This is a genomic window from Streptomyces sp. NPDC090741 (genome assembly GCF_044769045.1).
Taxonomy (GTDB): domain Bacteria; phylum Actinomycetota; class Actinomycetes; order Streptomycetales; family Streptomycetaceae; genus Streptomyces.
Genome location: NZ_JBIVXF010000002.1, coordinates 225689 through 281049 on the forward strand (window position 1 = coordinate 225689; position 55361 = coordinate 281049).

Consider the following 55361-nt stretch of genomic DNA (forward strand, 5'->3'; position numbering starts at 1 on the left):
GCGCGACCACCTGCGAGATCGAGGTGCGGAGCACGGCGGAGCGGGTCCGCCTGGTGATCACCGACAACGGGAACGGCGTAGGCTCGACCCCGCCGGGCAGCGGACTGACCGGCCTGACGGAACGGCTCGCCGCGGCGGGCGGCACCCTGGTCGGCGGCCCTGTCCCGGGCCCGGGGCGGGGGTTCCGGGTCACGGCCGAACTCCCGGTGGAGCCGGCGGAGAACGAGGAGAGTCGATGATCAAGGTCCTGCTCGCGGAGGACCAGGGCATGATGCGCGGCGCACTGGCCCTGCTGCTCGGGCTGGAGGAGGACATCGAGGTCGTGGCGCAGGTCGCCGCCGGGACCGAGATCGTGCCCGCCGCGGTCGAGGCGCAGCCGGACGTGGCCCTTCTCGACATCGAACTCCCGGGCCGCAGTGGCCTGGACGCGGCAGCCGAGCTGCGCACGCGCCTCCCCGGCTGCCGGGTGCTGATCCTGACCACGTTCGGGCGCCCCGGCTACCTGCGCCGGGCGATGGAGGCGGGGGCCGCCGGGTTCCTGGTCAAGGACGGTCCGGTGGAGGAACTGGCCGCCGCGATACGCCGGGTGCTCGCCGGGGAGACCGTGATCGACCCCGCGCTCGCCGCGGCCGCGCTCAGCGCCGGCCCGAACCCGCTGACCGCGCGCGAGGCCGACGTGCTGGGCGCGGCGGTCGACGGGGCGACCGTGGCCGACATCGCGGCCAGGGTGCACTTGTCGGAGTCGACGGTACGGAACTACCTGTCCTCGGCCATCGGCAAGACGGGCACCCGCAACCGTATGGAGGCCGTCCGCGCGGCCCGCCGCCAGGGCTGGCTCTAGGCCGCCTGGCTCCGGATCCGGCTCCAGGACGGCCCTCCGGGGGGGGCTAGTAGGCGCCGTTGACGTTGTCGATCGAGCCGTAGCGGGCCGCCGCGTAGTTGCAGGCGGCCGTGATGTTGGCGACCGGGTCGTACGAGTCCAGGGAGGTTCCGGGCACGTGGTAGGCCCGGAAGGTCGGGTCGATGACCTGGAGCAGGCCTTTGGAGGGAATGCCGGCCGCCGCGTTGGAGTCCCAGTTGTTGATGGCCATCGGGTTGCCCGAGGACTCCCGCATGACGTTGCGGTGAATTCCGTTGTAGCTTCCGGGGATTCCGTGCTGGGCCATGATGTCCAGCGACTGCCGGATCCAGCCGTCGAGGTTGTTCGCGTACGTGGTGGCGGGCTCGGTCACCGCGGCCGCCTTCACCGCTGTCGCCTTCGCGACGGCGGCCTTGGCCGCCGCGCCGATGCTCAGCTTGAGCCCGGGGCGAATGATCGAGGGGTTGGACCCGATGGCGCTCCGGTTGGCCTCGTAGAGGGCCTGCCAGCCGCCGTTCACCGTGTGCTCGACGGCGATCTTCGAAAGGGTGTCGCCGACGGTCACGGAATAGGTGAGGGGGGCCGCCGCCTTTTCCACCGCCGGCTTGACGGCGGGCAGCGTGACGGTCTTCGCGGCGGGCGCCGCGGCCGGCTGAGTGACGGCCGCGCCGGCCGTGGTCGCGCTGATCAGCGGCAGGGCGAGGGCGGCGCCGCCGGTACCGGCGAAGGCCAGCTTGCGGGCGATCGGGCGCTGCTTCGGCCGACGGTGCTTACCGAGTCCGGGCATGGCGGAATTCCTCACGTGGGGGTGCGGGGGATCCCTGGCGGCCGCCGGTTTCGGCAGCTGCCCGCTGGGAATGACGTGAAGGTAAGCGAGTCCGCCGGGCGGGAACAAGGCTCGAATTCCCCCGGGTGATCGACTTGCCGGTTTCAGGGTCGGAAACGACCTTGGGGGCGCCTTCCGGGAATGCCGAAATTCCTTTCCGGGAAAAGGGAATCGCCTACTCCGGATTAATGATGTTGCTCCTATTCGAGTGACCCACATCACGGGCCCCGGAAGCCGTTCGGGGAAACGGACAAGTCGCCTGAACACCCGCCTGATTCGGGCATCTCGCCCGTTCTTTGTGAATCCCCCACAGGGGACGCTTCCCGGCACGCCCATCGCACTGCCGGACGGTCTTCAGACCTCCGCGAGCCGTTCCAGCGCCGCCGACACCGCCGCCCCGCCCGCCGGCAGCAGCGGGAGCCGTACGTCCGGAGTCGGGATCCGGCCCTGGGCGTGGAGCACGCCCTTCACGACCACCGGATTCGGCTCTGCGAAGAGCGCCGCCGAGAGCCGGGCCAGAGCGTGGCCCAGGGCCCGGGCCCGAGGCACGTCACCGGCCCGCCAGGCCGCAGCCAGCTCCGCGTACCGCGCCGTCGCCAGGTGCGCCGAGGCGAGGACCCCGCCCGCCGCGCCCAGCGCCAGCAGGGGAGACACGTACACGTCGTCGCCCGCCAGTACCGCGAACCCGTCCGGCGGCCCGCCGAGCAGCGCCACCGCCTCCTCGCCGACGCCGCCGCCCGCGTACTTCACCCCGGCGACCCCGGGCAGCTCCCCGAGCGCCCGCAGCGCGGCCGCGTCCAGCGGCTGCCCGGTCCGGTACGGGATGTGGTAGACGACCAGCGGTACGGGGCTCATCCCGGCCAGCCGCGCGAAGTGCGCCACCACCCCCGCCGCCCCGGGCCGTACGAACGGGGGCACGGTCACCAGTGCCGCCCGCACCTCGGGCCACTGCGCCAGCCGGCCGAGCGCCGCCTCGGCGGCCCGGGTGCCGCCCGCCCCGGCGCCCACGGTCAGCACCGCGTCCCGCTCGCGGCAGACCCGGGCGCAGACGCCCGTGACGAGGTCGCGCTCCGCCTCGTCGAGGGCGGCGGCCTCGCCGGTGGTGCCGAGGGCGACGATCCCGGTCGCGCCCTCGTCGAGCACCTGGTGGGCGAGCGCCTCCAGGGCCTCGGCGGCGATGTCCCCGGCGCGCGTGAACGGGGTGACGAGCGGTACGTGAATCCCGTGCAGGGAGAGGTCCTGTGCCATGCCCACGAGCTTCATCTGCCCCGAGCATCAAATCCAGTTCGCGTTTCTTACCCAACCCGTAAGCTGAGCCGATGCTCGACGTACGACGCCTGCGCCTGCTGCGCGAACTCGCCCGCCGCGGGACCATCGCCGCCGTGGCCGAGGCCCTCGCCTTCAGCCCTTCGGCGGTGTCACAGCAACTCGCCGTCCTCGAACGCGAGGCGGGGCTGCCGCTCCTCGAACGCACCGGCCGCCGGGTCCGGCTCACCCCCACCGGGCAGAACCTGGTCCGGCACGCGGAGGCCGTGCTGGAGCGGCTGGAACAGGCCGACGCCGATCTCGCCGAGGCGCGCGGCGGCCTGGCCGGAGCCCTGCGCATCGGGGCCTTCCCCACCGCCACCCGGGCCATCGTCCCGGCCGCCCTGGTGGCCCTGGCCCGGCGCCACCCGGGGCTGGAGCCGATGGTCTCGGAGACCGACCCGGCGGCGGTCGCGCACGCGCTGCGCGCCGGGGACCTGGACGTGGCCCTGATCCACGCGTACGACTTCGTCCCCGCCCCGCCGGAGCCCGGGCTCACCACGCAGCCGCTCTACCGGGAGTCGATGTACCTGGCCGCCCCGGCGGGGACCGCGGCCGGCGCGGCCGCCGCCGCGGCCACCGCCCCCGGACCCGGACCCGACCAGGGCGCCGTCCTGCGGGCCCACGCCGACGCCCCCTGGATCACGGCCACCCACGGCACCCTCTGCCACGCCATGGCCCTGCGGGCCTGCCAGGCCGCCGGGTTCACCCCGCGGATCCGCCACCGGGTCGACGAGTTCCCCACCGTGCTCGCCCTGGTCGCGGCCGGCCAGGGCGTCGCCGTCGTCCCGCAGCTCGGGGTCACGGGGCCCGCCGATCCGGCCGTCTCCCTCACCCGCCTCCTCATGGAGCGCCGTACCCAGGTCGCCTTCCGCAGCGGCGCCGCGGCCCACCCCGCCGTGGCCGCCTTCGGAGCGGCACTTCGCGCCGCCGTACCGCCGGAACTCGCCACTCCCACTTCCTCGGCGTGACACGGCTCCCTTCCACCGCCCCGCCCGTGTACGTTCGTTGATCCAGACAGATCAGACCAGAGCGGGGTACGACGTGACGCATCGCGTACGAGGGGTCATCGCCCGGAGCAAGGGCGCACCGGTGGAGACGACGACGATCCTCGTGCCCGACCCGGGACCCGGCGAGGCCCTGGTCAAGGTCCAGGCCTGCGGGGTCTGCCACACCGACCTCCACTACCGCGAGGGCGGCATCAACGACGAGTTCCCCTTCCTCCTCGGCCACGAGGCCGCCGGAATCGTCGAATCCGTCGGCCCGGACGTCACCTCCGTCGCGCCCGGCGACTTCGTCGTCCTCAACTGGCGCGCCGTGTGCGGCACCTGCCGGGCCTGCAAGCGCGGCCGCCCCTGGTACTGCTTCAACACGCACAACGCCAAGCAGCCCATGACCCTGGAGGACGGCACTCCGCTCTCCCCGGCGCTCGGCATCGGCGCGTTCGCCGAGAAGACCCTGGTCGCGGCCGGCCAGTGCACCAAGGTCGACCCGGCGGCCTCCCCGGCCGCCGCCGGACTCCTCGGCTGCGGGGTGATGGCCGGCCTCGGCGCCGCCCTGAACACCGGCAACGTCGGGCGGGGCGACTCCGTCGCCGTCATCGGCTGCGGCGGAGTGGGCAACGCGGCGGTCGCCGGCGCCCGCCTCGCCGGCGCGGGCCGGATTATCGCCGTCGACCTCGACGACCGGAAACTGGAGTGGGCCCGGGGCCTCGGAGCCACCCACACCGTCAACGGCCGTACGGAGGACGTGGTCAAGGCCGTCCAGGCCCTCACCGGAGGCAACGGCGCCGACGTGGTCATCGACGCCGTGGGCCGACCCGAGACCTACCAGCAGGCCTTCTACGCCCGCGACCTCGCCGGCACCGTGGTCCTGGTCGGCGTGCCGACGCCGGAGATGAAGCTCGAAATCCCGCTGCTCGACGTCTTCGGCCGCGGCGGCTCCCTCAAGTCCTCCTGGTACGGGGACTGCCTGCCCGAGCGGGACTTCCCCCTCCTCATCGACCTCTACCTCCAGGGCCGCCTCGACCTCGACGCCTTCGTCTCCGAGACCATCCCCCTGGACGCGGTCGAAGCCGCCTTCACCCGCATGCACCGCGGCGAGGTCCTCCGCTCGGTGGTCGAGTTCTAGACCCGCCCGGCACCGACCCCGACCCACGCGAACCACCCGAACCACCCGAACCACCCGACCCGGCCCCGGCGCTCACGTGCCGGGGCCGGTGCTGTTCCCCCGCTCCCCTTCTCCCGCCGATCCGGTACGGCCGGGCACTCGGCTCGCATTCGTAGCCCCACTCGCAGGACAGACCTGCGGCCGCGGACGGGCGCACTGCTCCGTCCGGGCGCGGCGCGACGGCCGAGAGGGGGTCGGATCCGCAGAGCTGCTGGCGCCGCACACCCGCCAACAGGTGCTGCTCAGCCGCATCGACACCTTCATCGAGGACAGCCTCGCCGATCCGGAGCTCTCCCCGCGGAGCGTCGCCGCCCGCCACCACATCTCCGTACGGCTCCTGCACCGGCTGTTCGCCGCGCGGGAGGAATCGGTGTCCGCGCGGATCCGCAGGCTCCGGCCGGAGCGCTGCTCGGCCGGCCTCGTCGCCCCCCCCGCTCGTCGGCACGCCCGTGCACGCCGTGGGGGCGCGATGGGGTTTCGCCGGCGCCGCGGCGTTCAGCCGCACCTTCCGCGCCGCCTACGGGATTTCGCCGCGGGACCACCGGCACGGTGCGCCCCACGTCCGCGTCGGCCGGCCGCGCCCGGCAGGGGAGGCCCTCGGCCGACGCCGCCGCAGGTGAGGTGCAGGGCGGCCGGCGGGCCCGTACTACACTCGGCCGGGCCGCCGGACACGTGCCCCGGTCGCCATCCGGCCGGGGCTGCCGCACACCTGGGTCGTGTCCTTCGGTTCATGCCGGGCCCGCGGCGTCTGGTGCCGCGAGCTGATCCGACCTGATCCACCAGACACGACCCAGGGGCCGTTCGTGACCATCGACCGCAGCTACCGTCAGCCCGGTGTCGTCCTCACGGACCACCGCTTCAGCGTCCCGCTCGACCACACGCGCCCGGACGGGGAGCACATCGAGCTGTACGCCCGCGAGGCCGTCGCCACCGGCAAGGACCCCGCGACCCTGCCCTGGCTGCTCTACCTGGAGGGCGGGCCCGGCTTCGGCGCCCGCCGCTTCACCGGCCGGCAGGCCTGGCTGGAGCGGGCCCTCACCGAGTACCGCGTCCTCCTGCTCGACCAGCGCGGCACCGGCCGCTCCACCCCGGCGAACCGGCAGACCCTGCCCCTGCGCGGCACCCCCGAGCAGCAGGCCGAGTACCTCGCCCACTTCCGCGCCGACTCCATCGTGCGCGACGCCGAGGCCATCCGCCCCGGCCTGACCGGCGGTGCGCCCTGGACCGTGCTCGGGCAGAGCTTCGGCGGCTTCTGCACCACCCACTACCTCTCCACCGCCCCCGAGGGCCTGACCGCCGCCCTCATCACCGGCGGCCTCCCCTCCCTGACGGCCACCGCCGACGAGGTGTACGCGGCGGCGTACCCCCGCATGGAGCGCAAGAACCTGGCCCATTACGCCCGCTACCCGATGGACGTCGAGCGCGCCCGCCGCATCGCCGCCCACCTCGTGGAGCGCCCGGCCGAACTCCCCGGCGGCCACCGCCTCACCGCCGAGGCCTTCCAGTCCCTCGGCATCCTGCTCGGCACCGGCGACGGCAGCCACCAGCTGCACTACCTGCTGGAGGACGCCTTCGTCCCGACCCCGTCGGGCCCGGCCCTCGCCGATGCGTTCCTGGAACACGTACAGGGGCTGCTCTCCTTCGCCGCGCACCCCCTGTACGCCCTGCTCCACGAACCCATCTACGCCCAGGACCCGGCCGCGCCCACCGCCTGGGCCGCCGAACGGGTCCGCGCGGGCCACCCCGGATTCGACGCCGGGAAGACCCTCGCGGGCGACGGGCCCCTGCTCTTCACCGGCGAGACCGTCCACCCCTGGCACTTCACCGCCGACCCCGCGCTGGCCCCGCTGCGCGAGACCGCCGAACTGCTGGCCGCCCGTACCGGCTGGGGACCCCTGTACGACCCGGACCGGCTCGCCGCCAACGAGGTCCCGGTGGCCGCCGCGATCTACCACGACGACCTGTACGTGGACACCGCGCACTCCCTGCAGACCGCCGCGTCGATCCGCGGCCTGCGCACCTGGGTGACGGACGAGTTCGAACACGACGGCGTCCGCGCCGGCGGCCCCCGCGTCCTGGACCGCCTGCTGGCCCTCGTGCGCGACGACGTCTAGAACTCTGCTTCCGGCGCGTGGGGGTGCGCGCGGCTGCGTCTATTGTGCGGGACATGACCGAACAACTGGATCAGCCCGCGCCCTTGGAGCCGATGCCCGCCGACTGGCAGCGCGCCCTCGCGGTGGTCGCCCACCCCGACGATCTGGAGTACGGCGGGGCCGGGGCGATCGCCCAGTGGACGGACGGCGGCCGTGAGGTCGTCTACCTCCTGGCCACCCGCGGCGAGGCCGGCATCGACACGATCCCGCCCGAGGAGTGCGCCCCGCTGCGCGAGGCCGAGCAGCGTGCGAGCGCCGCGGTCGTCGGGGTGTCCACGGTGGAGTTCCTCGACTACCGCGACGGCGTCGTCGAGTACGGCCTGGACCTGCGCCGGGACATCGCGGCGGCCATCCGCCGGCACCGCCCCGAACTGCTCATCACCCTCAACCACCGCGACACCTGGGGCGGTCAGGGCGGCGGGGGAAACTGGAACACCCCCGACCACAAGGCCGTCGGCCGGGCCACCCTGGACGCGGCCGCCGATGCCGGCAACCGGTGGATCTTCCCCGAGCTCATCTCCGAGCAGGGCCTGGAGCCCTGGGACGGGGTGCGCTGGGTCGCGGTCGCCGGGTCCTCGACGCCGACGCACGCCGTGGACGCCGGTCCCGGCCTGGAGCGTTCGATCAAGTCGCTGATGGAGCACAAGGCGTACATCGAGGTCCTCACCGACCAGGACCCGGAGGAGTACTGCCGCACCTTCCTCACCGGCTACGCCCAGCAGGCGTCCGCGCGCTTCGGCGGCCGTCCGGCGGTGACGTTCGAGGTCTTCACGCGCTGAGCGCGGGGCCCCTATGCTGACGCATCGATTCTGACGGATCGTCAGAGGGGGGTTCCGTGATCGATACGATCGGCAACGAGGTCGCGGAGGGCGAGGAGCGCGTCCGGCTGGAGACCGCGGACGGGATCGCGGTCCTCACCCTCTGCCGCCCGGACCGGCTCAACGGCTGGAGCTGGGAGTCCACCCGCCAGCTGGGCCTGCTCGCGGACCGGATCCGCTTCGATCCGGACGTACGGGTGGTCCTGCTGCGGGCCGAGGGCCGCGCCTTCTGCGCGGGCATCGACGTGACGGCGCCCGGCGGCGCCATCACGGGCGCGACGGCCGCCGAGCGGACCCGCAACTACTACGAGGGCATCCGCTGGGTGCACGAGCGCTTCGCCGTGCTCTCGCGGCTCCCGCAGCCGGTGGTGGCCGCCGTACAGGGCTACTGCCTCGGCTTCGGTTTCGAACTGGCCCTGATGGCCGACTTCCGGGTCGCCGCCGAGGACGCCGTCTTCGCCCTGCCCGAGGCGCAGCTCGGCGTGGCGGTGGACGCGGGCGGCGATCTGCGGATCGCCCGCGAGGCGGGTGCGGGCTGGGCCAAGTTCCTGGCGCTGACCGGCCGCCGGATCGACGCCGCGACGGCGCACCGCCTGAACCTGATCCAACTGCTCGTCCCCACGCAGGAGTTGGAGGGCGCGGCCCGCGCGGTGGCGGCCGAGATCGCGGCCAACGCCCCGCTCGCCGTGCAGGGGATCAAGGGTGCGATCGACGCCTACGCGGACGCCGCCCTCGCCCCGGCCCTCGACCGCGTCGCGATGACGGCGGCCCTCACCCTCACCTCCGAGGACTGCCGCGAGGGCTACACCGCCAAAGCGGCCCGCCGCCCGCCGCACTTCACCGGAGGCTGAACACCGGCCGCGTCGAGAACTCCTCGTACATGCCCTCGCCGTCCGGTCCGTACACGAACTCGGCCATGGACGGGTTGCGGTTGGCGGTGGCCAGCGGCAGCCACGCGAGCAGGTCGCCGTATCCGCCGCAGACGGCCTCGCCGCCGTCGCCGCCGTGCACGGCGGTCGGGTCACCGCTCAGCTCGGCGCCGTAGCTGTCGTACGCGATGTGCAGCCCGAAGGCGTTCGGCCCGTGCCGCAGGCCGCCGTCGCCCCCGTACGAGGGCTCGTCCAGGGGGCATTCGTTCCCCCACCGGAACAGGGTGCCCGCCCCGGCCCCGCAGGCGTGCTCCCACTCGTCGGCGCTCGGCAGACGCAGCCCGCGCGCCGCTAGGGCGTCCGCCGTCGCGTCCGGGCGCTCGGCCAGGGTCTCGTCCTCCACCGCCATGAGCACGGTGGCCAGCGCCGCCGTACGGACGGGGCCGAGCACCTCGGCGAGGTAGTCCTTCAGGCCGAGTTCGTACCCGTACCCCTCGGCCCGGCTCTCCTCGTGGTCGGCGAGCTGCGCGGCCGTCGGCACCCAGGCGTCGAGGTCGAACCCGAGTCGCACCGGCCCGCCGGGTACCAGTGCGAACTCCTGCCCCTCGCGCTCGATGCGGACGCGGTGCAGCGGTCCGCCGAGGTGGTCGACGGTGTCGAGCAGCACCACGCGGCCGCCCGCCTGCGCGGCGGCCTCGTGCGCGACGCGCCCGGCGGCGGCCCGGTCGAGCGAACGCCAGTGGGCGAGGGTCAGATCGGCGAGAGACATGAAGGGATCCTCGCACCGGCCACTGACAGCCGACGCTCAGGGGGTGAACGGGCCGCGGCCCAACTGCGTGCGGACCGGCACCACCTCCGGGCTGACCAGCGAGCGGCGCTGCCAGTTCGCGCCGTCGACCACCAGCGTGTGCCCGGTGATGAACCGGGCGTACGGGGAGGCCAGGAACGTGGCCGCCCAGCCGAGTTCACGCGGGGCGCCGACGCGCAGGGCGGGCTGGCGGGAGTCCCGGTCACCGGGCGCGGCCCGCTCCAGGCCGCCGCGGATGTCCTCGGTCATGTCGGCGTGCGGGAACAGGCCGGGGACGAGGCCGTTGATCCGGATGCCGTACGGGCCCCACTCGACGGCGAGCGTCTCCACCAGGTTCTTCACCCCGGCCTTGGCGGCCGCGCTGTGGGCGAAGCCCGGCCCGCCGGTCCAGGCGTACGAGGCGCCGATGTTGACGATGGACCCGGGCGAGGCGGCGCCGAGGTGGCGGCGGCCGAACTCGCGGGTCGTGAACCAGGTGCCGGTCAGGGTGATGTCGACGACCGCCCGCCAGGCGTTGGGGGACAGGTCCTCCGCCGGGCACGGGAAGTTGGCGGCCGCGTTGTTGACCAGGACGTCCGGCAGGCCGAGCGCCGCCTCCGCCGCGTCGAAGACCTCGGAGATCCGTTCCGGGTCCCGGATGTCGCAGACGGCGGCCGTCACCCGGCCCGCGCCGGGGACGGCCGCCAATTCCCCCTGCGCCGCTTCCAGCCGCTCCGCGCGCCGGCCCGCGATCACCAGGTCCGCGCCGAGCCGGGCGAACTCGGCGGCGATGGCCTTGCCCAGCCCGGTGCCGCCGCCGGTCACGAGGACGACCTGCCCCGCGTACGTACCGGCGGGCAGCGCGGCGGCGCCCGGCGGTGGCGGCCCGGGCAGCCCGGGCAGCCCGGGCAGCCCGGGCAGCTCGGTCGGCGAGGGCGGCCCGGGCGAAGGTTCCTGCGCGGCATCCTGCGAAGGCGTCTGCATGCGCCCATCGATAGCGCGCCGGAGCTCGGATCACCATGCCCGCGGGCGCCCGGGTTCCTGCCCGGGGGCTACTGAGGTGCGTACGCCTGCTTGCTCGCGCAGCTCCACACCACGGCACCGCCCTTCATGGTCCCCCAGTCGTAGAACGTACCGCCCACCCGGTCGTCGTCCGAGGCGGCGAAGGCCGAGCTGCGCGAGTCCGGGCTGGTACCCGCGGGGTGCGGGAGCGCGAGCGGGGCTCCCGTTCCCGGCCAGTACGCGGCGTGGAGGAAGTTGGCGTACCCCTCGACGAAGGTCATGGCCGAGCCGACGGCCACGTTCGTGGCCGGGCTGAGGCCGTCGAAGGTCACGTGGTCGTAGCCCTTGACCCGGCCGGGATCGTTCGGCAGGGCGTCGTAGGGCTTCTTCCAGACGGCCGGCTTGCGCTCCTGCCGGTCGCGGCGGCTGAGGTCCTCGTGGCCGACGACCCGGCCGCGGTCGTCGATTCCGGCCGCGTTCGTCTGGACCGTCCAGTCGTCGTCGGTCCACACCCGCAGGCTGTACGGCGGGTACCCGCCGCCCGCGGGCCAGACCACGGGGAAGGTCTTGCCCCGGAGCATGTCGTCGTCCTCGTACGAGGTCCGGGCCGTGCCGACGATGTCACCGCGTGCGTTGATCCCGTCCACCGAGACGATCCGGGTGCTCGGGTGCGCGTCCGCGGGTACGGGCAGCTCGCGCACCACGGCGCCGTTCAGCCATTCCTTGGCGACGCCGCCCTCCATGCCGACGAAGCGGCCCGAGTCGTTGACGTCCGTCACCGCGCTCGCCGCGGCCCCGGCGCCGATCAGCCGCACCTCCGACGCATCCCGCTGGTACGTGAACCCGTAGGAGTTCTGGTAGTCGCCGGCGCGCCGCAGGGTGCCCACCATCAGGCCCTTGGCGTTCACCGCGAGGACCTGGCCCGATACGAAGCCCTCGGGCAGCGGGACGGCGTGCACCCCGTGGTCGGCGGTCCAGTACGCGGGCAGCCCGACGCTGTCGCCGGCCACCAGGCCACCGGTCCCGAAGGCCCGCACGGCCCCGCCGGCCGGCGCGGGGCCGTCCGTGAGGGACGGCAGCCGGAGGATGTCCGGCGTGCACGCCGGAGCGGCCGCGGCAGCCGGTCCGGCCGCCGTGATCAGACCGGCCAGAACGACGGCGGTCGCGGCTGCGGACATGCTTCTTCTCATGTGGTGGTCCCCCCCTGGACTCAAGTCATGACGCGTGCACGCCACATGCTGCCTGATCGGGGCGGGAGTGGCCGGATTGACGCGTGGGGTTTCGGTCCGACCCGGAATCCACCCCGCCGACAGTTCCCAGAGGGGCAAGCGACTGCTTAGTATGCCCGCGGAGCGTGGTTCCTCGACGGCGGCTGGAGGCCCCGGATGCAGGCATGGCGAGTACATACCCCCGGCGAACCCCGAGAGGCCATGCGCCTCGAAGAGGTTCCCGAACCAGTGCCCGGCGAGGGCGAGGTGAGGCTCAAGGTGCTCGCGGCGAACGTCAACTTCCCCGACGCGCTGCTCGTCCGGGGCCAGTACCAGATCCGCCCGCCGCTGCCCTTCACCCCCGGAGTCGAGATCTGCGGCGAGACCGAGGACGGCCGCCGCGTCATCGCCAACCCGAGCCTGCCGCACGGCGGCTTCGCCGAGTACGTCACCGCTTCCGCCCGGGCCCTGCTGCCTGCCCCCGAGACCCTCGACGACGCCGAGGCCGCCGCGCTGCACATCGGCTACCAGACCGGCTGGTTCGGCCTGCACCGCCGGGCCCGCCTCCAGGCCGGCGAGACCCTCCTCGTGCACGCCGCCGCCGGCGGGGTCGGCAGCGCCGCGGTCCAGCTCGGCAAGGCCGCCGGCGCCACCGTCATCGGGGTCGTCGGAGGCAAGGCCAAGGCGCGCACCGCCGAGGACCTCGGCTGCGACCTGGTGATCGACCGGACCAGCGAGGACCTGGTCACCCGGGTCAAGGAGTTCACCGCAGGACGCGGGGCCGACGTGGTGTACGACCCCGTCGGCGGCGACGCGTACACCGCCTCCGCCAAGTGCGTGGCCTTCGAGGGCCGGATCGTCGTCGTCGGCTTCGCGAGCGGCACCATCCCCGCCCCCGCCCTCAACCACGCCCTCGTGAAGAACTACGCCATCCTCGGCCTGCACTGGGGCCTGTACGCCGCCAAGGACCCCGCCGCCATCGCCGCCTGCCACGCCGAGCTCACCCGGCTCGCCGCCGAGGGCGCCATCAAGCCGCTGGTCAGCGAACGCGTCCCGCTCGCCGCGGCCGCCGACGCCGTGCAGCGCCTCGCCGACGGGACCACCACCGGCCGGGTGGTCGTCGTACCGTCCCTGAACGGAGAGGAGCTGCGGTGATCACCTCCGAAGCACTGGTCGCGCGCGTACGGGACCTGCTCCTCGCCCACCCGCCCGCCGACACCGACCGCGCCGACTTCCTGCGGGCCCGCTTCGACGCCGGCCTCGCCTGGGTCCACTACCCCGAGGGCCTCGGCGGACTCGACGCGCCCCGCACCCTCCAGGCCGTCGTCGACGCCGGACTCGAGGCCGCCGGCGCCCCCGACAACGACCCGCGCCGGATCGGCATCGGCCTCGGCATGGCCGCGCCCACCATCCTCGCGTACGGCACCGACGAGCAGAAGCGGCGCTTCCTGCGCCCCCTGTGGGTCGGCGAGGAGGTCTGGTGCCAGCTCTTCAGCGAGCCCGGCGCCGGCTCCGACCTCGCCGCGCTCGGCACCCGCGCGGTCCGCGAGAGCGGCTCCGGCGACTGGATCGTCGACGGGCAGAAGGTGTGGACCTCCAGCGCCCACACCGCCCGCTGGGCCATCCTCATCGCCCGCACCGACCCGGCGCTGCCCAAGCACCAGGGCATCACGTACTTCCTCTGCGATATGCACGCCCCCGGCGTCGAGGTCCGGCCGCTGCGCCAGATCACCGGCGAGGCCGAGTTCAACGAGGTCTTCCTGACCGGCGTCCGCATCCCCGACAGCCACCGGCTCGGCGCCGTCGGCCGGGGCTGGGAGGTCGCCCGCACCACCCTGATGAACGAACGCGTCTCCATCGGCGGCATGCGGATCCCGCGCGAGGGCGGCATGATCGCAAGCGTCGCCGCCGCCTGGCGCGAACGGCCCGAGCTCCGTACCCACGCCCTGCACCAGCGGCTGCTCCAGCTGTGGGTCCAGGCCGAAGTGGCCCGGCTGACCGGCGAGCGGCTGCGCCAGCAGCTCGCCGCCGGGCAGCCCGGCCCCGAAGGGTCCGGGATGAAGCTCGCCTTCGCCCGCCTCAACCAGGAGATCAGCGGCCTGGAGGTGGAACTCCTCGGCGAGGAGGGCCTGCTGTACGAGGACTGGACGATGCGCCGGCCCGAGCTCGTCGACTTCACCGGCCGCGACGCCGGCTACCGCTACCTGCGCGCCAAGGGCAACAGCATCGAGGGCGGCACCAGCGAAATCCTCCTCAACATCGTCGCCGAACGCGTCCTCGGCCTGCCCGCCGAGCCGCGCGACGACAAGGACCTCGCCTGGAAGGACCTGGCCCGATGAGCACTGCGTTCGACCTGCTGTACTCCGAGACGGAGGAGGAGCTCCGGTCGGCCGTACGGGCGCTGCTCGCGGACCGGTGCGCACCGGCCGACGTCCTGGCCCGGGCGGAGACCGGCCGGCCGCACGACCCGGAGCTGTGGCACACGCTCGCGGCGGAGATCGGCACGGCCGGGCTGCTCGTACCGGAGAAGCTCGGCGGCCAGGGCGCGGGCCACCGGGAGGCGGCCGTGGTCCTGGAGGAGCTGGGGCGGGCCGTGGCGCCGGTGCCGTACCTGACGAGCGCGGTCCTCGCGACGGAGATCCTGCTGGGCTGTGACCCCGAGACTCCCGAAGTCGCCGGGCTCCTGCGGGAATTGGCCGCGGGCCGGCAGGTGTGCGTACCCGCGCTGCCGCTGACGCAGGCCCCGGGCGCGCCACTGCCGAGCGCCGTACGGGACACCGGGGGCGGGGTCCTGACGGGCACCGTCACCTCGGTGGCGGACGCGGTGGCCGCCGACGTCCTGCTGGTCCTCGCCGACACGGGGCTGTACGCGGTCCCGGCGGCGGACGTCTCGCTGACCGGGCGGGTCCCGCTGGACCTGACCCGCCCGCTCGCCACGGTGACGCTGGACGGCGCCGCGGGGACCCTGCTCGCGGACCCGGTGACGGCCCGCGCGGCGGTCGCCGGGGCGCTGCTCTCGGGGGCCGGACTGCTGGCCTCCGAGCAGCTCGGGCTCGCGGAGTGGTGCCTGACGGAGACGGTGCGGCACGTGCGGGGCCGCCACCAGTTCAACCGGCCGGTCGGCTCCTTCCAGGCGCTGAAGCACCGGCTGGCGCAGCTGTGGCTGGACGTGGCCTCGGCCCGCGCAGCGGCCCGCGCGGCGGCGGACGCCCTGGCCACCGGGGCCCCCGACGCCCCGCTGACGGTGGCCGTCGCCCAGGCCTACTGCTCCGGGGTGGCGGTGCGGGCGGCGGAGGAGTGCGTGCAGCTGCACGGCGGCATCGGGATGACCTGGGAGCACCCGGCGCACCTGTACCTGAAGCGAGCCAAGGCCGACGCCCTGACCCTGGGCACCCCGGGCCACCACCACACCCTGGTGGCGGACTTCGCGGAACTCGCGTCCCCGTAGACCGGACCCGCTCCTCGAACGCCGGACGGGCCGAAACAGCCCCGCCGGCGTTCGAGGCATGGGGGCGCAGCGCCAGCGGGCGGCACTCGGCAGGGCATGGCCGAACGGCCGATGCGGGGGAGCGGGGCGGTGCGGCAGGGTCGACGGGTCGACCCGGATCGTCCCTGCCGTCCCTGAAGGAGGCGCCATGCTGCACGCCCTCTACCTCCTCGGCATCGCCGCCTTCGCCGCCTCCGGCGTACTCGCCGCCCACCGGGCCAACATGGACCCCTTCGGCGGGCTCGTCCTGGCCTTCGCCGCCGCCATCTCCGGCGGCACCCTCCGCGACCTCATCCTCGACCGCCACCCGCTCTACTGGACCCGCGACTGGATCCTGCTCGTCGTCATCGCCTCCGTGGCCGTCGCCACCATGCTCCACCTGCGCCGCCGCGAGCTCCCGCAGCGCGCCCTCGTCGTCGTCGACGCCGTCGGCCTCGCCGTCGTCACCGTCATCGGCGCCCGCGCCGCCATCGACGCCCACGTCACGCCCGTCGCCGTGCTCATCCTCGCCGTGCTGACCGGGGTCACCGGCGAGGTCGTCCGCGACGTGCTCTGCGGGGAGTTCCCGCCGCTGCTCCTGCGCGAGGAGGTGTACGCGACCGCCGCGCTCGCCGGGGCGGCCTGCTACCTCGGCCTGTACTGGGCCGGTACCGCGGACACCCTCAACATCGCCGTCTCCGCCGGGCTCGTCTTCACGCTCCGCATGGCCGCCGTCTTCCGCGATCTGCACCTGCCCCGCCTCCAGCGGGCCGCCGGCTGATCCCTATCCTCGCCGCATGACCCCCGTGATCGCCCGGCTCGACGCCGCCCGGCTGGCGGCCCACCGCGACGAACTCGCCGACCTCCTGCTCGCCGTGGTCCGCGGCGGGTCCTCCCTCGGCTTCCTCGCCGACCTCGACCACGCCCGGGCGGCCGCCTGGTGGGATTCCCTCGCTCCCGCCGTCGAGGACGGCTCCCTCGCCCTGTGGGTCTCCCGCACCGGCGAGGGCCGCCTCGACGGCACCGTCAGCTGGTACCGCGAGTCCAAGCCCAACGGCCGCCACCGCGCCGAGCTGCGCAAACTCATGGTGCATCCCGAGGCGCGCGGCCGCGGCACCGCCCGCGTCCTCCTCGCCGAGGCCGAACAGGCGGCCGCCCGGGCCGGCGTGCTGCTGCTGGTCCTCGACACCGAGACCGGCAGCGGGGCCGAGCGCGTCTACCGCTCCGCCGGCTGGACCGAGGCCGGCACCATCCCCGACTACGCCGCCGACCCGGCCGGCCGGCTGCACCCCACCACCCTCTTCTACAAGCACCCTGAGCTGCCGAGGTGACCTCGCCCGCCGCGCCGCGTTAGACCCCGTAGCGCGGACCACCGAGCGAGGGAGACCGTATGTACGCCACACCCGCCTCCGCAGGAATCACCCGCCGCACAGCCCTTCGTACGGCCTTCACGGCGGCGGTGCTCGCCGGCACCGCCGCCGCGCTGGCCCCCGTACTGCGCGCCCGCCGCCCCCGGCAGACCCTGACCCCGGCCCCCCTCACCGAGGAGACGTACCGCGGCCGGCACATCGCCGTCGACCTCGCCGGGGTCCGCATCGACGGCCGGCCCCTGCACGTCATGCGCCGCGCCGACGGCAGCTACCTGAGCGGGATCAACCACTTCCAGTCCTTCGGGACCCCGCTCGAACTCGCCCGCGCCGCCGTCGACGAACTCGGCACCACCCAGCTGGCGTTCGCGGCCCCGCACCACGGCTGAGGAGCCCCGCATGTACACCCGGCAGAACCAGAAGAACCTGACCAGCGCCCAGAAGAGGCGGTTCACGGCGGCCGTGCTGGAGCTCAAGCGCAGCGGCTCGTACGACGACCTGGTGCGCACCCACGACAAGTACTTCGTGCCCGACCGGGACAGCAAGCTCCGCGTCGGGCACATGTCCCCGTCCTTCTTCCCCTGGCACCGGCGCTACCTGCTCCAGTTCGAGCGGTTGCTGCAGGACATCGACCCGGGAGTCTCGGTCCCGTACTGGGACTGGACCGCGGACAACAGCCCGGTCTCCTCCCTCTGGGCCGAGGACTTCCTCGGCGGCACCGGCCGTGAGAGCGACCGCCGGGTGATGACCGGCCCCTTCGCGTACGAGAAGGGCAACTGGGAGATCACGGTGGGCATCACGGAGGCCCGCTTCCTCACCCGCAACCTCGGCCGGCCGCAGAACCCGATCGCCCTGCCCACCGCGGCCGAGCTCCAGTGGGCGCTCGACGACCCGAAGTACGACACCTCACCCTGGGACTCCACGGCGCAGGGCGGCGGGTTCCGCAACAAGCTGGAGGGCTGGGCCGCGCCGAAGAGCGAGCGCTGGCGCAACCACAACAAGGTCCACCAGTGGATCGGCGGCCACATGACGGGCGGCACGGCGCCCAACGACCCGGCGTTCTGGCTGCACCACGCCTTCGTGGACATGCTCTGGGACCGCTGGCAGCTGAGGCACCCCGGCTCCGGCTACCTGCCCGCCGCCCCGCTCGAACCGGGCGACCTCCAGCGCGGCCGGGTGATCGCCCTCGACGAGCCGATGCCGCCGTGGGACCTCACCCCGCGCGACATGCTCAGCCACCAGGGCCTCTACCGCTACGAATGACCGGTACGAATGACTCGTACGAGTGCACCGTTGCCCGGACGCGAGAAGGGCCCCCGCCGTGCGGCGGGGGCCCTCGGTCCTCGATCCGGCCGTCAGCCGCCGTAGCCCTCGGTGTGGTGCTCGCCGCCACCCGACGCGTTGACGCAGGTGTTGCCGAACGCGGGGTTCAGCAGGGCGATCACGTTGACGGTGTTGCCGCAGACGTTGACCGGGACGTGCACCGGAACCTGGACCAGGTTGCCCGAGAGGACACCGGGGGAGCCGACCGCCGCACCGTGCGCTCCGGCGTCGGCGACGGCCAGACCGGCACCGGCGGCCAGGGCGCTACCGGCAACAGCGGTGACGGCGACTGCCTTCGCGATACGCGACATCAAGATCTCCTCGTGAGATGTGTGGTGCCACAGAGGTCTGTGGCATTTGACATGGCGTACAACGCAGCGGGAGCCCTGCGGTCACGGCCGCTGGGCCTTAGTGATGAAGGAAAATCGCACGGAGGCGAAGTACGGCGCGATCCGGCCCGCGGCGCCCGGCTCCAGCACCGCCGCCGGGCTGCCCGCGCAGCCCGGCTCCCGGTAGAAGGTCGCCGTCCCGCGGGTCGAGTTGGTGACGGCCCGGGATCCGCCGCCCTTCGCCGCCACGCAGCCCTGCGGGGCGGTCAGTCCGTGGATCTTGTCGTCCAGGCCGAGGTACTGGAAGTCGGGCCCGGCCGCGGCCCGCGCCGGGCCCGCGGCCACGGCCGCGAGCAGGAGCACGGGCAGGAGCGCGGGCGCGAGCGGGGGGACCGGCCCGGCCGCCCGGACGAAGCCGCGGACGCCGGGGTGGATACGCATGGATCGCATGCCCGGCCCAACCCGGCCCGCCCCGTGCCGGGTCACGCCTTGTCACCCCTCGCAGGCCTGTGCGACCGTGCCCGGAGGCGGAACGCCGGAATCAGTGGTGCAGTGGGGCAGCGGTGCGGCGGTTCGACGGGGTTCACGGAGGAGAACGATGAGCACAGCGGGCGGCAGCGGCCGGCCCCGGGTCAGGACCGGGTACGGCGTCGTCGAGGGCCGGACCGGCCCGGGCGGGACCGCCTCCTTCCGGGGCATCCCGTACGCCGCCCCGCCCGTCGGCGCCCTCCGCTTCGCCGCGCCCGCGCCGCCGGCCGCCTGGGACGGCGTACGCGACGCAGGAGCCTTCGGGCCCACCGCGCCCAAGGTGCCCTACCCGCCGAAGTTCGCCGCCCTGCTGCCCGACCCGGAGGTCCCCGGGGAGGGCTGCCTGAACCTCAACGTGTGGACCCCGGAGCCGGCCTCCGGGGTCCGGCTGCCCGTCATGGTGTGGCTGCACGGCGGGGCGCTGACCCGCGGCTCCTCGGCCGTCCCCGTCTACGACGGCTCCGCCTTCGCCCGCGACGGGGTGGTGCTCGTCTCGGTCAACTACCGACTGGGCGTCCTCGGCTACGGGCTCTTCCCCGACGCCCCCGCCAACCGCGGGCTGCTCGACCAGATCGCCGCCCTGACCTGGGTCCGGGAGAACATCGAGGCCTTCGGCGGGGACCCCGACCGCGTCACCGTCTTCGGGGAATCCGCCGGAGCCATCAGCGTCGGGGCCCTGCTCGGCGCCCCGCGCGCCGCCGGGCTCTTCGCGCAGGCCGCCCTGCAGAGCGGCGCCCCCGAGGTGCTGCCCCGCGAGAAGGTGCGCGCCATGGTCCGGCGGATGGCCTCCCTGCTCAAGGTGCCCGCGACCGCCGGGGCCTTCGCCGCCACCGCCCTGCCCGACCTGCTCGCCGCCCAGGGCGCCGTGCTGCGCCGCTCCAGCCCGCTCACCGCAGGCCCCGCCTTCGGCCTGGTCGCCGACCCGGACACGCTCCCCGCGGACCCGCTGGAGGCCGCGACGGCGGCGGACGTACCGCTGCTGCTGGGCTGGACCACCGAGGAGTACCGGCTCTGGCTCGCTCCCACCGGCGCCCTGCCGCTCATGGACCGGCTCGGTCCGCTCACCCTGGCCCTGGCCCGCGCCCGCAGCGGGAAGGACCGGGCCGCGGTACGGGCGCTGCGCGCCGCACTGCCCGGGGCGGGCCCGGCCGAGCTCGCGGGGCAGCTGCTCACCGACCGGCTGCTGCGCGATCCGCTGCGCCGCCTCGCCGGGGCGCGGCGGTCCGCCTCCAGCTTCCTGTACGAGTTCGGCTGGCCCTCCGGCGTACCGGGCCTCGGCGCCTGCCACGCCCTGGAGCTGGGCTTCGTGTTCGACACCCTCGACGTGCCGGAGGCCTCGTGGCTGGCCGGGCCGGACGCCCCGCAGGAGCTGGCCGACCGGATGCACGCGGCCTGGGTGCGCTTCGCCGTGACCGGGGACCCGGGCTGGGCGGCCTGGGACGGCGACGGCCCGCCGATGATGTTCGGCGGGCCGTGCACGGAATCCTTCGTACCGGCGGTTACTCCACCGGTCCTTCCATGACCTTGCTGATGAACTGGATCGGGCCCTCGCCCATGTTCGGGACGTAGGTCTTGGCGTTGTGCTGGCCGCCGGGGATGATCCTCAGGCTGGTGTGGATCGGCCCCTTGCCGTACGTCGCGACGAACTTCTGCACGTCGGGCAGCGTCTTCTTGTTGTTCTCGTTGTCGCCGACCTGGAAGGCGAGGTAGACGTCCGGCGCGCCCTTCTTGTCGAGCATGGCCTTCGCCAGGAGCTCCGGGTTGTTCTCGGCCTTCTCCTTTTCGTGGCCCTTCCACAGCGAGGAGTCGGGCACGATGTCCGGGCCGGAGCAGATCGCGGCCTTGAACTTCTCCGGGTACTTGAGCACGGCCTTCAGACTCGCGAAGCCGCCGGTGGAGGAGCCCATGTAGGCCCAGCCGTCACGGGACTTGATGGTGCGGAAGTTCTCCTTCATCAGGTCCGGGACGTCCTCGGTCAGCCAGGTGCCCATCTTCGGCTGGTCCGGGATGTCGGAGCCATCCCAGTAGATGCCCTTGTCGTCCGGGCCCGGGTTCAGCACCGGCATGGCGAGGATGAACGGCTTGCTCTTGCCCTCGGCGTACCACTTGCTGATGCTGGTCTGGAGCCCCAGGTCGGTGCCCATCCAGTAGTTGTTCGGGTAGCCGGCGCCGCCGGGCAGGGCGATCATGACCGGGAAGCCGCTCTTGGCGAACTTCGGGTCGTTGTACTCCTTGGGAGCCCAGACCCACACCTTGCCCTTGAAGCCGGACTTCTTGCCGTCCAGCGTGGTCACGGCCACGTGAGTGCCGTCGCCCAGGGTCATCGAGTTCTTGAACTCGGCCTTCGGGCCGGTGGGCATCAGGGCCTTCGAGTTGGCCGCCTGCTTGGCCGCGCCGCCCGTGCCGCCCGCCTGGCCGCCGCCCGCGGCGGGCTGGCCGAAGGAGACGTCCTTGCCCTTGTCGGTGAACGGGGGTATCTCGAAGTGGTACATCACTCCGGCCGCGATGCCCGCGAGGGCGAGTACGGAGACACCCGCGATCAGCCAGCGCCTGCCCCGGCGCGGCCGGCGCTGCTCGTACTGGGGCTCCTGCGGCTCGTTGTACGGAGGCTGCGGCGGCCCGTACGGGGGCTCGGGCTGGTACTGGGGTTCGTACTGCTGCGTGTACGAAGCGCCGTAGGGCTGCTGCTGGTACTGCCCTTCCGACCGGTACGGCTGGTGCTGTCCGTCGGGTGAGTACGACATGTGCGGTTGCTCTCCGGCTGGTGCTGCCCCGTCGGGGGATGGTCTCTTCCCCGTCTGGGGGTGGTCTCTTCTGTTCGAAAGGATGAGCCTACGTGCTGCCCGGTTCCCCTTTTTCCCAGCTCTTGGGTTGCCGTAGGCCAGGGCGTTGCCGAACACCGGCTGGGCCACGGGAGTTCCCGGTCCGTTAGCCGACTGTCCCTGGCCCATGCACATGCCCGTGGGTATGGTGCGTGCGCGCCGCCACCCGACCCCCCTGCCCGGAGGTATCTTCCGTGTTTGGCATGACCTCGTCACGGTCCGCCCGCAAGACCGCCCTCGCCACCGCCTTCGGCCTCACCGCCGCCGGCACGGCCCTTTGGGCCGGCCTCGGCGCCGCCCAGCCCGCGCACGCGGCCGGCCTGCCGGCCCCCGACCACGTCGTCGTCGTGGTCTTCGAGAACCACGCCTACAACCAGGTCATCGGCAGCTCCAGCGCCCCCTACATCAACTCCCTCAAGAGCGGGGGCGCCAACCTCACGCAGTCGTTCGGCATCACCCACCCCAGCCAGCCCAACTACCTCCAGCTGTTCTCGGGCTCCAACCAGGGCGTCACCGGCGACAGCTGCTACACGCCCGGCTTCAGCTCCGCGCCCAACCTGGCCTCCGAGCTCATCGCCGCGGGCAAGAGCTGGGCCAGCTACAACGAGACCCTTCCCAGCCAGGGCTCCACCACGTGCAGCAGCGGCAACTACGCCCGAAAGCACAACCCCTGGTTCGCCTTCTCCAACGTGCCCACCAGCACCGCGAAGACCATGACCCAGTTCCCGACGGACTACACCACCCTGCCCAAGGTGTCCTTCGTCGTCCCGAACCTGTGCAGCGACATGCACGACTGCTCCGTCGGCACCGGCGACACCTGGCTCAAGAACAACCTCAAGGCCTACGCGGACTGGGCCAAGACCCACAACAGCCTGCTCGTCGTCACCTTCGACGAGGACAACCGGCTCGCGGGCAACAAGATCCCCACCGTGCTCTACGGCCAGCCCGTCACCCCCGGCAGCACGTCGTCCACCACCTACAACCACTACGACGTGCTGCGCACCCTGGAAGGCCTGGCCGGCCTGACCACCCACGCCGGGAACGCGGCCGGCGCCAAGGACATCACGGGGATCTGGGCTTCCTGACCATGTACGTTGCGGACAGCCGCGGTACCCCCGCGCCCGCCGTGACCCCCGAGCCGCAGGCCGTCGCCCCGGGCATCCGCCCGGGGCGGCGCGCCGCGCTCGCCCCCACGGTCCTCGCCCTCGGCACGGTCAGCCTGATCACCGACGTCTCCTCCGAGATGGTCACGGCCGTGCTCCCGCTCTACCTCGTCGCAGGCCTCGGCCTGTCCCCGCTCGGCTTCGGGCTGCTCGACGGGATCTACAACGGCATCAGCGCCCTGGTCCGGCTCACCGGGGGTCACCTCGGCGACCGCCTCGGCCGCCACAAGGCCCTCGCCGGCCTCGGCTACGGCCTCTCGGCCCTGTGCAAGCCGCTGCTCCTGCTCGCACACACCCTCCCCGCCATCGGTGCGGTGCTCGCCCTCGACCGCACCGGCAAGGGCCTGCGCACCGCCCCGCGCGACGCGCTGATCTCCCTGGCCGCCGCCCCCGAGGACCGCGGCCGGGCCTTCGGGGTCCACCGGGCCATGGACACCGCCGGCGCCCTGATCGGGCCGATCCTCGCCTTCCTGATCCTGCGCGGCGCCGCCGACGGCTACGACGCCGTCTTCACCGTCAGTGCCTGCGTCGCCGCCCTCGGTGTGCTGGTGCTCGTCCTGTTCGTCCCCGGCCGGCGCACCGAGCCGTCGCCCGGCGCCGAGCCCGTCTCGCTGCGCGCCGCCTTCGGGCTGCTGGGCCGCCGCGACCTGCGCCGGATCAGCCTGTGCGCCCTGCTGCTCGGGCTGTGCACCGTCAGCGACGCCTTCGTCTTCCTGCTGCTCCAGCGCGCCACCGGGATCGCCGACCGCTGGTTCGCGCTGCTGCCGCTGGGCACCGCCGCCGCGTTCTTCCTCCTCGCGCTGCCGCTCGGCCGGCTCGCCGACCGGATCGGCCGCTGGCGCGTCTTCCTCGGCGGCCACCTCGCGCTGCTCCTCGCGTACGGACTGCTGCTGGCGGGCGGGCAGCAGCCCGCCCTGCCGTACGCCGTGCTCCTGCTGCACGGCGGCTTCTACGCGGCCACCGACGGCGTCCTGATGGCCGCGGCCGCCGGAGCCGTGCCCGAGGAGCACCGCGGCGGCGGCCTCGCCCTCGTCCAGACCGGCCAGGCCCTCGCCCGCTTCGCCGCCTCGCTGGGCTTCGGCGCCGCCTGGACCGTCTGGGGCCCCCGCCCGGCCCTCGCGGTCGCGGCCGTACTGCTGGCCGCCGCGGCCGCCGCGTGCGCCTGGCTCCGGCCGGCGGACGCGATGGCAGCGGAGTCGCGGGCCGGCTGAGCCCGCTCGGCCGCCTCCGACGTTCCCCCCACATCCCCGAAAGGCCGCCATGACCCTCCAACGCCGGATCCTGATCCTCGTCTCCGCCGTCGTGCTGCTCGCCGCGGTGGGAGTGCTCGCCGTCGTACGTGCCTCGTCGCAGGCCGACGAGAAGAACCAGACCCAGGCCGGCGGGCCGCAGATCACCCGGGGCGAGGTGTCCCTGGCCCCGGACGGGGGCACACGGCGGATCGTGTTCCGGAACATGGCGTGGGGCCCGCACCGCGACGAGCTCACCACCGTCCCCGCCGACGCGCCCCAGGGCCCCCGTACCGCCTCGGGAGTGAGCTGCCTGCGCTTCTACGCGGCGGCCGGCACCGGGATCTGCCTCCAGGCCGACAAGGGCGGGGTCCAGGAGAGCTACCGGGCCGTCGTCCTCGACGCGCACCTCGAGGAGGTCTCCGCGCACCCGCTGGCCGGCATCCCCACCCGCGCCCGGGTCTCGCCCGGCGGCCACCTCGCCGCCTGGACGGTCTTCGTCGGCGGGGACTCGTACGCCGGGACGAACTTCTCCACCCGGACCTCGCTGCTCGACCTGCGCACCGGCAAGTTCGACGCCTCGCTGGAGGACTTCGAGATCCGCAAGGACGGCAAGGCGTACCGCAACGCCGACGTCAACTTCTGGGGCGTGACCTTCGCCGCCGACGAGCGGACCTTCTACGCGACGCTCGCCACCGGCGGCCAGACCCACCTGGTCCGCGGCGACCTCGCCGAACGCACCGTGACCACGCTGCGCGAGAACCTGGAATGCCCGTCGCTGTCACCCGACGGGACCCGGCTGGTGTTCAAGAAGCGGGTGCCCGGCCTGTCACCGGACGCCCCGTGGCGGCTGTACGTCCTGGACCTGGCCTCGATGCGGGAGACCCCGCTCGCCGAGGAGCGCAGCGTGGACGACCAGGTGGTGTGGACGGACGACAAGACGGTCGTCTACTCCCTGCCCGGCGACTTCGGCGCCGACCTGTACGCCCTGCCGGCCGACGGCAGCGGCGCTCCGGCCCCGCTGATGGCATCGGCCCTCGCCCCGGCCTTCCTCGGCTGACGCCGGGAGGAAGGGCCGGGAGGAGGGACCGGGCCAAGGACCGGCGGGACCGCTGGGCCGAATGCAGGACCGTTACGCCGGTACCAGCGTCTTGCGGCGCCGCTTGCGCTGGGCCCCCGCCGACAGCTTCAGCTCGATGATCGACCGTACGGCCGGCCACTCCTCGTCGAGGATCGAGTAGAAGGCGGTACTGCGCACGGCGCCGTCGAGACCCCGCGAATGGGCCCGGCGGACCCCCTCGCAGGTGAACCCGAGCCGCTCCATCGCGGCCCGCGAGCGCACGTTGCGGGCGTCGGCGCGCAGCGAGATGCGGCGCACGCCCCAGGTCTCGAAGGCATGGCGGAGCATGAGCAGCTTCGCCTCCGTGTTGATGCCCGTCCCCTGGGCGCCCGGGGACAGCCAGGTATTGCCGATCTCGGCGGCATCGGGGACCGCCGTCGCCGGATCACCGAACGGGACGCCCGGCACGGCGGGCCACACCAGTGGTCCCTGCCAGTAGTCGAGTTCCAGGAACCGGGTCGAACCGACGACCCGGCCGTCGGTGGCTCTGACCACCGCGAAGGGGAGCGATCGACCCGCCGCCTGATCTGCGAGGGCGCGGTCGATGTACTCGTGGGACGCCTGCACCCCATGGGGTACGGGGGTGAAGGCGTAAGTCGTACGATCCTCGGCCCCGGCCATGGCCAAGGCCTCGGTGTGGTGGGGGGCGAGGGGCTCGAGCCGCACGGTGCGGCCGGCGAGGAGTACGGGTACGGGCACGGAGCCTTCGGTCCTTCTGGGCGGTGGGGTGGTTGCACAGTGTGCGCTCCTGACGTCGCCCCCCGCGCAAAACACGGGTGAAAGGCAACGGGCTGTCAGGTGAACGCGAGTGGCTCAATGTAGCTCCTAAATGTGCTCTCATGAACCCCCAAATTGGCAACGCCGCGGCCATGTTTTTCGATGACTTTGGTCCCCGCCCCGGAGCCCCCGTAATCCTGATCCGCGGACATCCGTTCCGGCGCGCCGCACGGGCCCCTCGGACGGCCGCCCCGACGGCGTCCGATCGGCGTACAAACACCCTCTGACCTGCGCGGATATCGTGAGTCATGGGCGGCCCGACGGCGGCCCGGACCGTGGGCGGGGCGGATGATCCCAGGGCCCCGCCGGGGCCGCAACACCATCGAACATGCGGCCGTCGGTGAGGTGTCCGGCGCCGCACTCCGGGCCGAGGCCGGGGGCCGGCCCGGCGACGGCGAGGGAGCCGGTTGAGGAGCCGGTCGAGGGGCCGGTCGAGGGAGGGTGCGGGCGCCGCCGGCCCGGCCGTGCCGACGGCGCCCGCGGGGCGTGGCGACCAGCTCCTGATGGAACAGGTGACCGAGCGCGTGGCGCAGGGTCACGCGGGAGACGTCCCCGGGGCGGCGGCGCCGTCAACCACGGCACCGCCACCAAACCCCGGCTGCTCGTCCCGACTCCGCCTCCTGCCCCCTACCGTCCCTCCAACGCGCCGTTCCCGCGCGGACCTTCGGGAACCCTCGCAGACCGCCACAGACCTTCCAGGAAAGACGAGAGACCCCACACCATGTCCGGATCCCGCATCACCTTCATCGAGGGCCAGGCCGGCCAGGGCGCCGCCCTCGCCCGGATCGCCGCCCGCGTCCGCACCCGGCTCGGCTCCCCGGAGTACGCGGCCCTGCGCACCGCCCGGCGCCCCCTGTTCACCGGCATCGGCGCCTCGTACGCCGCCCTCGCCGTCCCCGTACAGCAGCTGCGCGCGGCCGGGGTCGTCAGCCAGCGCGTGCTGTCCTGCGAGATCGGGACCGGCACCGCCGGCTTCGACACCGACTGCCTGATCGCCGTCTCCCAGGGCGGCCGCAGCTCCGAGACCATCGCCGCCTTACGGTGCGCCGCCCCCGGCATCACCAAGACCGCGCTGCTCAACGTCGTACCGTCGCCGCTCGGCGCACTCGCCGACCTGACCGTGGACCTCGGCAACGAGCCCGACTCGTACGCCTCGACCATCGGCTACACGGGGACGGTCGTCGCCCTCGACCTGGTCGCGGGGGCCATCGCGGGCCGCGAGCAGGACCCGTGGGGCGACATCGCCGAGCAGACCACCGTGGTCCACCGGCAGGCCGCCGAGGTGGTCGCGGGCCTGCGCGGGCGCGGCGCCCGCTGCATCGCCTCCGACGCGGTGGCGGCCGGCGCCTCGCGGGCCTCGGCCGAGGAGGGCGCGCTGCTGCTGCGCGAGGTGGTCCGGATGACCGCGGCCGCCACCGCGACCCGCAACTATCTGCACGGGGGGATGGAGTCGGCCGGCAACACCCTGCACCTCGTCCTCGGCGACGGCCGCGAGATCGAGCTGGCCCGCTCACTGGCCGCCGCCGGGCACCTCACGCTGCTGCTGACGACGGCCAAGGCCGAACCCTCGGACAGCCTGTCGGTGATCCGCCTCCCCGCAGTCCCGGACGCCGTCCGCGTGGTGCTGGAGGCGGTGGTGCTCCAGGAGCTGGTCGCCCAGCTCAGCGCCGCACGCGGTGTACCGATCGAGTCGTTCGTCTTCGCCAACGACGACACCAAGCAGGGCGGCCTCGACCGGTCCGAGTTCCAGGTGGCCGCCTACGCCCCGGCGGGCGACGCCGCAAGGCCCCCGGCCCCCTGATTTCGCCATGGTCGGACCTTAGGGGTGCTGCGGGGAATGCCCGGTCTGCGACGCTGGTTGCCCCGTGACAAGATCGAAAACCAGGGGAGCCCGGCATGACCGAGACCGTCACCCGCATCGAGTACACCCTGCCCGTGAACGACCCCGTGGCCGAGGACCAGGTCCAGCTGAGCCGTGACGAGCTGTGGACGGGCCTGGTGGCCAAGGCCGCCGACCCGCGCCCCTACGTACCGGCGATCACCGAGTGCACGGTCCTGTCGGAGAACCCGCAGGGCCTGGTCCGAGAGATAGCCCGGGCCGGGGACCGCTTCCGCGAGGTCGTGGTCTTCGACATCGGCCACCGCGTGAGCTTCCGCCGCTCGGACGAGAAGGAGGTCTGGACCATCGACAACGTCATCGACGAGGACCCGTCCGGCGCCCTCACCCTGACGTTCAGCGGCGAGTTCGAGCGCGAGTTCGCCGCCTCCCGGCTCGCCGCGATGCGCACGTCCATGGCCGAGACGGCCGCCCGTACCCTCGCCGTGATCCGCGAGTCCGCCGCCGCCTGAGGCCACCCGAGACCACCCGAGACCACCTGAGATCATCCGCGCATGGACTTGGTACTGAGCCGACTCGCCGCCGTCGGGCCCTTCTTCACCGTCCCGTACGGGAAGGAACCGCCCGGAGACGGCTTCCGGCCGTTGAGCGAGCTGTACGGGCCCCGGCTGGAGCCGTACGTCGCCGAGGTCGGGCGGCGGATCGGCAGCGGGCCGGGGCGCGTCGCGGCCTCGACGGCCCAGTTCGGGATCGCCTCGCGGCTGTGGTCGATCGGGCTCGGCTGCGCCGCGCTGGGCGGGCGGGTCCCGGACCTGGGGGCCGACCGGGTGTGGTGGCGGCTGCCCGGGGCGGGCTCGCTGGAACTGTGGCTGCCGGAGCCCGGCCGGGGGGACCTGCCGGTCGACTCGCTCGGGGAGATCGTACTCGGCAACCTCGCGGCCCTGGACGCGCGGCTGCGCGGGCGGTACGGGGTCTCGCCCAAGGTGCTGCGCGGCAACGCCGCGTCGGGGCTGGTCGGAGCGCTCCGGGTACTGATCGACCGGGTCCCGGGCGGCCCGGCGGTGTCCCTCGCCGCGGAGCTGCTCGCCGAGGGCGGCGCGCTCGGCGGAACCGGCACCTTCATCCACGAGGAAGGGCTCGGGGTGGCGTTCGTACGCCGCAGCTGCTGCCTCTACTACCAGGTCCCCGGCGGCGGCCTCTGCGGGGACTGCGTACTGCGCACCAGGTAACCCGGCAGGGCCGTCCGGAGCAGCCGGGGGTGTGGCGGGCGCCGGTGCGCCGGAGACGCCTCCTACGGTCCCTTGCATGACGCACGCTCGCACACCGCATCCGGAGCCCCTGCCGCCGTCGTGGACGCCGTCGTGGACCCCGTCGGGGCTGTCCCGGCGCGCCGCCCTGACCGGGCTCGCCGCAGGCGCCGGGCTCCTCACGGTCGGCGCCGCCGCCGGCTGCGCGGCCGCCACGCCCCGGGCGGCCGCGGCGGCGCCCGATCCTTCGCCGGGGGCCATGAAGCTGTTCGACGACCCCGGATACAACTTCGCCGGGCTCCTCGCGCTCGGTGCGGCCGGCATGCGCGCCTCCGAGGTCGGCGAGGTGCTCACCGCCGTCAATGCCATCAACACCGCCGGCCTGTCCGCGCAGACCTTCACCGACACCTTCCGGTCCTGGGGCGACCGGCTCGCCGCGCCCCCGGCCGCCGACCGCGACGGCGGCGAAGCCCCCTCGCAGACCCGCCGGTTCCGCTCGCTGCGGGCCGCCCAGTACTACGCCCAGGCCCTGTTCTACGTCCTCGGCACCCGCAGCCCCGGCGACGAGAAGGCCCTTTACCTGGCCGGCCGCAAGGCCTGGGACACCTTCGGCCGGCTCTGCTCCCCGGCCGCCGTCCGTGCGCAGGTCCCGTACGGCAAGACCCGGCTGCCGGTCTGGTTCTTCCGGCCCGAGGGCCCGGACGAGCCCCGCCCGACGGTCATCCTCACCAACGGCAGCGACGGGCAGAACGTCGACATGTGGACGTACGGCGTCGCGGCCGCCCTCGGCCGGGGCTGGAACGCGCTGGTCTACGACGGCCCGGGCCAGGGCCGGCTGCTGTTCGTCGAGGAGATCCCCTTCACCACCCGCTGGGAGCAGGTGGTGGCCCCGCTCGTCGACTGGCTCGACGCCCGCAAGGACGTGGACAGCGGCCGGATCGCGATCACGGGCCTCAGCATGGCCGGCAACCTGGTCGCCCGCGCCGCGGCCTTCGAGCACCGGCTCGCGGCCGTGGCGTGCATGCCCGGCGTGCTCAGCCCGTGGCTCGGCTTCGACAAGGAGCTCCGTGACATCGTCACCGCCGACAAGGCGGAGACCAACCGCGTCTGGAACGAGGAGGTCGTCCCCGAACTCACCCCGCAAGTCGCCGCCACCGTCAAGAAGCGCTTCGAGATCTTCTCGCCGGAGGCGCTGCGCGAGGCGCGGGCCGGCCGGATGTTCAAGGACCTCTGGACCCCGGCCCAGGTCGCGATCGGCCTCGACGTCACCAAGGTCGTACCGCGGATCAAGGCGCCGTCGCTGGTCCTCGACTACGACTTCGAGCAGTTCTACCCCGGCCAGCCCCGGCAGATGTACGACCTGCTGCGATCGAAGCGCGCGTACGTGAAAATGACGGAGGCCACCGGGGCGCAGTTGCACTGCTCCCCGATGGCCCCGCAACAGCACTGCGACGTCGTCTTCGACTGGCTCGCCGACGTCCTGCGGCGTTAGTCCGGCAGCATTAGAACGTGAGGTTCCAGGCGTCGATCTTGCCGGTGTCCGCGTTGGCGTTGTCGTTCACGCGGAGCTTCCAGAGGCCGTTGGCGACCTCGGAGGAGGCGTTCACGGTGAAGCTCTGGACGATGTTGTCCGTACCGCCGCCGGCCCGGTTGCTCAGGGTGTAGACGGTGCCGTCCGGAGCCACCAGGTCGACCTTCAGGTCACCGATGTAGGTGTGCTTGATGTCCACGCCCACCTTGAGGGTGGCCGGCGCGTTGCCGGTCACCCCGCTGACGGTGATCGGGCTCTCCACGGTCGCGTTGTCGTTGATCGCGAAGTCGCCGAGGTTCTCGAAGTACTTCCCGGGGGGCGGGGTGGAGCCGACCGCCTTCAGCGCGTCGACCTGGCCCTCGCCGAAGAACGAGTTGTTGGCCGCGGAACCGGTGCAGCGGCTGTCCGAGGGGCAGGCGACGTCGTTGGCCTGGGTGGCCAGCTTGTCGCGCAGCTGCGCCGGGGTGATGCCCGGGTTGGTGCTGGCGAGCAGCGCCGCGACGCCCACCACGTGCGGGGTGGCCATCGACGTACCGCTCTTGGTGCCGTACTTGCCGCCCGGCACGGTGGAGTAGACGTCGCTGCCCGGGGCCGCGACGTCGATGACGCCGGAGCCGAAGTTGGAGAACGAGGCCTTCGAGGTGCCGGTGCCGTTCGCCGCGACGGTGACCACGCCCGGGAGCTCGGTCGGGATGTCGAGGCAGGCGTTGGTGATGGTGCGGGTGACCGGTGTCGAGTCGTTCGGGCTCGCGGTGTCGGTCGTCTTGTGGGCGAGGTCGTAGTTCTCGTTGCCCGCCGCGGCGATCTGCAGCGAGCCCTTGCCCTCCGCGTACTCCTGGGCGCGCTTGACGCCCTCGATGATGGCGGCCTGGTCGATGTTGTCCGGGCAGTTGAACTGCCACGGGTCCGTGTAGTAACTGTTGTTGGTGACCTTGAAGCCGTGGTCACCGGCCCACACGAAGCCGCAGATGGTGTTCTCGGCGAAGAAGAACGAGTTGCCCGGCTCGGCGACGCGGACCGCGGAGATCTTCACGCCCGGGGCCACGCCGACGACGCCCTTGCCGTTCTTGGCGGCCGCGATGGTGCCCGCGACGTGCGTGCCGTGGCTGTCCACGTCCCGCCAGGCGCCCGTACGGGTGTCCGGCTTGCCGTACGCGCAGGAGACGGAGTCGGCCGCGTTGAAGTTCGGCGCCAGGTCCTGGTGCTGGTCGTCCACACCGGTGTCCAGGATGCCGACCTTGACGGAGGAGGAGCCGGTGGTGACGGCCCAGGCCTGGTCCGCCTTGATCTGGCTCATGTCGGCGCGGACGGGCTCGCCGGCCGGGGTCGTCGACTGGGCCGGGTTGGCGGGCAGCGCCGGGTCGTAGGCGTCGGCCGGGACGTCCGAGGTGCGGGTGGCGCCGACCTGCTGGACCCCGCTGACCCCGCGCATCGTCGCGGCGAAGCCGGCGGAGGCGGAGTGGGCGACGATCACGCCGATGGAGTCGAAGTTGGAGAAGACGGTGCCGCCGTTGGCGGCGATGGCGGAACGCACCGCCGAGCTGTCACCGGGGGCGGTGATCACGAGGTAGGCGCGGGTGCCGGCAACCCAGGTCGCACTCTGGGAGGTCGGCGCCGCGGCGGCCTTGCCCGCTGCCTTGGCGGGGGCGGAGGGGGCGGTCCGGCCGGAAGGGGAGACCGGGGCGGTGCCGGCGAGCGCGGCGGGGGCCCCGAAGGCGAGTGCGGCGCCGAGGGTGGCGGCCAGCACGAGTGTGCGTCGAGGTCGGCTGGATATGTGGGGTATCAATGCGTCCTCCGAAGACGACCTGGAGGTGCTCATGACACCTACCGGGCCGTACGAAACGAGTGGTGGACGCAAGATGTCAGACGCGTGCCCCGGTATGGAAGTACCTTTTACCGCACGACACTTAACCGCCCCGTGGCCGAATATCGACCATGGGGCGGCGTGAGGGCGGTGTGAAGGGGCTGTGCGGGCCGACCGGCCCGGGCACCGTGGGGGCGAGCCCGGCCCGGCCGGCCCGTGACGGGCGTTCCGGTCAGACCGGTACGCCGTCCTTGGCGCCGGCCGACGACGGGGCGGGCACGGTGGGGAGCTCCGCGCCGTGGCCGTCGTCGATCAGCGTGGTCTCGTCGAACTCCAGGCGTCCCGCGAGGACTTCGGTGGCCCGCTCGCGGTCGAACTCCTTGGTCCAGGTGCCGATGAGCACCGTCGCCACCGCGTTGCCCGCGAAGTTCGTCAGCGCCCGGGCCTCGCTCATGAACCGGTCGATGCCCACGATCAGCCCGACGCCGTCGACGAGCTCCGGCCGGTGCGACTGCAGCCCGCCGGCCAGCGTCGCGAGCCCCGCGCCCGTCACACCCGCCGCGCCCTTCGAGGCGACGATCATGAACAGCAGCAGCGAGATCTGCTCACCGATGGCCAGCGGCTTGCCCATGGCCTCCGCGATGAACAGCGAGGACATCGTCAGGTAGATCGCGGTCCCGTCCAGGTTGAACGAGTAGCCCGTCGGCACCGTGATGCCGACCACCGGCTTCGAGACGCCCAGGTGCTCCATCTTCGCGATCAGCCGGGGCAGCGCCGACTCCGAGGAGGAGGTGGAGAGGATCAGCAGGAACTCGCGGCCCAGGTAGCGCAGCAGCGAGAAGACGTTGAGACCGGTGCACACCCGCAGCAGGGTGCCGAGCACCACGAACACGAACAGCAGGCAGGTCGTGTAGAAGCCGATCATGATGACGGCCAGTGACTTCAGCGCGTCCATCCCGGTCGCGCCGACCACCGCCGCGATCGCGCCGAACGCGCCCACCGGCGCCGCCCACATGATCATCGCCAGTACCCGGAAGACCAGCTTCTGCACGTGCCCGATCCCGCGCAGCAGCGGCTCGCCCGCCGTGCCCATGGCCTGGAGCGCGAACCCGCACAGCAGCGCCACGAGCAGTGTCTGGAGCACCTGCCCGCCGGTGAAGGCGGAGACCAGGGTGGTCGGGATGATCCCGAGCAGGAACTCGGGCGTGCTCTGCGCCCCGCCCGCCTTGGCCTGCGCCTCACCGGCGTGCTTGACGGCCTCGGTCAGGTGCAGTCCGCTGCCCGGCTCCAGCAGGTTCCCGACGAGCAGCCCGATCGCCAGCGCCACCGTGGACATGACCATGAAGTAGCCGAGGGCGAGGCCGCCCACGGCGCCGACCTTCGCGGCCTTGCGCACCGACCCGATGCCCAGCACGATCGTGCAGAAGATCACGGGCGAGATCATCATCTTGATGAGGTTGACGAAGCCGGTGCCCAGCGGCTTGAGCTCCACGGCCGTGCCGGGTGCGGCGAAGCCGACGGCGATGCCGAGGAGCACCGCGGCGATCACCGCGATGTACAGGTAGTGGGTCTTGTCGCGTCTGCCGGCCACGGCTCGCCTCCTGGTGGTGAATACGTCCCGGGAGGACCATCGCCCGAGGCCGTGACCCCGGTCACCCTTGCGTTCATTGAGTTCACGGCCCGGTGCACACTGAGCGCCATGTTCCGTTTCCCTCGACCGCCGCGCAGCCTCGCCGGCCAGCTCTTCGCCATGCAGGTGCTGCTGGTCGCCGTGGTCGTGGCCGGCTGCGCGGTCTTCGCGTACGCCACCGCCCGCGGGCAGGCCGAGGAGGCCGCCCGGCGCCAGGCGGGGGCCGTGGCCCGCGCGGTCGCCGACTCCCCGTCCGTACGCGAGGCCGTACGCGGGGCCGCGGCCGGCGGTGACCCCTCGGCCGCGCTCCAGCCCTACGCCGAGCGGGTCCGCGTGGACTCCGGGGTGGACTTCGTGACGATCATGGCGCCGGACGGGCGGCGCTGGACCCACCCCGATCCCCACCGCATCGGCGAGCCCTTCATGGGGAACACCGCCCCCGCCCTGCGCGGCGAGACCTTCAGCGAGACCTACACCGGCACCCTCGGGCCCTCCATCCGCGTGGTCACCCCGCTCATGGACGACGGCCGGGTGACCGGCATGGTCAGCGCCGGCATCACCGTCCGCGCGATCAGCGCCCGGCTCGCCGAGCAGCTCACCGCCCTCGCCTGGGTCGCGGCCGGTGCCCTCGCCCTCGGCGGAGCCGGCACGTACGTCGTCAACGCCCGGCTGCGCCGGCACACCCACGGGATGAACGCGGCCGAGCTCAGCCGGATGTACGACTACCACCAGGCGGCCCTCCACGGGGTCCGCGAGGGCCTGCTCATGCTCGACGGCCAGCGCCGGATCACCCTCATCAACGACGCCGGACGCGAACTGCTCGGCCTGCGGGGGGACGTCCGGGGCACCGGCGCCGCCGATCTCGGACTGCCCGCCCCGCTCACCGGCGCCCTGCTCGCCGACCGGCCCCGCGTGGACGAGGTGCACCTGACCGCGGACCGGGTGCTCGTCCTCAACAGCTCTCCCGTCGCGGGCGGCGGCCGCCGCGGCACCGTGGTCACCCTCCGCGACCACACCGAACTCCAGTCGCTCACCGGCGAGCTGGATCAGGAACGCGGATTCACCGAGGCGCTGCGCTCCCAGGCCCACGAGGCCGCCAACCGGCTGCACACCGTGGTCTCCCTCATCGAGCTCGGCCGCGCGGACGAGGCGGTGGAATTCGCCACCGCCGAACTGGAGCTGGCCCAGGCCCTCACCGACGAGGTCGTCACCGGCGTCGGAGAGCCCGTCCTGGTGGCCCTGTTGCTCGGCAAGGCCGCCCAGGCGCACGAGCGCGGAGTCGAACTGGTCGTCACCCCCGACAGCCGAGCCGTCGTCGGCCGCACCGGAACCCTGTCGGCCCGGGACCTCGTCACCGTGCTGGGCAACCTCCTCGACAACGCCGTCGACGCCCTCACCGGCGTCCCCGGGGCCCGGATCGCGGTCACCGTCCGGCCCGACGGGGACGGACTGCTGCTCCGCGTCGCCGACAACGGCCCCGGGCTGCCCGCGGGCGCCGCCTCCGATGTGTTCCTGCGCGGCTGGTCGGGCAAGGGGGAGGGGCGCGGCCTCGGCCTCGCCCTGGTCCGGCAGGTGGCCCACCGGCACGGCGGCAGCGCGGTCGTCGCCGAAGGGCCGGGCGGGGGAGCCGAGTTCACCGTACGACTGCCCATGCGAAGGGAGCCGACAGCATGAGCGACGAAGCCCGCGAGGCTCGCGAGACCCCCGGGGCGCCCGACGTGCGGGTGCTGGTGGTCGAGGACGACCCCGTCGCCGCCGACGCGCACGCCCTGTACGTCGGCCGAGTGCCCGGCTTCACCGCAGTCGGCGCCGTCCACTCGCTCGCCGGGGCCACCCGCGTCCTGGAGCGGACCCGGGTCGACCTGCTGCTGCTCGACCTCACCCTGCCCGACGGGCACGGGCTGCGCTTCGCCCGCCGGCTGCGGGCCTCCGGGCATCCCGTGGACGTGATCGTCGTGACCTCGGCGCGGGACCTGGCCGTGGTACGCGAGAGCGTCTCGCTCGGCGTGGTCCAGTACGTACTGAAGCCGTTCGCCTTCCCGACGCTGCGCGAACGGCTGCTGCGCTACGCCGAGTTCCGCGCCACCGCGGGGGAGGCCGCCGGCCAGGACGACGTGGACCGGGCGCTCGCCGCCCTGCGCGCCCCGGGCCCCGCCGAGCTCCCGAAAGGGCTGAGCGCGCCGACCCTGGACCGGGTCGGCGCGCTGCTGCGGGCGGCGCCCGAGGGGCTGACCGCAGCGGGGGCGGCCGAGGCGGCCGGGATCTCGCGGATCACGGCCCGCCGCTACCTGGAGCACCTGGTGGACACCGGGCGGGCGGACCGCACCCCCCGCTACGGGCAGGTCGGCCGCCCCGAACTGCACTACCGCTGGCTGGCGGCGGCCGGGACCGGTTCCGTGTCGAAGGTGTAGAACTTCCGGTGGTCCAGCAGGTCGGCCGGGGCCACGTCGTTCCACGGTCGCATGGTGTCGTGCAGGTCGACGACGTTCGCGGTGCCGGCGGCCGGCAGGTACGTGGACTGCGGGTGGCGGGCCTGCCACTCGGCCCACAGCTTGTCGATGTAGGCGTGGTGCATCCAGAACACCGGGTCGTTGGGTGAGGCCCCGGTGGCCATCTGGCCGCCGACCCAGACGTGCACCCGGTTGTGCAGGTTGGCGCCGCGCCAGCCCTCCAGGTGGTTGCGGAAGCCGTTCGAGGAGCTGTTCCAGGGGGCCATGTCGTACACCGGCATGGCGAGGACGGCTTCCACCTCGGCCTTGGTCGGCAGTTCGGCCACGCCCTCGCCCAGCGCGCGGCGCAGGTAGGCGCGCCCGTCCACCCGTACGTTCACATTGAACTTCCCGGTGGCGTACGCGAACGGCCCGTCCATGACCTGCCCGTCGCGGGCCCGGCCGGTGCCGCCGAGGAAGTCGGCGGCCCAGAGGGAGGAGCGGGAGGTGCGGTCCGCGGTCCAGTCCCAGTACGGGAGCGAAACCTTCGGATCCACTTTCTGCAGCGCGGCCTCGAACTCCAGCAGGAAGCGGCGGTGCCAGGGCAGGAAGGAGGGGGAGCGGTGGCCCACCCGGTCGCCCGAGTCGGTGTCGTTCATGATGAACCCGTTGTGGGTGGTCACGAAGCGGTCGTACGAGCCGGTGCGCTTGAGTTCGAGCAGCGCGTTGGTGAAGGCGCGCTTCTCCTCGGGGGTGAGGGCGGCCTGGTTCTTGCGGACGGTCATGCCGTGCCTCCCATGGGCGCGAAGGGGGCGAGGACGGCGCCCTGGAGCTCGCGCACGGCGGCGCGGGCGAGCGAGGTCGGATCGGCGAAGGTCTCGTAGTGGTTGACCACGCTGATCCAGGTGCCGTCGGCGTTGCGCATGACGTGCAGTTCGCGTCCGTCTATCCGGACGGTGGGCAGGCCGTCGTGGCCGCCTCCGTGATGGCCGCCGTGGTGGCCGCCCCCGGCCGCGCCCGGGGTGATCTGGATGCGGCGGCCCTGGTACACCTCGTCGACCGTGCCGGTGGGTATGGAGGCGCGGGAGTCGGCGGCGGCTGCGTGCGCGGTGGCGCCGGCTATGCCGAGGGCGGAGAGTGCGCCGGCTGCGGTGCCCAAGGCCTGCCGGCGGGTGATCTTGTTCATGGGCCGAAGAACTATCAGGACGGCAGGGGCCGTTGACCGGTATCCGGACATCAGCGGATAAGTTGCCGATAGAACCACTTGGTCGATCTTCCCGTCCGAACCGACTCCAGCGACCCGGACGGGAAGATCTTCGTACAAAAGCGTACTGGACAGTAAGTAATCCGGTCGCACACCGCCCCCATGGAGGGGGTCACGCCGCGGAGTCGGCCGGAAACTCTCGGTGGCGCATCTGAATTCTCCACTCAGGCGGCTAAAGCGATATTTGTGAGGATCAGTCACTTATAGTCCGGATATGGCTCTCCACGAGACGAAAGACGCGAACGCCGTCGACGCCGACACGGACGTTTTCGCGTCCGCGCTGAGCGGCCAGGTCCTCCCGAAGTACCGGATGCCCGAGGACCACTCGCCCACCGAGGTGGTCTACGAGCTGCTCAGCAACGAGCTCCTCCTCGACGGCAACGCGGCACAGAACCTGGCCACCTTCTGCACCACCTGGTCGGACGACGGCGTGCACCGCCTGATGAACCTGTGCCTCGACAAGAACATGATCGACAAGGACGAGTACCCGCAGACGGCCGAGATCGAGGCCCGCTGCATCAACATCCTGGCCGACCTGTGGAACGCACCGTCCGGAGTCCGGGCCACCGGCTGCTCCACCACCGGGTCCAGCGAGGCCGCAATGCTCGGCGGCCTGGCCCTCAAATGGCGCTGGCGCACCCGCCGCCAGGCCCAGGGCCTCCCCGTCGACCGGCCCAACCTGGTGTGCGGGCCGGTCCAGATCTGCTGGGAGAAGTTCGCCCGCTACTTCGACGTCGAGCTGCGCCAGGTCCCGCTCGAGGCGGACGCCACCGGGCTGCGCCCCCACCAGCTCGCCGAGTACGTCGACGAGAACACCATCGGCGTCGTCGCCATCCTCGGCGTCACCTACACCTGCGACTACGAGCCCGTCGCCGAGATCGCGGCCGAACTCGACCGGATCCAGGCCGAGCACGGCTGGGACGTCCCGATCCACGTGGACGGGGCCAGCGGCGGCTTCGTCGCCCCCTTCCTCCACCCCGCCGTGGTGTGGGACTTCCGGCTGCCGCGCGTCGCCTCCGTCAACGCCTCCGGGCACAAGTACGGGCTCGCTCCCCTCGGCGTCGGCTGGATCGTGTGGCGCACCGGCGACCTGCTGCCCCCGGAGCTCGTCTTCGACGTGGACTACCTCGGCGGCGACATGCCGACCTTCGCCCTCAACTTCTCCCGCCCCGGCGGCGAGGTCATCGCCCAGTACTACCTGTTCCTGCGGCTCGGCCGCGGCGGCTACCGGCGCGTCCAGCAGGCCTGCGCCGACACCGCGCAGTACCTGGCCGGGGAGATCGCCAGGATGGGCCCCTTCACGATCCTGTACGACGGCACCGGCGGCCTCCCCGCCGTCTCCTACCGGCTCACCGACCAGGCCGCGGCCGGCTTCAGCCTGTACGACCTCTCCGACCGGCTGCGGATGCGCGGCTGGCAGGTGCCCTCGTACCCGCTGCCGGCCGACCGCGACGACACCGTCATCCAGCGCGTGCTGATCCGGCACGGCGTGACCCGCGACCAGATCGCCCTGCTCGTCACGGACCTGCGCAACGCGGTGGAACACCTCACCGCCGCACCCCCGCCGGTACCGGCGACCGAGCCCCGCTCGGGATTCCACCACTAGTCCGTGCCCCGGCTGGTCCGTGCCCCGGCCGGGCGCGCTCAGGCGGGCGTCGACCAGCGCATGCCGAGTGCGTCGAGGGCGGCGATCCGGTCCGGGGGCAGGGCCGATGCGCGCGAGCGCTGATTCGCGATCCAGACACCCAGGCGGACGTCCTGCGCGCCGACCCGTTCCACATGGGCGCGCGGGACCCGCAGGTGCTGCTCGCGGGTGTGGAACCGGCGGGCCGCGGCGAGGTGTTCCGCCCACTTCTCGGCCTGTGTGCGCCGCGGCCGCGGGCGCTCGGACGCGCTCGCCTCCATCACCCCGAGCGTGTGCTCCAGCAGCCAGCGCTGCGCCCAGGTCAGCTGCTCCCAGGCCAGCCGCTGACCGCGTACCCACCGGCCCAGGTCCTCGCCCTGGACGACCACCTCGCCGGGGGCGAGCGGCAGCCGGCCGCCCGCGTCGAGGTGGACGCGGGTCAGGTGGAAGGCGCGCTGCCAGGAGATGTCCCAGGCCGGGCACCACGACGCGTCGATCTCCTCCAGGGCCTCGCGGCGCTCCTCCGACAGGGCGCCCGGGCCCTCGCGGCGGGCGGCGGCCCGCTGGTTCTTGACCCAGACCCCGACCGGTGCTCCGCGCCAGGTGGCCTCCGCCGGGGGCAGCAGGTGGCCGTGTTCCGCCGCCCAGCCGCGGGCCGCCGCGAGCCCCTCCTCGTACGCCACGTCGAAGTGGCTCCACACCATGCCGAGTTCGTCGAGCTCCGCGACCCGCCCCCGGCCGAGGGCGCCCCGGCGGTGGGTGCGCCGCACGTCCGCGATCCATTGGCCGAGCGGGAACCGGGCCAGCCCGGGCGGCCAGGCCTCGGCGGGGGCCTGCGGACCGGCCTGCGGACCGGCCTGCGTACCGGCCTGCGGACCCGGCACGACGGGCGGCCCGGCCGGCACCTTGAACGCGAACGGCACCCGCAGATCCCCGGCCCCGGCCGCGTAGACCCGGGCGGCCTCCACCCCGCGCCGCCAGTGCTCGCGCTCCGGATGCAGCACCCGCAGCCGGATGAACGCCGCCAGCAGCGCCGGATCCCGCGGGGTGGAGAAGCTCAGCAGGGCCCGCGCCCCGGCCCGCATCCCGGCTTCGGCTCCCGCTCCGGCCACGGCCTCGGACCCCGCCCGCGGCCGGCTCGGCGCCTGCGGCTGAGCCAGCGATTCGACCAGCCGGGTGTCGTGCGCCCGCAGCGCCTCCAGCAGCCGCGCGAGGTCCCCGTACGCCCGCGAGGTCAGCATCGACTCGGCGCTCTCGTCCGGCCCCAGCAGTACGGGCACCACCAGCGAGGCGACCTTGCCCTCGCCGGGCTGGATGCGCAGCGCCCGCCCGACGGCCTGGACCAGATCCGGCATGGACCCCCGTACGTCGGCCCAGAAGACGGAATCGCACTCCTTGGTGTCCACGCCCTCGCCCAGCACCCGGACGCTGCCGAGGAAGGCCTTGTCCGCGCCCCCGTCCGCCGCGAACTCCGCCAGCACCCGCCGCCGGTGCGCCGCCGTGTGCTGCCCGCACAGCCAGTCCGCCCAGACCGTACGGGGGTACACCGGCTTCGGCGCGTCGGCGGCGGCCCGTAGCCGCCGCGCCACCGCCGGCAGCCCGGCGGCGAACGCCTCGGCCTCCCGGGTCAGGTGATGGAAGACGAGGGTCCGCCGGAACCCCTGGTCGGCGGCGGCCTTCACCAGCGCCGCCTGCAGGGCCGCCAGCCGGGACCCGCGCACGGCGTCGGAGCGCGCGTCCGCGCCCAGCAGCACGGCCGCCTGGAACCCCGGATCGCTGACGTCCACGCACACCACCCGGTACGGGGCGCAGATGCCGCGGTCGATGGCCTCCGCGAGGGTCAGGGTGTGGCAGCGTGCGCCGAAGGGGCCGCCGGGGTCGTCCTCCATGGACGCGACGAGCTCGCCCCGCCCGCGGCCGCTCTCCTCGCCCTCCTCCGCGCCGTCCGCCCAGACCCGGGGCGTGGCCGTCATGTACAGCCGCCGGACGGAGGGGATCCGGGTGTTGTCGTGCACCACGGCCCACGGTTTCCCGATCCGGCCGGACGTACGGTGCGCCTCGTCGACCACGATCAGGTCCCAGCCCGGCAGCCCGGCGAGGTGGGCCTGTTCGATCGTGCCGAGGCCCAGCGAGGCGTACGTGGCGTATACCGTCACCCGGTCCGCCGACGGGCCCGCCCAGCGGGCCAGTTCGGCCGGATCGGTCGTGGCCGGCATGCCCGCGTCCGTGGGGCGCAGGGAGCACACCGCGAGCGCGCGACCGGTCCGGCCGCCCTCCCGCCAGGCCGCCGCCGTCTGTACGAGCAGGTCCAGCGAGGGCACGAGCACCAGCACCCGCCCGGCGCGCAGCTCCTCGGCCGAGCGCACGGCGACCAGGGACTTGCCGGAGCCGGTGGCCATGATCACCTGGGTCCGCAGCCCGGCCCCGGGCACCCGTCCACCGGCGGGCAGTTCCAGCGCCCGGAGCACCGCGTCGACGGCCTCCCGCTGGTGCGGACGGAGCTCTTTCCTCGCCATGCGCCCTGCTCCGTCCGCTCGCTTCGGCTCTGATCAGCCCTTTCGGCTCCAGACTCCATCCTGCACGAAATGTGAAGCGTGCGGGTCCGCGCCGCGAGCGGAGCGTCCGGATCACATCTTGGCGCCGAAGTTCTGCGTCCACCAGGGGCCGCCCGGGCCCGTGTGGATGCCGACGCCGATGTCCTTGAAGGAGCAGTTGAGGATGTTGGCGCGGTGGCCCGGGCTCTTCATCCACGAGTCCATGACCGAGGCCGCGGTCTGCTGGCCCCGTGCGATGTTCTCGCCGTACGTCGACCAGCGGTACCCGGCGGCCGTCGTCCGCTTCCCCGGGTCGGCGCCGTCGGGGTTGGTGTGATCGAAGAAGTCGCGGGCCGCCATGTCGTCGGAGTGCCCCTGGGCGGCCGACCGCAGCTGCGGGTCCTCCTTCAGGGGGCCGCAGCCGGCCGCCGCGCGCTCGGAGTTGACCAGCGCGATGACCTGGCCGGCGACGCCCGCCGGGGCGGGTCCCGGAGCGGGCGCCGAGGGGCGCGGAGCCGGAGCCTTGGACTTGGTCGGCGTGGGACTCGGCGTCGGGCTCTCGGCGGACGGGCTCGGCGAGGCGGATGCCGAGGGGGAGGGGGACGGGGAGGCCGACGCGGAGGGCGAGGCCGAGTCCGAGGGGGACGCGGAGCCGGGGTCGGGGGCCGCCAGCGCGGACAGCGGGGCGGCGGGCGAGGCGCCGGTGTCCTTGTCGCCCGAGCCGGGGAACCCGCCGAGGTACGCGAGCCCGCCACCCGCGACGCACGCGGCGAGCACCGCGCCGCCGACCGCGCGGCGGCGGCCCTGGCGGCGCTTGCGCAGGACGCTGCGGCCGCCGCCGGCGGTGACGTCCGGTACGCCGCCCTGGGCGGAGACCGTGGGGGTGAGCTGCGTCGCGGCGTCGGAGGCGTCCGTGCCGTCGAAGCCCGTGCTGTCGAAGCCCGTGTCGAAGCCCGTGCCGTCGAAGCCGGTGCCCGCGCCCGCGCCGCCGTCGTACGCGTACGCCGCGTCGGCCGGGGCGAAGCCCGCGCCCGCCGGGACGTAGCCGGCGGCCGCGGCCGACCGTATGCCCGCCAGCAGCGCCATCGAGACCGGGACCAGGGCCAGGCCCGCCAGCAGCCCCTCCGCCGGGAGCAGTCCGCTCCACAGCCCTGCGCACCGTACGCACTCACGCGCGTGCCGGGCTATTCGCTTGCGCCACAGCGTCGACGGCACCCCGTTCCAGGTGCCCGTGACCCCACGCAGACCCTCGCACGGCGGCTGCGTTCCCAGCGCCCGCTCCACCACCCGGGCCGACTCCAGCTGCGCCTTCATCCGCTGTACCCGCACCGCCGTGTGCTGCGGGGACAGTTCGAGGGCCGTGGCCACCTCGGCACGGGTCAGCTCGCCGGCGCACTCCAGCCACCACAGCGACAGCAGCGCCCGGTCGTCGGTCTCCAGCCAGCGGGTGGCGCGGGCCGTCTCCCGCTGCTGGCCTTCGAGCTGGAGCCGCAGGACGGTCAGGTCCACGAAGTCGGCGCCCGGGTCGGCCAGTTCCCAGGCGGCTTCGAGCCCGCTCTCACCGGGGGCGCTGTGCCGCGCCTGCCAGTGCGCCCGCACCCGGTTCATGGCGATCGCGACCAGCCAGGAGCGGAAACTGTCGTCCGACCGCAGGGTGCCGAGCCCGTCGAGCGCCCGCAGCATGGTGTCCTGCACCACGTCGTCCACGTCGACGGAGCCGTTCAGGGCGCGCCCGACGATGTTGTAGACGAGCGGCAGATAGGTGCCGACCAGCTCGTCCTGCGCGCGGGGATCGCCCGCGCGGGCGGCTGCCACCAGCTCTGCCGTGTGCTGTGTAGTCATGTGAGGTTCCCTGTCCGTACCGGCGGTCGATGATGCCCGATACCTGGGAGACCGTCGAGGGCGGCCCGGATAACGGTTATCCGGAAGAAGAACCTGAAGAAAATTCTTCTGCGCGGTTCACAGCAGTGGGGCGAGTGCCTCCGTAGCCGCGCGCAGGGCCGGCGCGTACGCCTCGATCTCCTCGCGGGAGACGAGGAAAGTCACCGTGGTGACGCTGACCCCGCCGATCGGGCGGCCCTCGGGGTCCAGGATCGCGGCGCCGATGCACCGGATGGTCGGCTCGTTCTCCTCGTCGTCCACGGCGAACCCCCGGGCCCGGACCGCCTCCAGCTCCGTCAGCAGGGCCTTGGGACCGGTCAGCGTCCTCGGTGTGCGGCGTGGCAGTCCCGCGCTCGCGATCAGCGCCCGTACCTCCTCCTCGGGCAGGTGCGCCAGGATGGTCTTGCCGATCGCGGTGCTGTGCAGCGGCATCCGCATCCCGACCCGGGAGGCCGTCTGGAACGGCTGGTCGCTCTCCAGCTTCCGGATGTAGGTGAGCGTCTCTCCGCTGTGCAGGGCCAGGTGGACCGTCTGGCCGACCGCCTCGCGCAGCTCGCCGAGGATCCGTCCGATGCTGTGCGGCTCGCCGCCGCTGACCAGGGCGGACAGCCCGCGCAGCCGGGGGCCCACCCCGTACCGCGATCCGCTTTCCGGGCGTACGAAGCCCTGCTCGGTCAGCGAGGCGAGGATCCGGTAGGCGCTCGACTTGGGCACGGCGGCCGCGGCCACCACATCGGTGAGCCGGTGCGGGCCGCCCGGCGCGGCCACGGCCTCCAGGATCCGCATCGACTTCTCCAGCGCCGTGCCGGCGGCCGAGGTCCGGCCGCCGCGCGCGGGGCCTGCGGCGGCGTCCTTCGTGGGCCCGTCGTGGGGCATGCGCTCTCCCAGTGCAGGGCGGGTGGGGGTAGGGTCTGTGGGAAGTGGTTCCGCTATACGGTACTGCGTTCCACTATGTGGAACAAGTGGCGTGTGGGCAGCGGACCAGAAGGAGAGGGAGGGGTCCTTTGTCCTGCCACCCGTACGACGCGATGGCCGCCCAGCGCCTGCTGCCGGTCCTGCGCAACGCCGACGCGGACGAGGCCGTCCGCCGGACCGCCGCCCTGCTGGCCGCCGGCTGCCGCGTGGTCGAGCTGACCACCTCCACCCCCGGCTGGGCCGAGGCCGTAGCCCGGACCGCCCCGCTCACCGACGCGCACGACCGGCCCGCCCTGATCGGCGTCGGCACCGTCACCGCCGCCGACCAGGCCGAGACCGCCCTCGACGCGGGCGCGGCCTTCCTGATCTCCCCCTACCCGGCTCCCGAGGTCCGGGCGGTCGCCGCCCGGCGCGGGGCGGTCTTCGTCGAGGGCGGCTTCACCCCGGGCGAGATCGCCTCCGCCGTCCGGTCGGCGGGCGCCGCCAAGGTGTTCCCGGCGCACGTCGGCGGGCCGCAGTTCATCCGCTCCCTCAAGGCGGTCCTGCCCGGGGCGCTGTTCATACCGACCGGCGGCATCCGGCCCGCCGAGACACGGGAGTGGCTCGCCGCCGGGGCGGCCGCCGTGGGCATCGGCAGCGGCCTGCCCGACGATCCGGGCGAACTGGCCGCCGTCTTCGCGGCTCTGGCCCGGCCGTGCTGCACCGGCTGCGCCGCGGCGGGGCGCTGAGGATGGCGCCCGCGCCCCGTACCGGCCCTTACACCGGCCACGACACCGGCTACGACGTCCTCGTCCTCGGTGAGGTCCTCGTCGAGATCCACGCCGACAGCGCCCTGCGGGAAGCCGCCGACGGCACCGCGGCCCGTATCTCGTACTCCGGCGACGCCCTCAACGCGGCGGCCGCCGCCGCGGCCGCCGGGGCCCGGACCGCCCTCCTCACCGTCGTCGGTGAGGACGAGCTCAGCGTCCCGCTCCTGCACCGCGCGGCCGCGCTCGGCGTGGACGTCTCCCACGTGCGCAGCGCCCCGCGCCCCAACGGCGCCTATCTGCTCGCCTCCGACGCCGAGGGCGACCGGGCCTTCGTCTACTGGCGCACCCACAGCGCGGGTTCCACCCTCTCCACCCGGCACATCGAGTCCTGGCGGGACCTGCTGACCGGCACGAAGGCACTCGTCACCAGCGGGATCACGGGCGCGCTGTCCCCGAGCAGCCGCGAGGCGGTGGTGGCCGCCGCCCAGACCGTGCGCGGCGCCGGCGGGCACGTCTCGTACGATCCCAACTTCCGCCCCCGCCTGACCGGTCGGGTCGAGGCCCGCGAGCTGCTGGCCCGGATCGCCCCGCTGACCGGGCTGCTCAAGACCTCCTGCCCGGCCGACGCCGAGGCCCTGGTCGGCACCGCAGATCCGTGCGCCGCCGCCGCCCGCTACCGGGCCCTTGGCGCCCGCACGGTCGTGGTCACCGCGGGCGCCGGCCGGCTGCTGCTCGACGACGGCACCCGGGCCGAGTACCACCCCGTACCGGTCAACCCCGATCCGGTGGACGCGACCGGCGCCGGGGACTGCTTCACCGGCACGACCACCGCCCGGCTCGCCCTCGGCGACGGCCTCGCCGACGCCGTCGCGTACGGCATGGCGGCGGCCTCCCTCTCGGTCTCCGGCCGGGGCGGCACCGGCCGCGTCCCGGCGTTCCCCGAAACGGCGGCCCTGGCCGCCGCCCACCGCGGGCGCGGCCACGGTTAGACGGCTGAGAGCAGCGCGATCTCCTCCGGGGACAGCCGCAGCGCCCCGGTGGCGATGTTCTCGACGAGGTGGTCGGGGTTTCCGGTACCCGGGATCGCCAGTACGTGCGGGCCGCGGTTCAGGGTCCAGGCGAGCCGCACCTGCGCCGCCGACACGCCATGGGCCTCGGCGACGGCCCGTACCGGCTCGGCCTCCTCCGTGACCACCCCGGCCTCCTTGCCCGCGCCGGCGATCGCGAAGAACGGCACGAAGGCGGTGCCCTGCTGCCCGCACGCGTCGAGGAAGGCGTGGTCCTCGGCCGGGGAGCCGATCCCGTACGGGTTCTGTACGCAGACGACGGGAGCGATGGCCCGGGCCTCGGCCAAGTGGTCGGGCCGTACGTTGGACACGCCGAGGTGGCGGATGAGCCCGGCCGTGCGCAGCTCGGCGAGCGCACCGAAGTGCTCGGCGATCGATCCCGTGGTCTCCCGGCGCGGGACCCGCAGGTTGACCACGTCCAGGTGGTCCCGGCCCAGCTGGCGCAGGTTCTCCTCGACCTGCCCGCGCAACTGCTCGGGCGTGGCCCACCACCACTCGCCGGCGCAGTCGCGGCCCGGTCCCACCTTGGTGGTGATGACGAGGTCTTCGGCGTAGGGGGCCAGCGCGCGGTTGATCAGCTCGTTGGCGGAGCGCGAGGGGGAGAAGTAGAAGGAGGCGGTGTCGATGTGGTTGACGCCGAGCTCGACGGCGCGCCGCAGTACGGAGACCACCCGCTCACGGTCGGTGGGGGAGCCGTCGGCGAGGTGCGTCAGGCGCATCGCGCCGAAGCCGATCCGGCGGACGGCGAGGTCGCCGAGCCGCCAGGTGCCGGATGCTGCCGCGGTGATCGTTTCGGAGGTCATGGCGCGAGGGTAACCGGCTCGGCGACCCAGCCCGCGGCGAGCACCAGGCGGGAGGTGCGGTGGGCGGCGAGGAAGCCGAAGGGCCGGTGGAACGCGACCTCGGCCCGGCGGACCCGGTACCGGTAGTGGGGGAGGGCGCAGCCCGGGACCGAAGCGAGGGCGGTCACGGCCGCGGCTTCGAAGCCTTCGGCGTGGAAGCGGGCCATCGCCGACTGCCGGGCCGAGCAGATGGCCAGTGGGGCGGAGCTGATCCCGGGGAAATGCCCGGAGCCGGTGTCCGCAGCGGTGTGCAGGCCGAACAGCCCGGCATGGTCGAGGAGATCGTGGTCCGCGCTGACATCGAAAGCCACCGCCTTGACCCACAAGCAGGGTTCACGATCGGTCGAACGGACCGTCCCGATGCGCAGCCCCGGCCCCGGGTTTCCCTCGGGAAGCAGGCTCGCGCCCGTCGACGGCACGGTCCGGGTGACGACGGAGGTGCCGGCCGCGAGGACCTTCGACGGGCGGGCGGCCGGTCTCGCCCAGCACCAGGTGGACGTCCACCCCGCCGTCGCCGACCACTTCGAGCAGCGTCACCGGGCCGGTCGGCGTGTGTGCCACCCGGGCGCGGTCCAGGAGGGAGGTGCTGCGGTACAGCGCGAGTGCCGACCGCCCGGCCCACGGGCCCTCGGACAGATCGACGGATCCGGTTCGGAAGGGCCGGGTCCACTTCAGCCGCAGCGCGAGCGCCGAGGCGAGGACCAGCAGGGTGTCCCTCTCGATGGGTAGGGGCATCCGCTCGATCAGCCCGCCGGTCCGGTCCGCCGCCCACCCGTCGAGGGCCTTGCGGTCGGTGCCCTCGTCGCCGGTCAGGGTGGCGCGGACGCCGTCCGGGAGTCCGGTCAGCCAGGGTTCGTGCAGGGGGAGGTGCGCCTTGGTCCACAGTCCGGTGGCCGCCTGGAGGCCTCGTACGCCGGTCAGGGCGGTCAGCAGCTTCCGGGCGGCGTCGGCCGCGGACCCGGCGGGTATGCCGAGGGCTTCGGCGAGCTCGGCGCGGGCCGGTCCGCCCGCGCCGTCGGCGAGGAAGGCCAGCAGGGGCCAGATCCCGGCCGCCGTGAGGACGGTGCCCTTCTCGCCCGTCACCGCGAGCCGGGCCCAGCGTGCGGTGAGTTGGTCGACCGCCCGTACCGTCGTGCTCTCCAGGGCGGGGAGCGTACGTGGTGGGACGCCGCCGGGCCGGGTCGATTTCCGCGGCCCGGCGGCGCCGGTCTCTCGGCCGGTCTTGCTGCCGGTTTCGCTGCCGGTCTCTCGGCCGGTTTCGCTGCCGGCCGGCCGGCCGGTCGGTCGGTCAGCGGCCGTGCAGGCCCCGGTCGACGGCCGTCATCAGCTCGCCGTCGGCGGTGTCCGCGTCCAGGGACCAGAACATCGCGCCGCCCAGCCCGTTCTCGCGGATGTACTCCGTCTTGGTCCGCAGCACCTGCGGGTCGTCGTACGTCCACAGAGTGCTGCCGTCGAACAGCCAGGCGTGGCCGCCCCGGCGGTCGCGGTAGACCTTGTACGTGCCCGAATCGGCGAGCTTCTTCAGCGCCTTGTAGTCCTCGTACCCGGCCGCCCAGGTCGCCGGCGCCGGGCCCGTCGCCGGCTGTCCCATGCCGTCCCCGCCGCCGCTGACGCCGGTCCAGCCCTGCCCGTAGAACGGCATCCCCATCACCAGCTTCTGCGCCGGCGCCCCTCGGTGGCGCCAGGCCTCCACCGTGCCGGCCGCGCTGAAGTCGCCGCGGGCGTGGAGCGCGGACTGCTGGGCGGTGGTCGGCTCGCCGGAGACGTGGAAGTCGTAGCCCTGGAGCGTCACGAAGTCGAGGTCGCGCATGATGCGGCGGACGTCGAAGCCCGCGTCGATCTTGGCGGGGGCTGTCGGGACGAACGCCGTCAGCTCGTACTTCTCCTTCCGTTTCTGGCCGCGCGCGTACGCGTCGAGCTGCGTGCGGAACTCCTTCACCAGCGCCGCGAAGTTCTGCTTGTCCTCCGGGCGGTACGTGGTGTCCGTGTCACCCGCCGAGCCGGGCCACTCCCAGTCGAGGTCGATCCCGTCGAAGAGGCCGGCCGCCGCGCCCGCTCCGCCGCGGGCGCCGTCCTGAGGCAGGTTGCCCTTGATGTAGAGGTCGATGCAGGACTGGACGAGGGCCTGGCGGGAGGCGGGTGTGAGTGCGGCGTCCGAGAAGTGCGTGGACCAGCTCCAACCGCCCAGCGAGAGGAGGACCTTGAGGCCCGGGTGCTTGGCCTTGAGCTCCCGCAGCTGGTTGAAGTTCCCGGCGAGCGGCTGCTCGGCGCTGTCGGCTACGCCGTCGACGGAGTTCGCGGCGTCGAGCGGGCGCACGTAGTCGGCCCATGCGTCCGCCTCACCCGGCACGTTGCCGGTGAAGCACTTGCCCTCGGCGCTGATGTTGCCGAAGGCGTAGTTGATGTGGGTGAGCTTGCCGGCGGTACCGCTCGTCTCCAGGTCCTGGACCTGGAAGTCCCGTCCGTAGACGCCCCATTGGGTGAAGTACCCGACCCGCTTGTACGAGCGGTCGTGCCCGGTGTCGGCCTGCGCGGCGGCGGCGGCGGCGGGTGCGAGGGCGGTGAGCAGGGAGAGGGAACAGGCGGCGACGGCCAGCCTGCCGGGCATGCTGCGGCGCATGGGCTTCCTTTGCGGAGGCGGGAGCGGTGCGGGACGCGTGCGCGGTGCATGCCGGAAACTATTGGTCTGGACCAGATGGGTCAAGGGGGCGTACGAAACCCGGGCGGCGGCCGCGCCGGCCTCGTAGCCTGGGCTCCGCCCACGGAAGGAGGCTCCCGCCCATGCCGAACCCGTCAGCGCCCCCGCCGCTGATCCTCGATTCCGGCGATCCGCTCGCCGTCGCCGTCACGGCCGCGGTCGAGGGCGGCGACGTACCCGAGCTGCGGCGGCTGCTGGACGCGCACCCCGGACTCGCGGCCGGCCGCATCGTCAAGCGGTGTGCGGGCGCCGGCGAGCGCAGCCTGCTGCACATCGCCACGGACTGGCCCGGCCACCGGCCGGACACCGCGCTGGTGATCCGCACCCTGGTCGCCGCCGGGGCCGACCCGATGGCCCGGTTCGTCGGGGCGCACGCCGAGACCCCGCTGCACTGGGCCGCCGGCAACGACGATGTGCAGGCCCTCGACGCCCTCGTCGCGGCCGGAGCCGACATCGCCGCGCCGGGCGCGGTCATCGGCGGCGGCACCCCGCTCACCGACGCGTGCGCCTTCGGCCAGTGGCGGGCCGCCCGCCGGCTCCTCGAACTCGGCGCCCGCCCCGGCCTCCACGAGGCCGCCGCCCTCGGACTGCTCGACCGCGTCACGGGGTTCCTCGCCGCAGGCTCCCCGTCCGCCGGCGAACTCACCGGCGCCTTCTGGTCCGCCTGTCACGGAGGTCAACTGTCCGCCGCCCGGTACCTCCTGTCCGATCGCGTGGACGTCGACTGGATCGGATACGGCGACACGACCCCGCTGGATGCCGCCCTGACCAGCGGAAACGATGCCCTGATCGACTGGCTCCGGACCGTCGGCGCCCACACGCGGGCCGAACTTCCAGCCGCCTGACCCACTAATCCATTTGGATCGCCGCGGCGCTCCATGTCAGAGTTTCCCTCACCGAAGGGGTGTAGCTCAGCTGGTCAGAGCGCTGGTCTCCAAAACCAGATGCCGCAGGTTCGAATCCTGCCGCCCCTGCAAGAAGTACGAGGCGTCGGGCCCGTCCCCTCCACGGGGGCGGGCCCGACGGCGTTTCGCGGCAGTCTGGCAGACTGGGGCGAACCACCCAAGGCGGTGCAGGACAGGAAACCGGTGCGAATCCGGTGCGGTCCCGCCACTGTGACCGGGCCCCGCGCGGGGCCCGGGAGTCAGACACTGACGCACTGCCTCTTCACGTCGACCAGGGGACGAGGATCCCCCGGAGAGGCTTCGCCATGCCGCGTTCCCGCGCCGTTCTGCGCGCCCTTGTCCCGATTGCGCTCCTGATACCCCTGGCCGCCTGCGGCGGTCCGCCCTCGGCGGGAGGCGGGGTCGCGGACGCGGCCGCCGCGCCGGGGTTCCCGTACACCGTCACCAACTGTGGTGTCAGCAGCACCTACCAGGCCCCGCCGCAGCGGGCCGTCACCATGAACCAGCACGCCACCGAGATCCTGCTCGCCCTCGGCCTCCAGGACCGGATGGCCGCGACGGCCTACCTCGACGACTCCGTACTGCCCGCGTACCGGCCCGCCTACGACAAGATCAAGGTGCTGGCCGAGGAGTACCCCTCGAAGGAGGTACTCCTCGGTGCCGACCCGGACTTCGTCTACGGCGGCTATGCAAGCGCCTTCGACAAGGCGCAGGGACGCGACCGCGAGGGACTGGCCAAGGCCGGCATCAACTCCCGGCTCAGCGTGGAGTACTGCAGCACCGGCCCGGTCGGTCTCGAACAGCTGAAGACCGAGATCACCGAGGTCGCGCGCACCTTCGGCGTGCCCGAGCGAGGCGCCCGCCTCATCGAGGACGAGCAGCGCCGCATCGACGCCGTCACCGCCCGGGTCAAGGACAAGGCCAAGCCGGCCGTCTTCGTCTACGACTCCGGCGAGGGCACCGCCTTCACCTCAGGAGGAGGCGGCATCGGCAACGAGATCGTCTCGCTGGCGGGCGGGACGAACACCTTCGCCGACCTCAAGGACACCTTCGGTGACGTGTCGTGGGAGAAGGTCATCGAGCGGCGGCCCGAGGTCGTCCTCATCTACGACTACGGCGGGACCACCGTCGAAGCCAAGAAGCAGCGCCTGTTGAACGACCCGGCGCTCGCGGAGGTTCCCGCCGTCAAGAACAAGCGGTTCGTGGTGCTGCCCCTGTCCTCGGCGGTCCTCGGCGTGCGCGTCGCCGACGCAGTCGAGTCCCTGGGCGCCCAGCTCCACCCCGACGCCGCGTGAGCCGACCCCGTACGACGACTGCGCCCCGTACGCCCCGAGCGCCCCGTACGCCGGTCGTCCTCGCCCTCCTCGCCGCGGCGCTCCTCGCGTCGGCCGTCGCGGGCCTGGCCCTGGGGCCGGTACGGATCGCCCCCGGCCAGGTCCTCGACATCGTGCTCGGCGGCCCCGGACAGCGCACCGGGGCGTTCGCCTCCATCGTGTGGGACGTGCGGATGCCGCGGGTGCTGCTCGGGGCGGTCGTCGGAGCCGGGCTCGCCGTGGCCGGGACCGTCCTGCAGGCCCTCGTACGCAATCAGCTCGCCGACCCCTTCCTGCTGGGGGCCTCCTCCGGGGCGTCGCTGGGCGCCGTCCTCGTCGTCGTCTTCGGCGCGGGCGCGGCGGGAGCCCTTGGCGGCATCGGCGCCCTGGGCGTGCCGGCCGCCGCGTTCGCCGGATCGATGGGGGCGCTCGTCGCCGTCTATGCCGTGGCCCGGCGCGGAGGCACCATGACCACCGGGCGGCTGATCCTCGCCGGGGTCGCCGTCCAGTACATCCTGTCCGCGCTCACCAGCCTGGTGCTGGTGCTCGCCGCGCACCCCGACCAGATCCGCTCCGTCCTGTTCTGGACCCTGGGCGGCCTGGGCGGGGCCCGCTGGGACGAACTGGCCCTGCCCGCCGCCGCACTGCTCGTCGGCACCGCCCTGCTCACTGCGCTCGCCCGGCCGCTCGACCTGCTCCTCGCGGGGGAGGAGGGGGCCCGGACCCTCGGCCTGGACACCGGGCGCTTCCGCGCAGCCGTCTTCGTCCTCACCTCCCTCGTGATCGGCGTGCTGGTCGCCTACAGCGGCGCCATCGGGTTCGTCGGGCTGATGGTTCCGCACGCCGCCCGGATGGTCGTCGGCGCCGGGCACCGGGCGCTGCTGCCGGTGGCCGCACTGGGCGGGGCCGTGTTCCTGACCCTGGCCGACCTGGTCGCCCGTACGGCCGCGGCGCCCGAGGAGATACCGGTCGGTGTGGTCACCGCGCTCGCAGGCGGACCGTTCTTCCTGTGGATGCTGCGCCGCTCCACACGGGTCGAGGGGGTGGCGGGATGAGCGGGCGGCAGCCGGTGGAACTCGCCGTCGAGGCCGTGCGTTACGAGACCGACGGGCACACGCTGCTCCACGGAGTCGACCTCACCGCCCGGCCCGGCGAGACGGTCGGCGTGGTCGGCCCCAACGGCAGCGGCAAGACCACGCTGCTGCGCTGCGTCTACGGCGCCCTGCGGCCCAGCGCCGGCCGGGTGCTGCTGGACGGCGCGGACGCGGCGCGGCTGGGGGCCAAAGACCGGGCCCGGCGGATCGCGGTCGTCCCGCAGGACGCGGCGGGGACCTTCGGGCTGACCGTCCGCGAGGTGGTCGCGATGGGGCGCAGCCCGCACAAGCGGTTCTGGGAGCAGGACGGCCCGGACGACGTCCGGCGCGTTGCCGAGGCGCTGGAGACCGTCGGCGCGGGCAGCCTCGCGGGCAGGCGGTACGACGGGCTCTCCGGCGGTGAACGCCAGCGCGCCCTGGTGGCGCGCGCCCTCGTCCAGGAGCCGGGCCTGCTCGCCCTGGACGAGCCGACGAACCACCTGGACATCCGCTACCAGCTGGAGATACTGGCCCTGGTCCGCGCCCTGCCGGCCACCGCGCTGCTCGTGCTGCACGACCTCAACCTGGCGGCCTCGTACTGCGACCGCCTGTACGTGCTGGCGGGCGGCCGGGTGGCCGCCTCGGGGACACCGTCGCAGGTGCTGACCGAGGATCTGCTGGCCGAGGTGTACGGGGTCCGCACCCGCATCACCACCCACCCGGTCACCGCCGCCCCGAACATCGTCTACCTCCCGCTCGACGGGGAGGGAGCGGGAGGCTGACGCATCGGTCGGGCGGGCTAGCCGGCCGTGGGCTCCTGGTAGCCGTACGGGCGGGTGATGATCTCCATGCCGTGGCCCGACGGGTCCAGGAAGTAGACGCCGCGGCCGCCGTCGTTGTGGTTGATCTCGCCGGGCAGCTTCATGTGGGGGTCGGCGAAGTACGGGATCCCGCCCGCCCGGATCTTCCCGAACGACACGTCGAATTCCTCCTCCGAGACGAGGAACGCGTAGTGCTGGGTGGCGAGGGAGTCGGCCGGCACGGTCGCGAAGTCGAGGGTGACGCCGTTGGCGGTCTCGACGGGGACGAACGGGCCCCACTCGGTCCCGACCTCAAGGCCGAGGACGTCCGCCAGGAATTCGGCGGCCTCCCGGTTGTTCCGGGAGTGGACGATCGTGTGGTTCAGCTGTACTGACATGAGTGAATGCCTCCGCAAGGCACATCACGGCACCTCCATGCCTCACCCGGTCGGTGACCGACACGCGATGCCGTGATCACGATCCTAAGCCCCGTACACCGCCTTGACATTGTCCTGCGCGGGGTGGGCGCGCCCCGCAGGGCCGGCGGCGAACGCCCGCAGCAGGTTCTCCGTCACGCGGGTGGTCAGCGCGCCCGCCTTCGCGTCGAGGCCGTGGTTGGCGCCGCTGCGGCCGTCGCCCGTCGCGTCCAGGGCCTCCACCCACCGCATGGTCCCGGTCGCGAACACGCCCGCGCCGCTCGGCGCCGTGTAGTACGCCGTGTCCTGGTGGCTGGGCCGGCCCTCGCACACCACGGGGGAGTGGGCCACGATCTCGATCGGCCGGGGCGTCGGGAACCCGGTGTCGACCTTGTCGTACTCCACCCCCACAAGGTGCGCGAACCGGTCGCCGGCCTGTACGCCGGTGCCCTCGAACAGCCAGTGGCCGGGGTGGGTCACCACGTACGGGGCGTCCACCGGGTAGCCGTCGTAGATCACACCGAGCAGCGAGCTCTCCGGATCGGCGCCTGGCGCCGAGCGGAAGTCGACGGTGGCCGGCCGGCCGCGCTTGAATCCGGGGTCCTGGTCGTAGGCGGACTTGTAGCAGACCACCGTACGGTCCGGACCGAGATCGGAGGGCTCCAGCCGGATCCGGCGGAAG

At 73.5% G+C, this 55361-nt stretch carries 53 protein-coding genes, 1 tRNA gene and 1 riboswitch (2 of these 55 running past the window's edge); of the genes, 32 read left to right on the top strand and 22 right to left on the bottom strand.

The genetic code is table 11. The annotated features are described in order from the left end of the window. Both ACIQU4_RS06330 and ACIQU4_RS06335 read left to right on the top strand, forming a co-directional pair. A protein-coding gene (locus ACIQU4_RS06330) for a sensor histidine kinase (protein ID WP_403726532.1) crosses the window boundary here: on the top strand, nt 1-239 show its 3' portion. It extends 1036 nt beyond the left edge of the window; 239 of the gene's 1275 nt are visible here — the last part of the coding sequence; its start codon lies beyond the left edge, outside the window; its stop codon occupies nt 237-239. Beyond that, a complete protein-coding gene (locus ACIQU4_RS06335) occupies nt 236-841 on the top strand; it encodes a response regulator (protein ID WP_403726535.1) in 606 nt (201 codons plus the stop codon). The genes ACIQU4_RS06330 and ACIQU4_RS06335 overlap by 4 nt, the downstream gene beginning before the upstream one ends. Nucleotides 842-887: 46 nt before the next feature. Here the strand turns inward: ACIQU4_RS06335 and ACIQU4_RS06340 are convergent, their stop codons facing one another. After that, the gene (locus ACIQU4_RS06340; protein ID WP_403726537.1) at nt 888-1646 is read right to left on the bottom strand and encodes a transglycosylase SLT domain-containing protein; all 759 of its coding nucleotides are present in this window, start codon (nt 1644-1646) and stop codon (nt 888-890) included. Nucleotides 1647-2039: 393 nt separating this feature from the next. Continuing rightward, nucleotides 2040-2933, bottom strand: a complete 894-nt coding sequence (locus ACIQU4_RS06345; RefSeq protein ID WP_403726539.1) for a dihydrodipicolinate synthase family protein — start codon at nt 2931-2933, stop codon at nt 2040-2042. 71 nt (nt 2934-3004) lie between these two features. Between ACIQU4_RS06345 and ACIQU4_RS06350 the strand changes: the two genes are divergently transcribed. The 5 genes from ACIQU4_RS06350 to ACIQU4_RS06370 all read left to right on the top strand — a co-directional run bounded on the left by ACIQU4_RS06350 (nt 3005) and on the right by ACIQU4_RS06370 (nt 8981). Then, nucleotides 3005-3961 (top strand): LysR substrate-binding domain-containing protein, encoded by a 957-nt coding sequence (locus ACIQU4_RS06350; RefSeq protein ID WP_403726542.1) that lies wholly within the window; start codon nt 3005-3007, stop codon nt 3959-3961. A gap of 73 nt (nt 3962-4034) precedes the next feature. Beyond that, nucleotides 4035-5120 (top strand): S-(hydroxymethyl)mycothiol dehydrogenase, encoded by a 1086-nt coding sequence (locus tag ACIQU4_RS06355; protein WP_403726545.1) that lies wholly within the window; start codon nt 4035-4037, stop codon nt 5118-5120. A gap of 848 nt (nt 5121-5968) precedes the next feature. Next, nucleotides 5969-7273 (top strand): alpha/beta fold hydrolase, encoded by a 1305-nt coding sequence (locus ACIQU4_RS06360; RefSeq protein ID WP_403727704.1) that lies wholly within the window; start codon nt 5969-5971, stop codon nt 7271-7273. A 53-nt stretch (nt 7274-7326) separates the two neighbouring features. After that, complete coding sequence (locus ACIQU4_RS06365) at nt 7327-8091, top strand: PIG-L deacetylase family protein (protein WP_030154086.1); 765 nt, start codon at nt 7327-7329, stop codon at nt 8089-8091. A gap of 56 nt (nt 8092-8147) precedes the next feature. Next, entirely contained in the window at nt 8148-8981 is an 834-nt protein-coding gene (locus ACIQU4_RS06370) for an enoyl-CoA hydratase/isomerase family protein (RefSeq protein WP_403726548.1), read from the top strand. Here the strand turns inward: ACIQU4_RS06370 and ACIQU4_RS06375 are convergent. The 3 genes from ACIQU4_RS06375 to ACIQU4_RS06385 form a co-directional block, all read right to left on the bottom strand. Next, nucleotides 8968-9768 (bottom strand): hypothetical protein, encoded by an 801-nt coding sequence (locus ACIQU4_RS06375; RefSeq protein ID WP_403726551.1) that lies wholly within the window; start codon nt 9766-9768, stop codon nt 8968-8970. The two genes, ACIQU4_RS06370 and ACIQU4_RS06375, sit on opposite strands and share 14 nt — an antisense overlap. Before the next feature lie 36 nt (nt 9769-9804). Next, the gene (locus tag ACIQU4_RS06380; protein WP_403726554.1) at nt 9805-10770 is read right to left on the bottom strand and encodes an SDR family oxidoreductase; all 966 of its coding nucleotides are present in this window, start codon (nt 10768-10770) and stop codon (nt 9805-9807) included. 68 nt (nt 10771-10838) lie between these two features. Continuing rightward, nucleotides 10839-11966 carry a hypothetical protein gene (locus ACIQU4_RS06385; protein WP_403726556.1) on the bottom strand — a complete coding sequence of 376 codons (1128 nt, stop codon included), beginning with the start codon at nt 11964-11966 and terminating at the stop codon, nt 10839-10841. 207 nt (nt 11967-12173) lie between these two features. Here ACIQU4_RS06385 and ACIQU4_RS06390 point away from each other — a divergent pair, with 207 nt between their 5' ends. The 7 genes from ACIQU4_RS06390 (at nt 12174) to ACIQU4_RS06420 (ending at nt 18092) form a co-directional block, all read left to right on the top strand. After that, nucleotides 12174-13151, top strand: a complete 978-nt coding sequence (locus ACIQU4_RS06390; RefSeq protein ID WP_403726559.1) for an NADPH:quinone oxidoreductase family protein — start codon at nt 12174-12176, stop codon at nt 13149-13151. Continuing rightward, complete coding sequence (locus ACIQU4_RS06395) at nt 13148-14335, top strand: acyl-CoA dehydrogenase family protein (protein ID WP_403726562.1); 1188 nt, start codon at nt 13148-13150, stop codon at nt 14333-14335. Before ACIQU4_RS06390 ends, ACIQU4_RS06395 begins: the two co-directional genes overlap by 4 nt. Beyond that, nucleotides 14332-15444, top strand: a complete 1113-nt coding sequence (locus ACIQU4_RS06400; protein ID WP_403726565.1) for an acyl-CoA dehydrogenase family protein — start codon at nt 14332-14334, stop codon at nt 15442-15444. The genes ACIQU4_RS06395 and ACIQU4_RS06400 overlap by 4 nt, the downstream gene beginning before the upstream one ends. A gap of 187 nt (nt 15445-15631) precedes the next feature. After that, nucleotides 15632-16243: a trimeric intracellular cation channel family protein gene (locus ACIQU4_RS06405; protein WP_403726567.1), complete on the top strand. Its 612-nt coding sequence runs from the start codon at nt 15632-15634 to the stop codon at nt 16241-16243. Between the two features lie 16 nt (nt 16244-16259). Next, nucleotides 16260-16793 carry a GNAT family N-acetyltransferase gene (locus tag ACIQU4_RS06410; protein ID WP_403726570.1) on the top strand — a complete coding sequence of 178 codons (534 nt, stop codon included), beginning with the start codon at nt 16260-16262 and terminating at the stop codon, nt 16791-16793. Nucleotides 16794-16852: 59 nt separating this feature from the next. Next, the gene (locus ACIQU4_RS06415; protein WP_403726573.1) at nt 16853-17218 is read left to right on the top strand and encodes a tyrosinase family oxidase copper chaperone; all 366 of its coding nucleotides are present in this window, start codon (nt 16853-16855) and stop codon (nt 17216-17218) included. Between the two features lie 10 nt (nt 17219-17228). Further along, entirely contained in the window at nt 17229-18092 is an 864-nt protein-coding gene (locus tag ACIQU4_RS06420; protein ID WP_403726576.1) for a tyrosinase family protein, read from the top strand. Nucleotides 18093-18184: 92 nt separating this feature from the next. On the opposite strand, the gene ACIQU4_RS06425 is transcribed toward ACIQU4_RS06420, so the two are convergent. Next, nucleotides 18185-18463 (bottom strand): chaplin, encoded by a 279-nt coding sequence (locus tag ACIQU4_RS06425; protein WP_030868780.1) that lies wholly within the window; start codon nt 18461-18463, stop codon nt 18185-18187. Nucleotides 18464-18544: 81 nt separating this feature from the next. Continuing rightward, a complete protein-coding gene (locus ACIQU4_RS06430; protein ID WP_403726578.1) occupies nt 18545-18922 on the bottom strand; it encodes a hypothetical protein in 378 nt (125 codons plus the stop codon). Between the two features lie 157 nt (nt 18923-19079). Here ACIQU4_RS06430 and ACIQU4_RS06435 point away from each other — a divergent pair, with 157 nt between their 5' ends. After that, the gene (locus tag ACIQU4_RS06435; RefSeq protein WP_403726580.1) at nt 19080-20531 is read left to right on the top strand and encodes a carboxylesterase/lipase family protein; all 1452 of its coding nucleotides are present in this window, start codon (nt 19080-19082) and stop codon (nt 20529-20531) included. Here the strand turns inward: ACIQU4_RS06435 and ACIQU4_RS06440 are convergent. Then, entirely contained in the window at nt 20509-21753 is a 1245-nt protein-coding gene (locus ACIQU4_RS06440) for an alpha/beta hydrolase (protein ID WP_403726583.1), read from the bottom strand. The two genes, ACIQU4_RS06435 and ACIQU4_RS06440, sit on opposite strands and share 23 nt — an antisense overlap. A gap of 281 nt (nt 21754-22034) precedes the next feature. Here ACIQU4_RS06440 and ACIQU4_RS06445 point away from each other — a divergent pair, with 281 nt between their 5' ends. Genes ACIQU4_RS06445 through ACIQU4_RS06455 form a run of 3 tightly spaced genes read left to right on the top strand, consistent with a single transcriptional unit; the run spans nt 22035 to nt 25283 of the window. Further along, complete coding sequence (locus ACIQU4_RS06445) at nt 22035-22916, top strand: alkaline phosphatase family protein (protein ID WP_030154071.1); 882 nt, start codon at nt 22035-22037, stop codon at nt 22914-22916. A 2-nt stretch (nt 22917-22918) separates the two neighbouring features. Continuing rightward, complete coding sequence (locus tag ACIQU4_RS06450; RefSeq protein ID WP_403726586.1) at nt 22919-24205, top strand: MFS transporter; 1287 nt, start codon at nt 22919-22921, stop codon at nt 24203-24205. Nucleotides 24206-24254: 49 nt separating this feature from the next. Continuing rightward, a complete protein-coding gene (locus ACIQU4_RS06455) occupies nt 24255-25283 on the top strand; it encodes a TolB family protein (RefSeq protein ID WP_403726589.1) in 1029 nt (342 codons plus the stop codon). A 72-nt stretch (nt 25284-25355) separates the two neighbouring features. On the opposite strand, the gene ACIQU4_RS06460 is transcribed toward ACIQU4_RS06455, so the two are convergent. Then, on the bottom strand, nt 25356-26042 hold the full coding sequence (locus ACIQU4_RS06460) for a GNAT family N-acetyltransferase (protein WP_403726591.1): 687 nt from the start codon (nt 26040-26042) through the stop codon (nt 25356-25358). A 799-nt stretch (nt 26043-26841) separates the two neighbouring features. On the opposite strand from ACIQU4_RS06460, the gene ACIQU4_RS06465 reads away from it, so the two are divergent. The 4 genes from ACIQU4_RS06465 (at nt 26842) to ACIQU4_RS06480 (ending at nt 30696) form a co-directional block, all read left to right on the top strand. Continuing rightward, nucleotides 26842-27921, top strand: a complete 1080-nt coding sequence (locus tag ACIQU4_RS06465) for an SIS domain-containing protein (protein WP_403726594.1) — start codon at nt 26842-26844, stop codon at nt 27919-27921. Nucleotides 27922-28016: 95 nt separating this feature from the next. Beyond that, entirely contained in the window at nt 28017-28469 is a 453-nt protein-coding gene (locus ACIQU4_RS06470; protein ID WP_403726597.1) for an SRPBCC family protein, read from the top strand. Between the two features lie 42 nt (nt 28470-28511). Next, nucleotides 28512-29186, top strand: a complete 675-nt coding sequence (locus tag ACIQU4_RS06475; RefSeq protein WP_403726600.1) for a (2Fe-2S)-binding protein — start codon at nt 28512-28514, stop codon at nt 29184-29186. A gap of 76 nt (nt 29187-29262) precedes the next feature. Continuing rightward, nucleotides 29263-30696 (top strand): alpha/beta hydrolase family protein, encoded by a 1434-nt coding sequence (locus ACIQU4_RS06480; RefSeq protein ID WP_403726603.1) that lies wholly within the window; start codon nt 29263-29265, stop codon nt 30694-30696. A 10-nt stretch (nt 30697-30706) separates the two neighbouring features. Here the strand turns inward: ACIQU4_RS06480 and ACIQU4_RS06485 are convergent, their stop codons facing one another. Both ACIQU4_RS06485 and ACIQU4_RS06490 read right to left on the bottom strand, forming a co-directional pair. Further along, nucleotides 30707-32482 (bottom strand): S8 family peptidase, encoded by a 1776-nt coding sequence (locus ACIQU4_RS06485; RefSeq protein ID WP_403727705.1) that lies wholly within the window; start codon nt 32480-32482, stop codon nt 30707-30709. Nucleotides 32483-32771: 289 nt separating this feature from the next. Beyond that, nucleotides 32772-34130, bottom strand: a complete 1359-nt coding sequence (locus ACIQU4_RS06490) for a cation:dicarboxylate symporter family transporter (protein ID WP_403726605.1) — start codon at nt 34128-34130, stop codon at nt 32772-32774. Between the two features lie 108 nt (nt 34131-34238). Between ACIQU4_RS06490 and ACIQU4_RS06495 the strand changes: the two genes are divergently transcribed. Both ACIQU4_RS06495 and ACIQU4_RS06500 read left to right on the top strand, forming a co-directional pair. Then, nucleotides 34239-35843 carry an ATP-binding protein gene (locus ACIQU4_RS06495; protein WP_403726608.1) on the top strand — a complete coding sequence of 535 codons (1605 nt, stop codon included), beginning with the start codon at nt 34239-34241 and terminating at the stop codon, nt 35841-35843. Next, nucleotides 35840-36580 (top strand): response regulator, encoded by a 741-nt coding sequence (locus tag ACIQU4_RS06500; RefSeq protein ID WP_403726611.1) that lies wholly within the window; start codon nt 35840-35842, stop codon nt 36578-36580. The genes ACIQU4_RS06495 and ACIQU4_RS06500 overlap by 4 nt, the downstream gene beginning before the upstream one ends. On the opposite strand, the gene ACIQU4_RS06505 is transcribed toward ACIQU4_RS06500, so the two are convergent. Beyond that, a complete protein-coding gene (locus ACIQU4_RS06505; protein ID WP_403726614.1) occupies nt 36532-37383 on the bottom strand; it encodes a tyrosinase family protein in 852 nt (283 codons plus the stop codon). The two genes, ACIQU4_RS06500 and ACIQU4_RS06505, sit on opposite strands and share 49 nt — an antisense overlap. Next, entirely contained in the window at nt 37380-37784 is a 405-nt protein-coding gene (locus ACIQU4_RS06510) for a tyrosinase family oxidase copper chaperone (RefSeq protein ID WP_403726617.1), read from the bottom strand. The genes ACIQU4_RS06505 and ACIQU4_RS06510 overlap by 4 nt, the downstream gene beginning before the upstream one ends. A gap of 292 nt (nt 37785-38076) precedes the next feature. Between ACIQU4_RS06510 and ACIQU4_RS06515 the strand changes: the two genes are divergently transcribed. Continuing rightward, on the top strand, nt 38077-39468 hold the full coding sequence (locus ACIQU4_RS06515; RefSeq protein WP_403726620.1) for a glutamate decarboxylase: 1392 nt from the start codon (nt 38077-38079) through the stop codon (nt 39466-39468). Between the two features lie 38 nt (nt 39469-39506). Here ACIQU4_RS06515 and ACIQU4_RS06520 read toward each other — a convergent pair whose 3' ends face one another. From ACIQU4_RS06520 to ACIQU4_RS06530, 3 genes are all read right to left on the bottom strand, one after another. Then, complete coding sequence (locus tag ACIQU4_RS06520; RefSeq protein ID WP_403726623.1) at nt 39507-42002, bottom strand: Helicase associated domain protein; 2496 nt, start codon at nt 42000-42002, stop codon at nt 39507-39509. Between the two features lie 111 nt (nt 42003-42113). Then, a complete protein-coding gene (locus tag ACIQU4_RS06525; protein ID WP_403726626.1) occupies nt 42114-43862 on the bottom strand; it encodes a sigma-70 family RNA polymerase sigma factor in 1749 nt (582 codons plus the stop codon). A 117-nt stretch (nt 43863-43979) separates the two neighbouring features. After that, a complete protein-coding gene (locus tag ACIQU4_RS06530) occupies nt 43980-44777 on the bottom strand; it encodes an IclR family transcriptional regulator (protein WP_403726628.1) in 798 nt (265 codons plus the stop codon). A 128-nt stretch (nt 44778-44905) separates the two neighbouring features. Between ACIQU4_RS06530 and ACIQU4_RS06535 the strand changes: the two genes are divergently transcribed. Next, nucleotides 44906-45544, top strand: coding sequence for a bifunctional 4-hydroxy-2-oxoglutarate aldolase/2-dehydro-3-deoxy-phosphogluconate aldolase (locus tag ACIQU4_RS06535; protein WP_403726630.1), 639 nt, complete (start codon nt 44906-44908; stop codon nt 45542-45544). Nucleotides 45545-45546: 2 nt separating this feature from the next. Then, on the top strand, nt 45547-46554 hold the full coding sequence (locus ACIQU4_RS06540) for a sugar kinase (protein ID WP_403726633.1): 1008 nt from the start codon (nt 45547-45549) through the stop codon (nt 46552-46554). On the opposite strand, the gene ACIQU4_RS06545 is transcribed toward ACIQU4_RS06540, so the two are convergent. From ACIQU4_RS06545 to ACIQU4_RS06560, 4 genes are all read right to left on the bottom strand, one after another. Further along, entirely contained in the window at nt 46551-47435 is an 885-nt protein-coding gene (locus tag ACIQU4_RS06545) for an aldo/keto reductase (protein ID WP_403726635.1), read from the bottom strand. The genes ACIQU4_RS06540 and ACIQU4_RS06545 overlap by 4 nt on opposite strands. Beyond that, nucleotides 47432-47785 (bottom strand): serpin family protein, encoded by a 354-nt coding sequence (locus ACIQU4_RS06550; protein ID WP_403726638.1) that lies wholly within the window; start codon nt 47783-47785, stop codon nt 47432-47434. The genes ACIQU4_RS06545 and ACIQU4_RS06550 overlap by 4 nt, the downstream gene beginning before the upstream one ends. A 22-nt stretch (nt 47786-47807) precedes the next feature. Further along, nucleotides 47808-48557 carry a serpin family protein gene (locus tag ACIQU4_RS06555; protein WP_403726641.1) on the bottom strand — a complete coding sequence of 250 codons (750 nt, stop codon included), beginning with the start codon at nt 48555-48557 and terminating at the stop codon, nt 47808-47810. A gap of 205 nt (nt 48558-48762) precedes the next feature. Further along, nucleotides 48763-50094 carry a glycoside hydrolase family 18 protein gene (locus ACIQU4_RS06560; protein ID WP_403726644.1) on the bottom strand — a complete coding sequence of 444 codons (1332 nt, stop codon included), beginning with the start codon at nt 50092-50094 and terminating at the stop codon, nt 48763-48765. A 161-nt stretch (nt 50095-50255) separates the two neighbouring features. Here ACIQU4_RS06560 and ACIQU4_RS06565 point away from each other — a divergent pair, with 161 nt between their 5' ends. The 5 genes from ACIQU4_RS06565 (at nt 50256) to ACIQU4_RS06585 (ending at nt 54245) form a co-directional block, all read left to right on the top strand. Next, nucleotides 50256-51017, top strand: coding sequence for an ankyrin repeat domain-containing protein (locus ACIQU4_RS06565; protein WP_403726647.1), 762 nt, complete (start codon nt 50256-50258; stop codon nt 51015-51017). A 55-nt stretch (nt 51018-51072) separates the two neighbouring features. Continuing rightward, nucleotides 51073-51146, top strand: a tRNA-Trp gene (locus ACIQU4_RS06570). Between the two features lie 103 nt (nt 51147-51249). Beyond that, a riboswitch (cobalamin riboswitch) is annotated at nt 51250-51326 on the top strand. Between the two features lie 56 nt (nt 51327-51382). Further along, on the top strand, nt 51383-52372 hold the full coding sequence (locus tag ACIQU4_RS06575; protein WP_403726650.1) for an ABC transporter substrate-binding protein: 990 nt from the start codon (nt 51383-51385) through the stop codon (nt 52370-52372). Further along, nucleotides 52369-53445 carry a FecCD family ABC transporter permease gene (locus tag ACIQU4_RS06580; RefSeq protein ID WP_403726652.1) on the top strand — a complete coding sequence of 359 codons (1077 nt, stop codon included), beginning with the start codon at nt 52369-52371 and terminating at the stop codon, nt 53443-53445. The genes ACIQU4_RS06575 and ACIQU4_RS06580 overlap by 4 nt, the downstream gene beginning before the upstream one ends. Further along, nucleotides 53442-54245 carry an ABC transporter ATP-binding protein gene (locus tag ACIQU4_RS06585; RefSeq protein WP_403726654.1) on the top strand — a complete coding sequence of 268 codons (804 nt, stop codon included), beginning with the start codon at nt 53442-53444 and terminating at the stop codon, nt 54243-54245. Before ACIQU4_RS06580 ends, ACIQU4_RS06585 begins: the two co-directional genes overlap by 4 nt. A 17-nt stretch (nt 54246-54262) precedes the next feature. Here ACIQU4_RS06585 and ACIQU4_RS06590 read toward each other — a convergent pair whose 3' ends face one another. After that, nucleotides 54263-54661 carry a VOC family protein gene (locus ACIQU4_RS06590; protein WP_403726657.1) on the bottom strand — a complete coding sequence of 133 codons (399 nt, stop codon included), beginning with the start codon at nt 54659-54661 and terminating at the stop codon, nt 54263-54265. Between the two features lie 84 nt (nt 54662-54745). After that, nucleotides 54746-55361 carry the end of a N,N-dimethylformamidase beta subunit family domain-containing protein gene (locus tag ACIQU4_RS06595; RefSeq protein ID WP_403726660.1) on the bottom strand. Its footprint extends 995 nt past the window's final position, so 616 of the gene's 1611 nt are visible here — the last part of the coding sequence; the start codon falls outside the window, past its right edge; it ends in the stop codon at nt 54746-54748.

Coding starts and splice junctions, on each gene's coding strand:
- ACIQU4_RS06430 (WP_403726578.1), bottom strand. CDS start 18,922: ATGCGTATCCACCCCGGCGTCCGCGGCTTCGTCCGGGCGGCCGGGCCG.
- ACIQU4_RS06585 (WP_403726654.1), top strand. CDS start 53,442: ATGAGCGGGCGGCAGCCGGTGGAACTCGCCGTCGAGGCCGTGCGTTAC.
- ACIQU4_RS06335 (WP_403726535.1), top strand. CDS start 236: ATGATCAAGGTCCTGCTCGCGGAGGACCAGGGCATGATGCGCGGCGCA.
- ACIQU4_RS06530 (WP_403726628.1), bottom strand. CDS start 44,777: ATGCCCCACGACGGGCCCACGAAGGACGCCGCCGCAGGCCCCGCGCGC.
- ACIQU4_RS06435 (WP_403726580.1), top strand. CDS start 19,080: ATGAGCACAGCGGGCGGCAGCGGCCGGCCCCGGGTCAGGACCGGGTAC.
- ACIQU4_RS06385 (WP_403726556.1), bottom strand. CDS start 11,966: ATGTCCGCAGCCGCGACCGCCGTCGTTCTGGCCGGTCTGATCACGGCG.
- ACIQU4_RS06540 (WP_403726633.1), top strand. CDS start 45,547: ATGGCGCCCGCGCCCCGTACCGGCCCTTACACCGGCCACGACACCGGC.
- ACIQU4_RS06440 (WP_403726583.1), bottom strand. CDS start 21,753: ATGTCGTACTCACCCGACGGACAGCACCAGCCGTACCGGTCGGAAGGG.
- ACIQU4_RS06470 (WP_403726597.1), top strand. CDS start 28,017: ATGACCGAGACCGTCACCCGCATCGAGTACACCCTGCCCGTGAACGAC.
- ACIQU4_RS06340 (WP_403726537.1), bottom strand. CDS start 1,646: ATGCCCGGACTCGGTAAGCACCGTCGGCCGAAGCAGCGCCCGATCGCC.
- ACIQU4_RS06505 (WP_403726614.1), bottom strand. CDS start 37,383: ATGACCGTCCGCAAGAACCAGGCCGCCCTCACCCCCGAGGAGAAGCGC.
- ACIQU4_RS06575 (WP_403726650.1), top strand. CDS start 51,383: ATGCCGCGTTCCCGCGCCGTTCTGCGCGCCCTTGTCCCGATTGCGCTC.
- ACIQU4_RS06410 (WP_403726570.1), top strand. CDS start 16,260: ATGACCCCCGTGATCGCCCGGCTCGACGCCGCCCGGCTGGCGGCCCAC.
- ACIQU4_RS06475 (WP_403726600.1), top strand. CDS start 28,512: ATGGACTTGGTACTGAGCCGACTCGCCGCCGTCGGGCCCTTCTTCACC.
- ACIQU4_RS06380 (WP_403726554.1), bottom strand. CDS start 10,770: ATGCAGACGCCTTCGCAGGATGCCGCGCAGGAACCTTCGCCCGGGCCG.
- ACIQU4_RS06375 (WP_403726551.1), bottom strand. CDS start 9,768: ATGTCTCTCGCCGATCTGACCCTCGCCCACTGGCGTTCGCTCGACCGG.
- ACIQU4_RS06350 (WP_403726542.1), top strand. CDS start 3,005: ATGCTCGACGTACGACGCCTGCGCCTGCTGCGCGAACTCGCCCGCCGC.
- ACIQU4_RS06420 (WP_403726576.1), top strand. CDS start 17,229: ATGTACACCCGGCAGAACCAGAAGAACCTGACCAGCGCCCAGAAGAGG.
- ACIQU4_RS06365 (WP_030154086.1), top strand. CDS start 7,327: ATGACCGAACAACTGGATCAGCCCGCGCCCTTGGAGCCGATGCCCGCC.
- ACIQU4_RS06405 (WP_403726567.1), top strand. CDS start 15,632: ATGCTGCACGCCCTCTACCTCCTCGGCATCGCCGCCTTCGCCGCCTCC.
- ACIQU4_RS06450 (WP_403726586.1), top strand. CDS start 22,919: ATGTACGTTGCGGACAGCCGCGGTACCCCCGCGCCCGCCGTGACCCCC.
- ACIQU4_RS06390 (WP_403726559.1), top strand. CDS start 12,174: ATGCAGGCATGGCGAGTACATACCCCCGGCGAACCCCGAGAGGCCATG.
- ACIQU4_RS06525 (WP_403726626.1), bottom strand. CDS start 43,862: ATGACTACACAGCACACGGCAGAGCTGGTGGCAGCCGCCCGCGCGGGC.
- ACIQU4_RS06445 (WP_030154071.1), top strand. CDS start 22,035: ATGACCTCGTCACGGTCCGCCCGCAAGACCGCCCTCGCCACCGCCTTC.
- ACIQU4_RS06560 (WP_403726644.1), bottom strand. CDS start 50,094: ATGCGCCGCAGCATGCCCGGCAGGCTGGCCGTCGCCGCCTGTTCCCTC.
- ACIQU4_RS06545 (WP_403726635.1), bottom strand. CDS start 47,435: ATGACCTCCGAAACGATCACCGCGGCAGCATCCGGCACCTGGCGGCTC.
- ACIQU4_RS06520 (WP_403726623.1), bottom strand. CDS start 42,002: ATGGCGAGGAAAGAGCTCCGTCCGCACCAGCGGGAGGCCGTCGACGCG.
- ACIQU4_RS06415 (WP_403726573.1), top strand. CDS start 16,853: ATGTACGCCACACCCGCCTCCGCAGGAATCACCCGCCGCACAGCCCTT.
- ACIQU4_RS06500 (WP_403726611.1), top strand. CDS start 35,840: ATGAGCGACGAAGCCCGCGAGGCTCGCGAGACCCCCGGGGCGCCCGAC.
- ACIQU4_RS06480 (WP_403726603.1), top strand. CDS start 29,263: ATGACGCACGCTCGCACACCGCATCCGGAGCCCCTGCCGCCGTCGTGG.
- ACIQU4_RS06455 (WP_403726589.1), top strand. CDS start 24,255: ATGACCCTCCAACGCCGGATCCTGATCCTCGTCTCCGCCGTCGTGCTG.
- ACIQU4_RS06515 (WP_403726620.1), top strand. CDS start 38,077: ATGGCTCTCCACGAGACGAAAGACGCGAACGCCGTCGACGCCGACACG.
- ACIQU4_RS06345 (WP_403726539.1), bottom strand. CDS start 2,933: ATGGCACAGGACCTCTCCCTGCACGGGATTCACGTACCGCTCGTCACC.
- ACIQU4_RS06590 (WP_403726657.1), bottom strand. CDS start 54,661: ATGTCAGTACAGCTGAACCACACGATCGTCCACTCCCGGAACAACCGG.
- ACIQU4_RS06565 (WP_403726647.1), top strand. CDS start 50,256: ATGCCGAACCCGTCAGCGCCCCCGCCGCTGATCCTCGATTCCGGCGAT.
- ACIQU4_RS06510 (WP_403726617.1), bottom strand. CDS start 37,784: ATGAACAAGATCACCCGCCGGCAGGCCTTGGGCACCGCAGCCGGCGCA.
- ACIQU4_RS06400 (WP_403726565.1), top strand. CDS start 14,332: ATGAGCACTGCGTTCGACCTGCTGTACTCCGAGACGGAGGAGGAGCTC.
- ACIQU4_RS06425 (WP_030868780.1), bottom strand. CDS start 18,463: ATGTCGCGTATCGCGAAGGCAGTCGCCGTCACCGCTGTTGCCGGTAGC.
- ACIQU4_RS06495 (WP_403726608.1), top strand. CDS start 34,239: ATGTTCCGTTTCCCTCGACCGCCGCGCAGCCTCGCCGGCCAGCTCTTC.
- ACIQU4_RS06465 (WP_403726594.1), top strand. CDS start 26,842: ATGTCCGGATCCCGCATCACCTTCATCGAGGGCCAGGCCGGCCAGGGC.